Origin of the sequence: Acinetobacter sp. NIPH 817, assembly GCF_000368405.1 — a bacterium.
Classification (GTDB): Bacteria; Pseudomonadota; Gammaproteobacteria; order Pseudomonadales; family Moraxellaceae; genus Acinetobacter.
Map to the genome: position 1 here is coordinate 1,164,222 of NZ_KB849420.1, position 57,671 is coordinate 1,221,892.

The 57,671-nt window shown below is 37.6% G+C and carries 49 protein-coding genes and 1 pseudogene (2 of these 50 cut by a window edge); 24 read left to right on the forward strand and 26 right to left on the reverse strand.

Features of this window, described 5'->3' with window-relative positions; genetic code table 11:
- The 3 genes in view from F968_RS09130 to F968_RS09140 are tightly spaced (at most 43 nt apart) and all read right to left on the reverse strand, a layout consistent with a single transcriptional unit that may run on beyond the window.
- Positions 1 to 631, reverse strand: the 5' portion of a protein-coding gene (locus F968_RS09130) for a (2,3-dihydroxybenzoyl)adenylate synthase (RefSeq protein WP_004792418.1). It extends 1,034 nt beyond the left edge of the window; the window shows 631 of its 1,665 coding nt (coding positions 1-631); the start codon lies at positions 629 to 631; its stop codon lies off the left edge, out of view.
- The gene (locus F968_RS09135; protein ID WP_004792424.1) at positions 628 to 1,866 is read right to left on the reverse strand and encodes an isochorismate synthase; all 1,239 of its coding nucleotides are present in this window, start codon (positions 1,864 to 1,866) and stop codon (positions 628 to 630) included. The genes F968_RS09130 and F968_RS09135 overlap by 4 nt, the downstream gene beginning before the upstream one ends.
- A gap of 43 nt (positions 1,867 to 1,909) precedes the next feature.
- Entirely contained in the window at positions 1,910 to 2,680 is a 771-nt protein-coding gene (locus F968_RS09140) for an SDR family oxidoreductase (protein ID WP_004792425.1), read from the reverse strand.
- Between the two features lie 266 nt (positions 2,681 to 2,946).
- Here F968_RS09140 and fes point away from each other — a divergent pair, with 266 nt between their 5' ends.
- From fes to entS, 4 genes are read left to right on the forward strand one after another with little or no spacing between them, the layout of a single operon-like run.
- Entirely contained in the window at positions 2,947 to 4,146 is a 1,200-nt protein-coding gene (gene fes / locus F968_RS09145) for an enterochelin esterase (RefSeq protein ID WP_004792428.1), read from the forward strand.
- 29 nt (positions 4,147 to 4,175) lie between these two features.
- Entirely contained in the window at positions 4,176 to 4,391 is a 216-nt protein-coding gene (locus tag F968_RS09150) for an MbtH family protein (RefSeq protein WP_003651732.1), read from the forward strand.
- A gap of 12 nt (positions 4,392 to 4,403) precedes the next feature.
- A complete protein-coding gene (locus tag F968_RS09155; protein ID WP_004792430.1) occupies positions 4,404 to 11,555 on the forward strand; it encodes a non-ribosomal peptide synthetase in 7,152 nt (2,383 codons plus the stop codon).
- Complete coding sequence (entS, locus tag F968_RS09160) at positions 11,552 to 12,802, forward strand: enterobactin transporter EntS (RefSeq protein WP_004792431.1); 1,251 nt, start codon at positions 11,552 to 11,554, stop codon at positions 12,800 to 12,802. The genes F968_RS09155 and entS overlap by 4 nt, the downstream gene beginning before the upstream one ends.
- A gap of 42 nt (positions 12,803 to 12,844) precedes the next feature.
- Here the strand turns inward: entS and F968_RS09165 are convergent, their stop codons facing one another.
- Positions 12,845 to 13,576, reverse strand: coding sequence for a 4'-phosphopantetheinyl transferase family protein (locus F968_RS09165; RefSeq protein ID WP_004792433.1), 732 nt, complete (start codon positions 13,574 to 13,576; stop codon positions 12,845 to 12,847).
- 413 nt (positions 13,577 to 13,989) lie between these two features.
- Here F968_RS09165 and F968_RS09175 point away from each other — a divergent pair, with 413 nt between their 5' ends.
- On the forward strand, positions 13,990 to 14,280 hold the full coding sequence (locus F968_RS09175; protein ID WP_004792435.1) for a hypothetical protein: 291 nt from the start codon (positions 13,990 to 13,992) through the stop codon (positions 14,278 to 14,280).
- Positions 14,281 to 14,282: 2 nt separating this feature from the next.
- The gene (locus F968_RS09180; RefSeq protein ID WP_004792436.1) at positions 14,283 to 15,887 is read left to right on the forward strand and encodes a PepSY-associated TM helix domain-containing protein; all 1,605 of its coding nucleotides are present in this window, start codon (positions 14,283 to 14,285) and stop codon (positions 15,885 to 15,887) included.
- Between the two features lie 46 nt (positions 15,888 to 15,933).
- Here F968_RS09180 and F968_RS09185 read toward each other — a convergent pair whose 3' ends face one another.
- From F968_RS09185 to F968_RS09200, 4 genes are all read right to left on the reverse strand, one after another.
- Entirely contained in the window at positions 15,934 to 16,554 is a 621-nt protein-coding gene (locus F968_RS09185; protein WP_004792438.1) for an ATP-binding cassette domain-containing protein, read from the reverse strand.
- Between the two features lie 4 nt (positions 16,555 to 16,558).
- A complete protein-coding gene (modB, locus tag F968_RS09190) occupies positions 16,559 to 17,251 on the reverse strand; it encodes a molybdate ABC transporter permease subunit (RefSeq protein WP_004792441.1) in 693 nt (230 codons plus the stop codon).
- Positions 17,248 to 18,033 carry a molybdate ABC transporter substrate-binding protein gene (gene modA / locus F968_RS09195; protein ID WP_004792445.1) on the reverse strand — a complete coding sequence of 262 codons (786 nt, stop codon included), beginning with the start codon at positions 18,031 to 18,033 and terminating at the stop codon, positions 17,248 to 17,250. Before modA ends, modB begins: the two co-directional genes overlap by 4 nt.
- 475 nt (positions 18,034 to 18,508) lie before the next feature.
- On the reverse strand, positions 18,509 to 18,859 hold the full coding sequence (locus F968_RS09200; RefSeq protein ID WP_004792452.1) for a winged helix-turn-helix domain-containing protein: 351 nt from the start codon (positions 18,857 to 18,859) through the stop codon (positions 18,509 to 18,511).
- Positions 18,860 to 19,079: 220 nt separating this feature from the next.
- On the opposite strand from F968_RS09200, the gene antA reads away from it, so the two are divergent.
- From antA to F968_RS09220, 4 genes are all read left to right on the forward strand, one after another.
- Complete coding sequence (gene antA, locus F968_RS09205; protein ID WP_004792454.1) at positions 19,080 to 20,495, forward strand: anthranilate 1,2-dioxygenase large subunit; 1,416 nt, start codon at positions 19,080 to 19,082, stop codon at positions 20,493 to 20,495.
- Positions 20,496 to 20,497: 2 nt separating this feature from the next.
- On the forward strand, positions 20,498 to 20,989 hold the full coding sequence (gene antB / locus F968_RS09210) for an anthranilate 1,2-dioxygenase small subunit (RefSeq protein WP_004792456.1): 492 nt from the start codon (positions 20,498 to 20,500) through the stop codon (positions 20,987 to 20,989).
- A 5-nt stretch (positions 20,990 to 20,994) separates the two neighbouring features.
- Positions 20,995 to 22,029 (forward strand): anthranilate 1,2-dioxygenase electron transfer component AntC, encoded by a 1,035-nt coding sequence (gene antC, locus F968_RS09215; protein WP_081399511.1) that lies wholly within the window; start codon positions 20,995 to 20,997, stop codon positions 22,027 to 22,029.
- A gap of 449 nt (positions 22,030 to 22,478) precedes the next feature.
- Positions 22,479 to 23,537: an AraC family transcriptional regulator gene (locus F968_RS09220; RefSeq protein WP_004792462.1), complete on the forward strand. Its 1,059-nt coding sequence runs from the start codon at positions 22,479 to 22,481 to the stop codon at positions 23,535 to 23,537.
- Between the two features lie 57 nt (positions 23,538 to 23,594).
- Here F968_RS09220 and F968_RS09225 read toward each other — a convergent pair whose 3' ends face one another.
- From F968_RS09225 to F968_RS09245, 5 genes are read right to left on the reverse strand one after another with little or no spacing between them, the layout of a single operon-like run.
- Positions 23,595 to 24,542 (reverse strand): SphA family protein, encoded by a 948-nt coding sequence (locus F968_RS09225; protein ID WP_004792463.1) that lies wholly within the window; start codon positions 24,540 to 24,542, stop codon positions 23,595 to 23,597.
- A 53-nt stretch (positions 24,543 to 24,595) separates the two neighbouring features.
- Positions 24,596 to 25,126 (reverse strand): flavin reductase family protein, encoded by a 531-nt coding sequence (locus F968_RS09230; RefSeq protein WP_004792464.1) that lies wholly within the window; start codon positions 25,124 to 25,126, stop codon positions 24,596 to 24,598.
- A 28-nt stretch (positions 25,127 to 25,154) separates the two neighbouring features.
- The gene (locus tag F968_RS09235; RefSeq protein ID WP_004792466.1) at positions 25,155 to 26,393 is read right to left on the reverse strand and encodes a styrene monooxygenase/indole monooxygenase family protein; all 1,239 of its coding nucleotides are present in this window, start codon (positions 26,391 to 26,393) and stop codon (positions 25,155 to 25,157) included.
- A 43-nt stretch (positions 26,394 to 26,436) separates the two neighbouring features.
- Positions 26,437 to 27,222 (reverse strand): SDR family oxidoreductase, encoded by a 786-nt coding sequence (locus F968_RS09240; protein ID WP_004792468.1) that lies wholly within the window; start codon positions 27,220 to 27,222, stop codon positions 26,437 to 26,439.
- Between the two features lie 12 nt (positions 27,223 to 27,234).
- A complete protein-coding gene (locus F968_RS09245) occupies positions 27,235 to 28,485 on the reverse strand; it encodes a dienelactone hydrolase family protein (RefSeq protein WP_004792470.1) in 1,251 nt (416 codons plus the stop codon).
- 368 nt (positions 28,486 to 28,853) lie between these two features.
- Here F968_RS09245 and F968_RS09250 point away from each other — a divergent pair, with 368 nt between their 5' ends.
- Positions 28,854 to 30,065: an OprD family outer membrane porin gene (locus F968_RS09250; RefSeq protein ID WP_228128918.1), complete on the forward strand. Its 1,212-nt coding sequence runs from the start codon at positions 28,854 to 28,856 to the stop codon at positions 30,063 to 30,065.
- Between the two features lie 16 nt (positions 30,066 to 30,081).
- On the forward strand, positions 30,082 to 31,425 hold the full coding sequence (locus F968_RS09255) for an MFS transporter (RefSeq protein WP_004792472.1): 1,344 nt from the start codon (positions 30,082 to 30,084) through the stop codon (positions 31,423 to 31,425).
- 67 nt (positions 31,426 to 31,492) lie between these two features.
- Here F968_RS09255 and F968_RS09260 read toward each other — a convergent pair whose 3' ends face one another.
- The 3 genes from F968_RS09260 to F968_RS09270 form a co-directional block, all read right to left on the reverse strand.
- Positions 31,493 to 32,479: an AraC family transcriptional regulator gene (locus tag F968_RS09260; protein WP_004792475.1), complete on the reverse strand. Its 987-nt coding sequence runs from the start codon at positions 32,477 to 32,479 to the stop codon at positions 31,493 to 31,495.
- Positions 32,480 to 32,805: 326 nt separating this feature from the next.
- Positions 32,806 to 33,591 carry a 3-hydroxybutyrate dehydrogenase gene (locus tag F968_RS09265; protein ID WP_004792476.1) on the reverse strand — a complete coding sequence of 262 codons (786 nt, stop codon included), beginning with the start codon at positions 33,589 to 33,591 and terminating at the stop codon, positions 32,806 to 32,808.
- A gap of 33 nt (positions 33,592 to 33,624) precedes the next feature.
- Positions 33,625 to 35,046 carry a GntP family permease gene (locus tag F968_RS09270; protein ID WP_004792479.1) on the reverse strand — a complete coding sequence of 474 codons (1,422 nt, stop codon included), beginning with the start codon at positions 35,044 to 35,046 and terminating at the stop codon, positions 33,625 to 33,627.
- A 548-nt stretch (positions 35,047 to 35,594) separates the two neighbouring features.
- Between F968_RS09270 and bla the strand changes: the two genes are divergently transcribed.
- On the forward strand, positions 35,595 to 36,449 hold the full coding sequence (bla, locus tag F968_RS09275; RefSeq protein WP_004792480.1) for a putative subclass B3 metallo-beta-lactamase: 855 nt from the start codon (positions 35,595 to 35,597) through the stop codon (positions 36,447 to 36,449).
- Positions 36,450 to 36,585: 136 nt separating this feature from the next.
- Here bla and F968_RS09280 read toward each other — a convergent pair whose 3' ends face one another.
- A complete protein-coding gene (locus tag F968_RS09280) occupies positions 36,586 to 37,029 on the reverse strand; it encodes a BLUF domain-containing protein (RefSeq protein ID WP_051075359.1) in 444 nt (147 codons plus the stop codon).
- 230 nt (positions 37,030 to 37,259) lie between these two features.
- Here F968_RS09280 and F968_RS09285 point away from each other — a divergent pair, with 230 nt between their 5' ends.
- Positions 37,260 to 37,523 (forward strand): hypothetical protein, encoded by a 264-nt coding sequence (locus F968_RS09285; protein ID WP_004792482.1) that lies wholly within the window; start codon positions 37,260 to 37,262, stop codon positions 37,521 to 37,523.
- Between the two features lie 176 nt (positions 37,524 to 37,699).
- Here the strand turns inward: F968_RS09285 and F968_RS09290 are convergent, their stop codons facing one another.
- The 3 genes from F968_RS09290 to F968_RS09300 all read right to left on the reverse strand — a co-directional run bounded on the left by F968_RS09290 (position 37,700) and on the right by F968_RS09300 (position 39,805).
- Complete coding sequence (locus F968_RS09290; protein ID WP_004792483.1) at positions 37,700 to 38,038, reverse strand: hypothetical protein; 339 nt, start codon at positions 38,036 to 38,038, stop codon at positions 37,700 to 37,702.
- Positions 38,039 to 38,489: 451 nt separating this feature from the next.
- Entirely contained in the window at positions 38,490 to 38,891 is a 402-nt protein-coding gene (locus F968_RS20825) for a J517_1871 family lipoprotein (protein ID WP_004792485.1), read from the reverse strand.
- 86 nt (positions 38,892 to 38,977) lie between these two features.
- Entirely contained in the window at positions 38,978 to 39,805 is an 828-nt protein-coding gene (locus tag F968_RS09300; RefSeq protein ID WP_004792486.1) for an RsiV family protein, read from the reverse strand.
- Between the two features lie 188 nt (positions 39,806 to 39,993).
- Here F968_RS09300 and F968_RS20450 point away from each other — a divergent pair, with 188 nt between their 5' ends.
- The 6 genes from F968_RS20450 to F968_RS09330 all read left to right on the forward strand — a co-directional run bounded on the left by F968_RS20450 (position 39,994) and on the right by F968_RS09330 (position 45,736).
- A complete protein-coding gene (locus F968_RS20450; protein WP_004792487.1) occupies positions 39,994 to 40,383 on the forward strand; it encodes a hypothetical protein in 390 nt (129 codons plus the stop codon).
- Positions 40,384 to 40,499: 116 nt separating this feature from the next.
- A complete protein-coding gene (locus F968_RS09310) occupies positions 40,500 to 41,381 on the forward strand; it encodes a LysR family transcriptional regulator (protein ID WP_004792488.1) in 882 nt (293 codons plus the stop codon).
- A 244-nt stretch (positions 41,382 to 41,625) separates the two neighbouring features.
- A complete protein-coding gene (locus tag F968_RS09315) occupies positions 41,626 to 42,330 on the forward strand; it encodes a CoA transferase subunit A (protein ID WP_004792489.1) in 705 nt (234 codons plus the stop codon).
- Between the two features lies 1 nt (position 42,331).
- Entirely contained in the window at positions 42,332 to 42,973 is a 642-nt protein-coding gene (locus F968_RS09320) for a 3-oxoacid CoA-transferase subunit B (protein ID WP_004792490.1), read from the forward strand.
- A gap of 115 nt (positions 42,974 to 43,088) precedes the next feature.
- Positions 43,089 to 44,498 carry a short-chain fatty acid transporter gene (locus F968_RS09325; RefSeq protein WP_004792492.1) on the forward strand — a complete coding sequence of 470 codons (1,410 nt, stop codon included), beginning with the start codon at positions 43,089 to 43,091 and terminating at the stop codon, positions 44,496 to 44,498.
- 65 nt (positions 44,499 to 44,563) lie between these two features.
- Positions 44,564 to 45,736: a thiolase family protein gene (locus tag F968_RS09330; protein WP_004792493.1), complete on the forward strand. Its 1,173-nt coding sequence runs from the start codon at positions 44,564 to 44,566 to the stop codon at positions 45,734 to 45,736.
- Between the two features lie 50 nt (positions 45,737 to 45,786).
- Here the strand turns inward: F968_RS09330 and F968_RS09335 are convergent, their stop codons facing one another.
- The 4 genes from F968_RS09335 to F968_RS09350 all read right to left on the reverse strand — a co-directional run bounded on the left by F968_RS09335 (position 45,787) and on the right by F968_RS09350 (position 48,866).
- On the reverse strand, positions 45,787 to 46,680 hold the full coding sequence (locus tag F968_RS09335; protein WP_003651675.1) for a LysR family transcriptional regulator: 894 nt from the start codon (positions 46,678 to 46,680) through the stop codon (positions 45,787 to 45,789).
- Between the two features lie 233 nt (positions 46,681 to 46,913).
- Positions 46,914 to 47,807: a LysR substrate-binding domain-containing protein gene (locus F968_RS09340; RefSeq protein ID WP_004792494.1), complete on the reverse strand. Its 894-nt coding sequence runs from the start codon at positions 47,805 to 47,807 to the stop codon at positions 46,914 to 46,916.
- A 544-nt stretch (positions 47,808 to 48,351) separates the two neighbouring features.
- Positions 48,352 to 48,573: a hypothetical protein gene (locus F968_RS09345; protein ID WP_080645707.1), complete on the reverse strand. Its 222-nt coding sequence runs from the start codon at positions 48,571 to 48,573 to the stop codon at positions 48,352 to 48,354.
- Between the two features lie 110 nt (positions 48,574 to 48,683).
- Complete coding sequence (locus F968_RS09350) at positions 48,684 to 48,866, reverse strand: hypothetical protein (RefSeq protein WP_004792496.1); 183 nt, start codon at positions 48,864 to 48,866, stop codon at positions 48,684 to 48,686.
- Positions 48,867 to 49,279: 413 nt separating this feature from the next.
- On the opposite strand from F968_RS09350, the gene F968_RS09355 reads away from it, so the two are divergent.
- The gene (locus F968_RS09355) at positions 49,280 to 50,698 is read left to right on the forward strand and encodes an aspartate ammonia-lyase (RefSeq protein ID WP_004792497.1); all 1,419 of its coding nucleotides are present in this window, start codon (positions 49,280 to 49,282) and stop codon (positions 50,696 to 50,698) included.
- A 55-nt stretch (positions 50,699 to 50,753) separates the two neighbouring features.
- Here F968_RS09355 and F968_RS09360 read toward each other — a convergent pair.
- Positions 50,754 to 52,962 (reverse strand): annotated as a pseudogene (locus F968_RS09360) (TonB-dependent siderophore receptor).
- A gap of 526 nt (positions 52,963 to 53,488) precedes the next feature.
- Between F968_RS09360 and F968_RS09365 the strand changes: the two are divergent.
- The gene (locus F968_RS09365; RefSeq protein WP_004792499.1) at positions 53,489 to 54,775 is read left to right on the forward strand and encodes an MFS transporter; all 1,287 of its coding nucleotides are present in this window, start codon (positions 53,489 to 53,491) and stop codon (positions 54,773 to 54,775) included.
- A gap of 182 nt (positions 54,776 to 54,957) precedes the next feature.
- Entirely contained in the window at positions 54,958 to 56,304 is a 1,347-nt protein-coding gene (chrA, locus tag F968_RS09370) for a chromate efflux transporter (protein ID WP_004792500.1), read from the forward strand.
- A 19-nt stretch (positions 56,305 to 56,323) separates the two neighbouring features.
- On the opposite strand, the gene F968_RS09375 is transcribed toward chrA, so the two are convergent.
- Entirely contained in the window at positions 56,324 to 57,178 is an 855-nt protein-coding gene (locus tag F968_RS09375) for a helix-turn-helix domain-containing protein (protein WP_004792501.1), read from the reverse strand.
- 166 nt (positions 57,179 to 57,344) lie between these two features.
- Here F968_RS09375 and F968_RS09380 point away from each other — a divergent pair, with 166 nt between their 5' ends.
- Positions 57,345 to 57,671, forward strand: the beginning of a protein-coding gene (locus tag F968_RS09380) for a DMT family transporter (protein WP_004792502.1). It continues 591 nt past the right edge of the window; only the first 327 of its 918 coding nucleotides appear in the window; its start codon is at positions 57,345 to 57,347; its stop codon lies off the right edge, out of view.

Below are 57,671 nucleotides of genomic sequence, written 5' to 3' on the forward strand. Positions count from 1 at the left end.
GAATCAGTTTAGGAACACCGGTACTTCCACCTGAAAGTTGTAAGAAAGCAACCTGATCTGCCGTAGTTGACGAAATCGCCTCATCTGAAATATGGGTTTCTTTTAATAGATCTTGAATAGCTACAAATTTGTCGGCATTTCCAAGGACAAATATATGTTGTAAGAAAGGAGCAGTTTGCTGAAGCTTTTCGGCAAGCTCTCGGTAGTCAAATTTTTGTGCACCAAAATCAGCACAGAAATAAGCTTTTGCTTGGGTTTGTTTAAAAAAACTGCTGAGTTCTGCATAGCGATGTGCAGGTAAAGACATCACAGGTAAAGCACCCAGCCGAATCAGTGCAAAAAATAAAACATAGAACTGATAGTAATTCGGCATCTGTACAACCGCTTTATCACCCGCTCTTAGTCCATGTTGATATAAGTGGCTGGTACAGTAATCAACTAAATAATCAAATTGAGCGTAACTGACGGCTTTATCCCCATCATATACAGCAATATTTTCTGGGTATTTTTGAGCACTTTCACGCAAGAAATCACTCAAGTTTTGCCCAAGCCAATAACCTTTTTTACGGTAAATCTCAGCAAACTCTGCTGGATATGGCACGGCGCCATCCAGATAAACCTGTGTTGTCATGTGTTTGGTCCTTGTATTGGCAATTGATTGGGTGAAATCTGGAATCCGTCCAGCACAGTGCGAAATTTAGCGGCAGTTTCAGCATGTTCAGCTTGCGGACGAGATGCTTCTACAATCCCTGCACCAGCAAATAAACGGGCAATATTTTGATAAATTCGGGCACAGCGAACAGTCACCGACCATTCACCATTACCTTGTTCATCTGCCCAGCCCATAGTTCCTGCAAATAATTCACGGTTAAATGGTTCAAGTTGTTGAATTAATTCTTTAGCAATTGGACTAGGCTCCCCACATATTGCGGGTGTTGGGTGTAAGCGTTCAATTAAGTCAAAAACATGGGTATCGGCTTTCTTAAGTTCGCCGGTGATATGGGATGCCAAGTGCCAAAGGCGTTTGGTACGAATGAGGGATGGTTGTTTAGGTACTTGTAATTGCTTGCAAAAAGGTGTGAGCTCATCGGCAATCATTTCGATGACGAGTGCATGCTCATGTTGATCTTTTTGTGAAGCCAGTAACGCTCTGGCATTATTTTGGTCTAGGGTTGGATCGTCATCACGAGCCAATGTGCCAGCAACCGGTTTACTCCAGATTTTTGTATTTTGCTTTGCAATTAAAAGTTCGGGGCTTGCACCGACAAACCATCCTTCACTTTGAGGATGCCTCGCGACTGCATAGTTATAGCCTTCGGGATTATGCTTAGCTAAGTTATAAAATAAGTCCGAGACGGGAATATTTTGTTCAAATTCAAGTTGTAAAATACGAGCAAGTACGGCTTTATCGAGTTTTTTTGCTTGCATTTGTTGAACTAAATACTCAACTTGCTGTTGGTAATGTTCACCTAAAGGGAAATAATCCGCCTTTTCTAAAGATAAAAAACCAAAATCGATATCAGATTGTACATAGAGTACTTTCTGATAGATTTTTGCATTTTGCATGAGCATTAAATTGACATCGGCTGCAGAGCAAAATGGTAGTCCACCCATAATTTTGACGTCTTTATAACCGTCATTTATTGCATGCTGTAATTGAGTTCGCGCTTCATCTAACCAATCTTTTAAAAAGCTATTTTTAGCGACTTGAATATCTCGTAATTTTTGATGACTATTGATGGTGTATTCTGGCGTGGTAAAAATAAAACCTGCGTCATTTCCACAATTTAAAATTTCTTGCGCTAGTGCAACGCGGCTTTCAGTAAAATTTTCTCGTTGGATAAAATACGGATGCTGTGCCGACATCTCGCAACTCCTTATCAGTTATTTTGTTGTAATGAATGGATGTTTAAACGCCTAAAGTGGCTCCTCCATCAACCACAATTTCTTGCATGGTAATTTGTGCGGCCTGATCAGAAAGTAAAAAACTCACCGTATTGGCAATATCTTCAGGTTGGGCTAATTTCCTTAAGGGAATGCCTGTACGGTATTGGCTTAAATCTCCATCGATTACCGCAGGCGGAGGCGAATTATCTGTCCAAAGCTGCTGCTGCATTTGAGTTAGCGTAGAGCCTGGTGAAACAATATTAAGCCTGACTTGATGAGGTGCAATTTCAAGCGCAAGATTACGGCAGTAATGGCTCAATGCAGCTTTTGTAGTTGCATACATGCCAAGTTGTATACGTGGCATCCGTGAACTATTTGAGCTAATCGTGACAATACTTCCCTGCTTTTTTTCACAAAAATGCTTGGCCAGTTGTTGACTAATCGCAATAGGTGCCATGACATTTACTGCGAAAAGTGTTTGCCAGTCTTCTGTTTTTGCTTCAAGCATAGAACGCATAATCAAAACGCCCGCCGCATTCACTAAACCCGTCACGCTATATTTGTTTAAAATATTGTTAATGAGTTTTGCTGTTGTTTCTTGATCAGTAATATCTTGCTGAAAGCCTTGCCAACGTGAAATTTCACGTTCTTGTAGCTTTTGAGTAATTTCCCATTGTTCTGGGTTTTCCTGTCGGTCGATGCCGATGACTTGATACCCTTGCTGCAATAATTTTTTTGCAATAGCAGCTCCAATACCTCTTGCAGCACCTGTGACTACGATGGTAGAGCTCATGTTTTACTCCAGTTTGACTCGAATATTAAATTGCGCCACATAATTGCAAATAATTATCATTATTATCAAGTGCGATAAATATCAAACATAAGATTACAATCTAAAACAAGTTATTTATTAACCATAAATCTCACTTAAGCTATTGTTTTTAATTAATATTAGCAAAACACATATTTTTTTATTGATTATAATGATAATTGTTTTCATTTACTAATGAGAATCATTCTGATAATTTGACCGCGCTTTCTTGTCGAGATGGACTCAAAATGAAGCCATTTTCTCAACCCTTACATCCCCTATTTCAACAGCTCAATGTTGGGAGTGAAGTCTGGTGGAATACCGTAAAAAAACTAGGTAGCCCGCTGGTCAACCTACAAAGAAATAAAGCGCTATGTACCTTTATTTGGCGTAGTTCTGAACTCAAAGAAAGCCTTTTTGTTTATATCGATATCTATTCACAAAGCCCTTCTATCTATCAAAAGTGGAATCGTTTTAGCCGTGTAGCTGGGACAGATGTGTACTTTTTTGAAATAGAGTTGCCTCTAGCTTGGGCTGGTAGTTATGTGGTCGTGATATCTAGTGAGGAGGCCCCAGACACAGATTGTGCAGCAACACGACGCGCATGGTGGCAAACCCAGCTTAAACAGAATGCTCAAATTGATCCATTCAATCAACATCGGTTTTACACGGGACATCTGGCTCGATATATCAATCAAATTCAACTTGAAAACACGAAATCTTTAATAGCCGATTGCCCGATTACAAAAACATTTCAATGGTCAAGTCGCTTATGCCAGCAGGACTATTTAGTCGACGTTTTTATTAGTCATCAATCAACTCAAGAAGACTTGCCACTCATCATTTTGCTTGATGGCCAAATCTGGAGCCGAGAGCTTCCGATTATTCCCGATCTTCAGCATTTAACTGTTTCAGATAAGATTCGCCCAGCAGTTTATGTTTTTGTTCATAGTTTAAATAGTCAACAACGCCAACAAGATTATGGTTGTCATGATGCATTTAGTCAGGCGTTGGTTTATGAACTTATTGAAACGCTTCTAAAAGAATATTCCTTTATTTCTAAAACAGACATTACCTTATGTGGTCAAAGTTTAGGTGGATTATGCGCTTTACATAGCACCTTGTTGTTCCCGACCATTTTTACTTCTCTGATTTTACAGTCTGGATCTTATTGGTGGTCAGATTTTTCGAACAGTACGTTAGGTCAAAAATATAAAGGGAATATTTTAGAACTGCTTCAAAACCTATCTCATCCATTATCAAAAACAACTCAAATTTATATCAGTGCCGGCACGTATGAAACCGATATGCGGGACGATGCCCTACAGCTTTATCAACAATTGCAATCATTCAATCAAGTGAGCTTTCACAGTTTTTCAGGCGGACATGATGCCGTGAACTGGCGTACCGACTTGCTTAAGGCATTGCAAAAAATTCTTTCACTATAACCATTTGTTTCATCAAGGATAACAATATCATGAGCAACTTACAGGAAAACTATATTAATCCTTTCGATAACGAAAGTTTGTCTTTTCAGGTTTTAAAAAATCAACAAGGTGAGTTCAGTTTATGGCCTGCTCAACATCAGGTGCCATCGGGGTGGGATGTTCAGCATGGACCGGATACACGGGCTTCGTGTATTGCATATGTGGAAAAGCACTGGGTTGCGATTAACCCCTTTCAACAAGCGTAAAGGAGTATTGGCATGAATCAGGCATTAAACAATGAATTTACTCCGGACCTTTCACAACCCGCTCGTTTTGAATTGGCCTCTACTCAGCTCGGCATTTTCCTTGCCGATCATTTAAGTTCAATTGAAGATTTATATACCATTGCGCATTGTTTGGAACTACCAAAAACTGTCGACATCCCCACATTTAAAAAAGCAATTCAAATCGGCTTAAATGAAGCCGACACGGTCATTGCTTCATATTCATCTGACCCGTCTCAACCCTTTATTGAGCTTAATAATCAAGTTCAGTTTCAAATCGAAGAATTTGATTTTTGTCATTTAACGCCTAAAAAAGCTCAACAACGCTTATGGGACTGGATGCCGTCAGATCGTCAATGTGCTAAATCACTTAAAGCTGGTGAAACTCAACTGTTCCGTCAGGTGCTATTTACGACACATGACAAAGTGTATTGGTATCAACGTTATCACCACATCATGCTTGATGGCTTTAGCATGATTAACTTAACCAAACGTATTGTTGAGTTATATCAACAATTACAAGAAGGAAAAGATCTTTCGGTTTCCCCGTTCATTGGCGTGAATGAAGTTATTTCAGAACGTCAGGCTTATGAAAATAGTCATCAATTTAAAATAGACCAAGCTTTCTGGAAAGCTTACTGTGAAGATTTACCGAGCCCAATTAGCTTAAGTACTCATCATTTAGCGGCAAAAACTACAGCAACATTTGTTAAGCATCAGCTGCGTTTTTCGACAGGAATTTTAGAGCAAATTCAGGCTTTAGCTGCGCAAACCAAGTTGGCTTTAAATGACATGATGATGTCATTGTCATTACATTATATTTACAAAATGACCGATAAAGCCGAGTTGGTTAACGGTATTCCATTTATGCGCCGTTTAGGTTCAAAAGCGATTCGCTCAACCTTACCTACGGTAAATGTCCTACCTGTGAAGTTTAAAGTTGCTGAAAAAGACAGTTGGGTGAGCTTGGCTCAACACGTACAAGAGCAATTACGAGAAATTCGTCCGCATCAAAAATACGATGCAGAACAAATTTTAAGAGATTTAAATAGTATCGATATTCATGAACGAATGTACGGCCCTATTTTAAATTATAAAGCTTTTGATCAAGACTTGGTGATTGATGGTGAAAAGGTCAAAACACACCATATTTCTACAGGACCAATTGATGATTTTGAGTTTTCTTTTATTGTTCAAGATCATGAATTGATTATCGAACTACGTGCAGATTCGCAGCGTTATACACAAGATGAGCTATTTAACCACGGTCAACGCTTAACGTTATTGCTCGAACAAGCCTTGATTCGTCCAGAACAGCCATGTAGCAATTTTAATATTACAACACCACAAGAGCTTACTGCCCTGACCCAAAGTGGTATTGGTCCGCGTGTTAGTCATCCTGAACAATATAATAATGTTTTAGATATTTTTTATGAGCAAGTGAAAAAATATCCTGAACGTACCGCCATTGTGAGTGGTGAACGTCCAAACCTTCAGCATCTCAGTTTTGCTGAGCTTGCAGTAAAAGTGAATCAACTGACTCGTTTTTTACAAGAAAATGGAGCCAGAAAGCAAACTGTGATTGCGGGAGCTATTCCTCGTTCGATTGACTCAGTTGTGGTGATGTTATCTGTACTCAATTCTGGTGCGAGTTTCTTACCTCTCGATTTAGATTATCCAATCGATCGTATGCAAATGATGTGTGAAGATGCAAATCCATTATTTGTATTAACGACACAAGCTCTTGCACAGCAACTACCACAAAATATTCAGCAGTTACATCTTGATCAGGAAGGCGTTCAAACACAAATTCGAAAGCAAGACGCGAGTGATATTCCTGCCGAAAATCGTAAATTTGATTTCCAAGATGTTGCATATGTAATTTTTACCTCAGGAAGTACGGGTCGCCCTAAAGGAGTAATGAACACACATGGTTCTTTACTCAACCTCATTTTGTCGCATAAACCAACCATTTATTGGCCAGTATTAGAAGCGGTAAATGAGCGTTTCCCTGACCGTCCGTTACGTGCAGCGCATACCCACTCTTTCTCGTTTGATTCATCTTGGTTGCAAGTTTTCTGGATGTTATGGGGCCAAGAGCTACATATTTTTGATGAAAACATGCGTCGTGATGCATTTGGCTTAGTGCAAGAAATTCAACAACGACAAATCGATACACTGGATTTACCGCCATCTTTTTGTGCGCAAATGATGACAAACGGCTTATTTGTTGAAAATCAGCATCATCCAAGTCTTATTTTGATTGGTGGTGAAGCTGCACCTCTAGCCTTATGGCAACAGCTCAATGCTCAGCCAGCGCTTTTTGCTCATAACTTATATGGCCCAACAGAATATACGGTTGATACTTTCCGAGCAGAATTAAAACAGACCGCTCGCCCTGTCATTGGTAACCCTATTGGTAATACACAGGCCTATGTATTAGATCGTCATTTACAACGATGCCCGACTGGCGTCATTGGTGAGCTGTATATTTCTGGCTTTGGGATCGCCAATGGTTATTTAGGTCGCGCTGACTTAAGTGCTGCCCGCTTTGTAGCGAATCCATTTGAACATGGACAGCGCATGTACCGTACGGGTGATTTAGTCCGCTGGAATAGTGCGGGTAAACTTGAGTTTATGGGGCGCTGTGATGACCAGATTAAAATTCGTGGTTATCGAGTCGAGATTGGTGAAGTTGAAAATGCACTTTCGATTTTAACCAATGTTGAAAGCGCAGTCGTGATTGCAGAACCGATTAATAACAGTCATCGTTTACTTGGTTACTGTGTAGTCAAAGACATTGAACTTGATGAAAAAACCAGTGAACAACTAAGTCAGCAATATTTAAGTCAGTTACGTCAAAACTTACCTGAATATATGGTGCCTTCTGCCCTAACTGTTATGTCCGAGTTTCCACGAAATGTAAGTGGTAAAGTCGATAAAAAAGCATTGCCGAAACCTCAAATTCGTGCCCATAGCCGAATGGCTGAAACGCCTGAACAACAGCTTTTATGCCAAATTACTGCATCTGTTCTTAAGCTTGACGCTATTGGGATTGATGACGACTTCTTCATGACAGGTGGCGATAGTATTTCGGCCATTATGCTTTGTACTCAACTACGCCAACGTGGTTATAGTTTAAGACCAAGTGACGTATTCCAATTTAAAACAGTCGCCGCTATGGCACCGCAACTCACCCGTTTAGATGAACAACAAGCAGCTGTTTCAAAACCGTTATTTTCAGCGGACCTAGAACAAAAAGTTCAAGAAAAATATGGCAAAAACAGCACGATTTTGCCTTTACTTCCTTTGCAAAAAGGCATGCTGTTCTTATCTCAAGTAGAAAATCAATCGAACTATAATGCCTTTACTCGTCTGAGCTTAAATGGAGATATTGATCCAGTACGTTTACAGCAAGCGTTGATTACCGTATTAAAACGTCACCCGCAACTAGGTGGGCATTTTGATAGTGAATTAGCTGAAGAACCTGTTTTTATCTATTCATTACATCCTACTCAAGCTTGGCCAGTTCAGTTTTGTTCGGTCACTCCCGATCTGCTTGAGCAAACCATTCAAGAAGCATTGCAGCAACCGATTCATCTCGACCAACCCTATGGCTTAATTCGGGCAACCTTAATTCAACATGCTCCTGAACAGTCAGAACTATTGATTATGGTGCATCATCTGTTAACAGATGGTTGGTCAACTCCGCTGTTTTTACAAGACTTTATTAAAGCCTATCAGCAGACTAACCAACAACTGCCAGTGCTTGAACATAGTTATGAAACGGTGATTAAAGCTTTATCTGGACGTGACCATGAAACATCCAAAGTAATTTGGCAACGTGATTTAGCAGATTTACAGCCACTTATTTTATTTAATCAAGCACAGCAAGCTGTACAGGAAACTTCATATCGTTTAAGTGCTGAGTTGGGCGCGAAACTTCAACACAAATTACGCCAGCAAGGCATCACGCTCAATGTCTTCATGCAAATGATTTGGGCAATGACTTTAAATATTTATGCTCATCGTGAAGATATTGTGTTTGGTACTCCTGTTTCGGGGCGTTCGGCACCTATCAATGGTTTAGAGCAGCAGATTGGATTGTTTTTAAATACGATTCCGGTACGTGTAAAACTCAACATGCAACAAACACTTTGGGAACAATTGCCTCAGTTACAGCAATTGCATGTTGAACATTTAGAACATGATGGTTTAGGACTAAGTGCAATTCAGCAATTGATAGCTCAGGGCAATCTTTTCGATAGTTTGTTAGTTGTAGAAAACTACCCCGATAACCAGTATTTACAGCAAAAACTTGGTGATGCTGCTATTTCCAAACTCACAAATCGCGGTTATAGCCATTATCCGCTTGCTTTGTTGGTTATTCCTGATCATCAAATTGAACTATTGCTCGAACAGCGTGGTGTAATTGATCAGCCAGAACATTTCCTAGAGCGAATGATTCAATTGATTGAAATTGCACTAAATGAACCAGAGACATCTCTAAGTCATTATCGTTTGCAGCTGGCTGAAGAACACGATTTAATTCAGAAAACAAATCAAACTCAATACTATGTTCGCCAAAGCACGTTACAGCAATTACTCAGAGAACAAGCTCGAATTACGCCTGAACAAACGGCGTTATCTGATGAAAATCATCAGCTCAGTTTCAGTGAAGTGCGTTTGCAAGTTTGTGCTTTAGCACAGCAATTGCAAAGAGCGGGTGTACAGGCTGGAGATATTGTTGCCGTTGCCCTGCCAAGATCAGTCAAACTGAGTATTGCGATTTTGGCGGTAATTGAAGCAGGTGCAGCTTATTTACCTATTGATTTACAACATCCGACTGAACGCATCAAATTTATGTTGCAGGATGCTAAATCTAAACTTGTGATTGGCGAACAAAAAGATTTAGCAGCTATTGTTCACCCATCAATAGCTACCTTTGCTTTTAATGAATTATTTGATGAAACAAAGGTTGATTTAAGTAGCTATAAAACGACAGTTATTACCCCACAGCATCCGGCCTATTTAATCTATACATCCGGTACAACAGGTCAGCCAAAAGGTGTTATGGTTTCTCACCAGGCCATTGTGAACCGTATTTTATGGATGCAATCAGAGTATCCGCTGTCAGCAACCGATACGATTTTGCAAAAAACACCATGTACTTTTGATGTTTCAGTATGGGAGTTTTTCTGGTCATATTTAGTAGGTGCACGACTAGTGATTGCACCTATAGATGCACACCGTGACCCATTGGCATTATTAAGTCTCATTCAAAAATATCAGGTAACAACATTACATTTTGTACCGTCAATGTTGGCTGTTTTTGAAAATGCTGCTACCGAAATTTTGTCCTCTGCTCAGCGTCAAAGTTTACCAATCTGCCGAGTGTTCTGTAGTGGTGAAGCATTACCAACGGCTTTAGCAAAATCATTTACCGAGCACTTTAGCTGTGAGCTACATAACTTATATGGCCCAACGGAAGCTGCGGTAGATGTGAGTTATATGGATGCAACACTAGGTTTACACCCTGAAGAAAGTTGCGTCGCAATTGGTTATCCAGTCTGGAATACCCAGCTTTATATTTTAGATCAATACTTACGCCCTGTTCCTGTTGGAGTAGACGGTGAGCTTTATTTAGCAGGCCATCAACTTGCCATGGGATATTTGCATCGAGCAGACTTAACCGCATCACGTTTTGTGGCAAATCCATTTACAGCAGGTCAACGCATGTATCGCACTGGTGATATTGCCCGTTGGCATGCAGACGGTAGTATCCAATATATAGGCCGTGCTGATGATCAGCTAAAAATACGGGGTCAACGTATAGAACTGGGTGAAATTGAACAGCAATTACGCTTAATCAGCGGTCTAGATGTGGTGGTACATGCTATCTCTTCTGAGCAAAATAAAGCAAATGTTCAATTGGTCGCTTATTTGCAAACAACTGCACCTGTGGACATCGACCAGTTAAAGAAACAATTGGCGAAACATCTTCCTGCGTATATGGTGCCGACACACTATATGTTGGTCGAGCAATTCCCATTAAGTCATAATGGTAAGCTCGACCGTAAAGCACTGCCGCAACCACACCTTACTCCTTCAAATACAGAAAAACAGTACGCCACCTCTGCTTTTGAACATGAACTGACACGTATTTTCCAGCAAATTTTAAATACAGATCAGAATATTGGTGTGAACGAAGATTTCTTTGCCATTGGTGGACATTCCATTTTGGTGATGAAGCTTGCAATTGAAATCCGAAAAGTATTTAAGCGGACCATTCCAATTGGCCAATTGATGAGTCATGTCACGATTCAACGTTTAGCAGCTTTACTGCTTACACAAGAACGTTTAGCAGAAGTTGAACAAACTGGCATGCAACCTATTTTACCAATCCGTTCTGGTTCAGGGCATCCATTGTTCTGTTTCTACCCGGGTTCTGGTTCGGCATGGCAATATACGGTTTTGAATCGTTATTTGCATTCTGATTTACCTATTATTGGATTGCAGTCACCTCGACCAGATGGCCTATTGGCAAATAGTACTGATATGGACGAATTGGTTGAAAAACAACTTGAGATTATGCGCAAGCAACAACCAACCGGACCTTATACTTTATTAGGTTATTCACTTGGTGGCACTGTGGCTTATGCAGTTGCAGCGAAGTTAACTGAACAAGGTGAAAAAGTTGATTATCTCGGCTTGTTAGACACTTACCCTGCTGAAATTCATCAATGGTTAGATTTATCGGTAGAGGAAATGAATGCTGAAGCTGAACAAGAACAGCTTCAATTCTTCAATGATATTTTAGCCGATGCAGATTCGGCATTAAGTGAAGAAACCCGCCGTTTACAAGAAGATATTTTCGCGAACTATCGCGATGCCGTCCGTTTATTAAAACCGTATAAGATGCCGCACTTTGATGGTGAACTACACTTAGTTGTCGCTGAAAAAGATTTGCTACCGTATATCCAACCAGAACAACAATGGTCCCCTTTAGTTAAAAAACTCAATATTGTTCGACTAAGTGAAGCTGATCATACCGATATATTGTCTCCGCAGCAGCTTGAAACACTTGGCCCGATTTTAAATCGCATGATTTGTCAGGCGCGCGGTTTAGAGGAGCACACGCCATGAGCTTCAAATCTATATTGACCGATTTTAGTCTTTTAAAACGTAATGCTCATTTCCGACATGTATTTATTGCCCGCACATTGTCATTGTTAACCATTGGCATGTTGGTCGTGGCTATTCCAAAACAAGTCTATGACATTACAGGTAGTTCGTTAAATGTTGCAGTTGCAATGGCTTTTGAAGGCATTGCCATGTTTATTGGCTTGTTACTTGGTGGTTTGCTGTCAGATCGCAAAGACCGAAAATGGCTAATTTTATTGGCACGTAGTGTATGTGGCTTAGGGTTTGCTGGCCTCGCGATTAATGCCATGTTTGAGCATCCTTCGCTCTATGCCATTTACTTTCTTTCAGCATGGGATGGTTTCTTTGGTGCACTCGGTGTAACCGCAATGATGGCGATCATGCCTGTAATTGTAGGGCGCGAAAATATTGTACAAGCCCGTGCAATCAGTATGGTGTCCGTACGTCTTGCAACCGTTATTTCACCTGCAATCGGCGGTATATTAATTGCTGCTAGCGGTGTTGCGACCGTGTATTGGGTCTCAACCGTAGGTACTTTACTTACTGTATTTTTATTAATGGGACTACCTGCGCTTAAACCGCAACATGTATCAAATGGCGAGAGCCCTCTTCGCCAATTAGTTCAAGGGTTTAAATTTGTTTTTAAAAATAAAGTAGTCGGTAGCACGATTTTAATTGGCACATTGCTCAGTTTTAGCAGTGCTATTCGTATTATTTTTCCGCAAATGGCAGATGAAATTTTTCACGGCAGTGCATTCGAACTCGGGCTTATGTATACGGCAGTGCCTTTAGGCTCGACTTTAGGAGCTTTACTCAGTGGCTGGACAACACGTTTACTCAGACCCGGCTTGGTCATGCTCTATACGTGTTTAGGGGTTTTTAGCTGCATGATTATGATTGGACTTTCACCGTGGTTAATCGTGACTTTGCCCATTTTATGTGTATTTGGATATTTGATGTCGATTGCCAACTTGCTTCAATACAGCATTGTGCAAGGACATACACCTGATGAATATTTAGGGCGTATTAATTCAATCTGGCTTGCACAAGATGCATTAGGCGATTCGATTGCCACCACAACTTTAGGTCTTTTAACTCGGTTCTTACCAATATCCGGAAGTATCCTCTTCTTTGGCATATTAAGCTTTGCAGTCGGTTTTATGTTCTTATTCAACTCTCAAGATATGCGGGAAACAGGATTCCAAGATCCTAATTTACAAGAAAATTAATCTCTAAATAAAAAAGAAGGCAATTCGTTGCCTTCTTTTGCTTTAAGCAGAATGACGTGCCTGAAAAACCCAAGTCATAATATGGTCTTGTTCTATGGTCCAGCCACCGTCATAGTGTTCTAAGAGTTGATAGCGCTGCTGAATTTCCGGCAAAAAAGTTAGCGTTAATGTTTGATTTTCAAAATTAATATCGACTATAGATGCTTCTAAAAAATCAATATATTGCTTTGCAGTGGGATAAACCGCTTTATATAAGCTTTCTTTTACAGAGAAAATTAAACTCACATAACGGGTAAAATTAAGAAACTCAGCCGCTTTACTTTTCCATAAATCAAACTCAGATGGTGTTAAAACAAGAGGTGCACTTTCTTGAGCAAATTCTGAGGTCACCCAGTGTTCAATATCAATTCCCAAATAATTCGCGTTGTTAGATAACGCAACAATTAACTTATTTTGTGAATGACTAATACTCCCCAAAACATGGGATGGCCAGATGGGTAAATGTTCGTGCATCGAGGTTATTGACTGATCTAATCCAAAATGATGACTTAAAACAGCCTGAGCCAATACTCTCCCACAAAGGTATTCTTGTTGACGTTTTGGATGTGCTTGAGCAATTTTTAGGGGATGCTCTAATCGTTGGTCTATATGCAAATGCGTTGTTTGCGATAAATCTAGCCCATAACAAAATAGCTCTGATGTAAGAAAAATAGGACTCGAAATTTCATAAATTGATTTACTGATTTGTTCAGGAATGTATAGATAATGACTCACTGTATTCGACTTCAAAATAAATATTTTTAATGAGTTATCTCCTATCTTAACTTACTCAATGCAAATCTATAAATAATTATATTTATCATTTGATAATAATTATTATTTACTTATACTGTTGGGTAAATTTTGACTTTAATTTATTTATAAACATTGATTATGAAACTTATAGGACTTTTTTTGACCCTGTTGGGAGCGGTCAGTATCTATTGTAGTCATAGCAACCAAAATCTGTTGTCTCAACATCTTCCTACTTTCTTTAAGTATTTGGGTCTAGTGCTATTAGGCATTGGATTTATTGCGCTTTTTGCAAGCTTACCGAAAGTGGTTGCCGCTTTTTGCTGGCTCATGCTCATCATTTTTGCGTGGTCTTTCCTCCCTTTTATGGCGCTTTTTAAACGGAAACTGGTTTCATGAAAGCTAAAATTCAGTCTCCGATCCAGCCAGACTGGTGGAGTAAAACTTTTGCTGGTGGTGTTTTTGGTCTAAGTCTTTCTATCGCGATTGGTAATTTGATTGTTTTATTAGGCCAACCTTATATAGCCATGGATTTATTGGTGCAATTGGGGATGTGGAGCGTTCCGTGGTGTTGGATGCCTATTATGTTTGGCTGTTATTTTTTTACGTCTGGGCGAAAAGCGCTTATCTATTTATTGATTGCCAATACCCTAGCGTATAGCTGTATTTTTGTATTACGGGGTTAAACATGAAAGTACGTTCAGACATCATGAAATTAGCAAAAAGCATGCATACTTGGGTGGGTGTATGTGCAGGGATTTTGCTTTTTATCTGTTTCTTTGCTGGTGGGCTCAGCATGTTTCAGCACCATATTAGTAAGTGGGCTACCCCAACACAGCAAGTTTTACCAAAAGTCTCACCCGATCAATATAATGAGCTTATTCAAAAAGTACAGACTGCCTATCCTGCTGCGCAAAAGAACTTCACACTAAATTTATCGTCCAATGAATTTCACTATGCACCTATTACGTGGAGTGAACATGAACGTGGAGATGGCTTTAATGCGGCGCAGTCTACGTGGATGGCAAGCTTAGATGATAAAGGTCAGTTAATCGTTGCCCAAGAAAACCTATCTAAAGCTGGCTGGCTGATCGAACAATTGCATGAAACAGCAGGCATACCGGGCATGGCAGGCCATCACGGATTAGGCCTGTATGTGATGGGCGTGGTTTCAATTTTATATTTTCTTGCCCTGCTTTCAGGAGTGATTATTCTTTTACCCACCTTGGTAAAGGATTACTTTGTCATTCGGCCTGGCAAAAATAAAAAGCGATTTTGGCTAGATGCACATAACGTGATTGGAATTACCAGCTTACCGTTCCACATCATTATTAGTATTAGCGTTATTGTCTTTGCTTTTCATGACTTTTTTTATGATGCTATTGGACAACTTGCACTCAAAGGACAGCCCATTTTCCAGCGTTCTCCTCCTGCACTTATTCAACCAAAACAAACACAAATCGATGTTCAGCAAATATTAGCTCAAGCCAAAAAAGTAGCGCCTGAATATTCAGTCGACTATATCCAGTTCAGTGGTCTAGATAAACCCGAAAAAGCCAATGCACGTATTGCCCTCTATAGTTCAGATCAGATGTTGCGCGGTGCGAATCATGACTTTATGCGTATGAACCCATATGCAGTTGAGCATTTTAATCACAAAGGCATCAACACACAGACTGATGCCGGTAATAAGCTAATCAACGCTATGTTTAGCTTACATTTTGGAAGTTTTGGTGGTATGGGCGTACGTTGGATTTATTTTGTGTTAGGTGTCGGTGGCGCTTTCTTATTTTATACGGGCAACATTCTTTGGGTTGAAACCCGTGCACGTAAGCAAAAGCGTGCTGAAGATCCAGTTCCTGTTCAACGTAAAGATGTAGTGTTCCTTGCGAACTTAACGATAGGTGCATGTTTAGGGTGTGTTTTAGCAGTCGTGGGCACAATGTTAGCCAGTCGTTGGCTTTTCGCTGCTTTCAATATTGAAAGTATGAATCACCTCTTTATGTATGGTTATTATGCGATATTCCTACTGAGTTTGATTTATACCTTTGTGATTGGGTATGCAAAAGCTCTACCACAACTGCTGTTAACTTTGGTTTTAGTTTTATTTGCGATTCCGCTTACATCCGTTTTAGCTTACTTCATTCCTCAAAGTGGCTTATGGGTACATGGTGGAGAAATCTTAGTGGTTGATTTCTTAGCTATCATTTTTGCTTTCGCTTTCTGGCGTTTTTATCAACAAGTCCAAGATCGTCGAAAATCTGCTCCAACGGGCAGTTTATGGGCTAGCTAACAACTATAAATCAATATGGCTGAAATAATGTGTGAAATATGGAAAATTATAAAATCCACATTGTTTCGGTCAGTTGTTTAATTTCTTGAATATCATGACTCACATAAATCATCGGAATTTTTATTTCCTCTTTTACTTTCTGAAAAAAAGGAATAATTTCAGCTTTATGGTTCGCATCAAGTGCTGATAAAGGCTCATCAAGCAGTAATAGCTTAGGTGAATATAATAATGCTCGTCCTAGGGCTACGCGCTGTTTTTCCCCCCCTGAAAGTTTGATGGGCATGCGTTGTAATAAATGCCCTAACTTTAATAACTCAATAATGTAATCTGCTTCAAAGTGACGTTCTTGTTGGGAAAGATGCTTAAGACCAAATAATAAGTTTTGCTTTACCGTTTTATGCGGAAAAAGCTGAGCATCTTGAAAAACCAATCCAACATGACGCTTTTGCGTGCTCAAATTAATTTTCTGATTTGAATCAAACCATGTTTGGTCCTGTATCTTAATGAGTCCACTACGTGGTGTATTTAATCCTGCAATGGCATGTAGAATTGATGTTTTACCTGACCCAGAGGCACCAAATAGCCCAATAACAGAAACATCCGACTGGAAACTAGGTTCAATATGAAATTGACCCATTTGTAGCTCAAAACGGCATTCAATCAACATAATCTCACCGTCCTAAACGCTTCTTTTGATAACGATGAAACCACTGGGCAAACCATAACGCTAAAAAAGCCACGCTTAGCGACAAAACAATAAGCCTCTGAATAGCGGTCTCGGTATCGGGTTGTTGCATTAGGCTATACATGGCTAGAGGCAAGGTTCGTGTTTCATTTGAAATATTACCCACAAAGGTAATGGTAGCCCCAAACTCACCTAAACTGCGGCAAAAACATAAAATAGCACCAATTAAAATTCCACTGCTGGCAAGAGGCAAAGTGACATGAAAAAATGTCTCTAAAGATGAGGCACCTAATGTCTTTGCTGCCATTTCTAAACGCTGATCGACCAGTTCAATCGCTAGACGAATAGATTGTACCAATAGCGGGAAACCCATCACTGCAGAAGCAAGAACGGCGCCTTTCCAGTTAAAGGCAAAATCAATTCCAAGCGGTGCCAAATATTGTCCAATAAAGCCGCGACTCCCAAAAACTTGTAATAGCAAATAACCAGGAACCACTGGCGGTAACACCAAAGGTAAAAATACCAATGTTTCAATGAATGACTTACCCCAAAACTCTTTACGCGCCAAAAACCATCCCACGCAAATTGCAGGAGTAATACTGACCACAAGACAACTTGCTGCCACCTTACAAGAAAGTTGCAGAACGCTGAGCTCTTCTGGGGTTAAAGAAAACATCATGGTTTAACTGGAACCAACACGCTAAAACCATATTTTCTAAATACAGCTTTAGCTTGATTGCTTTGTAAAAATTGATAGAACTTTGTTGAGTTCGGATTCTTTTTAATTATCCCTACAGGATAAGTAATTGGCGGATGCATATTTTCTGGAAATACGCCAGCTACTTTCACGTCTTTACTAATCGCTGCATCAGTTGCATAGACAATCCCAACCTGACATTCACCACGCGCAACAAAGTTTAGCGCTGCTCGAACATCTTCTGTTTCAACTAACTTTGGCTCAATTCGGCTCCACCAACCTAAATTGGTAAAAGCTTGTTTAGCATATTTTCCGACAGGCACACTTTTGGTATCCCCTGTACAAATCTTTCCTGTAAACACTTTATTTAGATCGGTTGTTTTATCTAGTTTTACATTTAGTGACTGCCCTTTTGGAGTAATTAGAACCAAACGGTTACCTAATAAATTCACACGCTCATTTGTTGCAACTAATTTTTTGTTTTGTAGATAATCCATCCACTGTGTATCAGCAGAGATAAATACATCGGCTGGTGCTCCAGCTTCAATTTGTTTCGCTAATGTCGATGAGCCTGCATATGAAGTTTTGACTTCTATCTTGTTTTGTTTTTCGTAAATTTTTTCTAAATCGTTAATAGCATTGGTTAAGCTCGCTGCTGCATAAACAGTAACCGATTCAGCCTTGGCTGGAATATTAAAGACCAATCCTATGCTGAGCACCGAACAGGCTAAAGCCAACTTTTTTATCTTCGCATTACTTACCATTATGTTTTACCTTTTTTTTGCAGCGATATATACCCAAGAATATAGCGCTATACAAAAATTATGAAAAGCATAATTCGTCAAATATAGATGACTGGAATGAAGGTAAATAGCGCAATTTGTATTTAAAACTTCATTTTGGTGCACTCGGTAGTGAGGCTAACCATTTAAGAGCACTATATAAAACTTATTTTCTTTTAAACTTTAGTGTCTAATTTAATTGGTTTTATGGTCATCCCTATGCCAAAAATCACATAGAGATAACCATAAAGATCTATAGAAAGATCAGTCGTTTATGCCAGCCACTTTTTTAGATACGCAAAAAAACGCCTATCCCAGACTATCTTTTTCGATAGTGCAGAATAGACGCCATTGTCTGTGTAACTGAAAATTGCAGCAGTGCTTTTTCAGCGTGCACTTTGTATTAAGCAAAAGCTATACCAAATTAAAAGATTCTGTCGCTATAAAAGCTTTTAATTTAGTTTTTTAAATAGCTACTCATAATTTGATAATCATGTTCTAAGGCTTGTCGAGCATTAACTTCCATTTGACGATAGTGTTGTAAGACTTTCTGGCCCAAAGCTGTAACCGCTGCCCCACCACCATGTGTTCCACCTGTTTGAGTTTCTACTAGAGCTGTTTCGAAGCATTGATTCATGGTGTCTACCAACTGCCATGCACGGCGATAGCTCATATTCATAGATTTTGCGGCTTGTGAGATCGAACCAGTTTTTTCAATTGCTTCAAGTAAGTCTGCCTTTCCAGGGCCGAATGCGATGTTCTGCTCTAAAAGAATTCTAATCTGTAATTTTAAGTTTTGTTCTTTCATCGGCTTAATTCACAAGATTTGATTTTATTCTGGTTAAGATTATATGGAAATTTAAAAAGATAGGACATATACATTTTTAAAATGCGATTACATCTTAAAGATAGTCTTATTAAAAAATCAAAACTGCACAAAGTGGATAAAGATCTGGAAAAAACGGATAGAGGCTCAGGCCTAATCGCGGTTCAATCAGTTAAAAGCTGATTGATTGGAGGATTGAGCAATGACCTCATCTAATTTAAAACAATGGAATGATTTTGTAGATGGATGTATCGACTTCCGTCCTAACGATGGCGTGTTTCGTATTGCACGTAATATGTTTACCGAGCCTGAACTATTTGACTTGGAAATGGAGCTTATTTTTGAAAAGGTTTGGATTTATGCATGTCACGAAAGTGAGATTCCAAACAATCATGATTTCCTAACAGTTCAAATTGGTCGTCAACCGATTATTGTGAGCCGTGATGGTAAAGGCGAATTACACGCGATGGTCAATGCTTGTGAACACCGCGGTGCGACCTTAACACGCGTTGCTAAAGGCAATCAGTCTACATTTACCTGTCCATTCCACGCATGGTGCTATAAGTCAGATGGTCGCTTGGTTAAAGTCAAAGCACCTGGCGAATATTGTGAAGATTTTGATAAATCAAGCCGTGGCTTAAAACAAGGCCGTATTGCCAGCTATCGTGGATTTGTATTTGTAAGCCTTGATACTCAAGCAACAGACTCACTAGAAGACTTTTTGGGTGATGCAAAACTGTTCCTTGATTTAATGATCAACCAATCGCCGACAGGTGAACTCGAAGTACTACAAGGCAAGTCATCTTATACCTTTGCAGGTAACTGGAAGCTACAAAATGAAAATGGCTTAGATGGCTACCATGTCAGCACTGTTCACTATAACTATGTCTCTACAGTTCAACACCGTCAGCAAGTCAATGCATCAAAAGGTGCAGAACTCGACACGCTTGACTATAGCAAGTTGGGTGCTGGTGACTCAGAAACTGACGATGGCTGGTTTAGCTTTAAAAATGGCCATAGTGTTTTATTCAGTGACATGCCAAATCCGACTGTTCGTCCGGGCTACAGTACAGTTATGCCATATATGGTTGAAAAATACGGCGAAAAATATGCTGAGTGGGCAATGCACCGCTTAAGAAACTTGAACTTGTACCCTAGCTTATTTTTTATGGACCAGATTAGCTCACAGCTTCGTATTGTTCGCCCTGTGGCTTGGAATAAAACTGAAGTCATTAGTCAATGTATTGGTGTTAAAGGTGAATCTGCTGAAGCGCGCCGTAACCGTATTCGCCAGTTTGAAGATTTCTTTAATGTGTCGGGCCTTGGTACACCAGACGATTTAGTTGAATTCCGTGAACAGCAAAAAGGTTTTCAGGCACGGCTGGAACGTTGGAGCGATATTTCGCGTGGTTGTCAGTCTTGGGAATATGGCGCGACCAAAAACTCACAAGATTTAGGCATTCAACCCGTCATTACTGGCCGTGAGTTTACCCATGAAGGACTCTATGTAAACCAGCATGGACATTGGCAACATCTAATGCTCGACGGCTTAAATAAAAAAGCATTGAAAATGCAGGATATTACTTTTGAAAACAATGCCCTAATGGATGAGGTGTAACCATGTCACAAGAACTAAATTTTGCTGTATCTCAGTTTTTGTACAAAAAAGCAGAGCTTTGTGATGCTTATGACTGGGATGCCTATCTAGAGCTTTACGATGAAGATAGCGAATATCATATTCCACAGTGGATTGATGATCATCACTATGTTCAAGATCCAAATCAGGGTTTGTCTTATATCTATTATGCGGACCGTACAGGCCTTGAAGACCGTGTATTCCGTATTCGTACCGGAAAAGCAGCCTCTGCAACGCCGTTACCACGTACTTTGCACAGCATAAACAACATTCGAGTTAAAACATTGGATGATGGAGTAATTGAAGCAAAAGTTGCATGGCAAACGCTTTATAACCGTCAAGGTTTAGAAGGTTGTTTTTACGGACATGCTACTTATCTTTTACGCCAAACCGCAGATGGTTTCCGCATTCGTCGTCAGCACAGCATTTTGCTTAATGACAAAATTGATTCCGTTTTAGACTTCTATCACGTTTAAGGGGAATGAAAATGGGACATTCAGTTGCACTTAACTTTGCCGATGGCAAAACCTTTTTCATTTCGGTGAATAACGACGAATTGTTGCTTGATGCAGCAGTTCGTCAAGGAATTAACCTTCCGTTAGACTGCCGTGAAGGTGTTTGTGGTACCTGTCAGGGTCAATGTGAAACTGGTATTTATGAACAAGAATATGTTGATGAAGATGCATTAAGTGAGCGTGATTTGGCTGAGCGAAAAATGTTAGCTTGCCAGACGCGTGTGAAATCCGATGCAGCTTTTTATTTTGATCATGATTCTGCGATCTGTAACGCTGGTGATACTTTAAAAATTGAAACCAAAGTGACAGCGGTTGAGCTGGTTTCTGAAACGACAGCAATTTTGCATCTTGATGCAAGCAGTCATGCTGAACAACTTCAGTTTTTACCGGGTCAATATGCTCGTTTGCAAATTCCAGATACTGAAGATTGGCGCTCATATTCATTTGCAAACAGACCAAACGCAACCAATCAATTACAGTTTTTAATTCGTCTCTTGCCAGACGGTGTGATGAGTAATTATTTGCGTGATCGTTGTCAGGTTGGACAAAGCTTACTTATTGAAGCACCGCTTGGTAGTTTCTATTTACGTGAAGTACAGCGACCACTGGTTTTTGTGGCAGGTGGAACAGGGTTATCTGCTTTCTTGGGAATGCTTGATAACTTGGTGGATCAACCGAACTCACCTGCGGTTCAGTTATATTACGGCGTAAATAGTGAAACCGACTTATGCGAACAACAGCGTTTACATGCCTACGCGGAGCAGCTACCAAACTTTAGTTATCACCCGATTGTGACTAAAGCAACGGAAGCTTGGCAAGGTAAAGCAGGTTATATTCATGAGCACTTAAATAAAGATCAACTGGCCGAGCAGGCTTTTGATATGTATTTATGTGGCCCCCCACCAATGATTGAAGCCGTTAAAAATTGGTTGGATGAGCAAGCTTTGCAAAACTATCGTATTTACAGCGAGAAGTTTTTACAAAGCAATACCTCACGTTAAAAGTATAAATAATTTAAAAACCACTGAAACCTGAAATGATTCAATATACTCTGCAAGGGGTATATTGAATTTTTGCATAAAAATTAAAAGTTAATATATATCAATAATATAAAAAATAAATTCCGACAAAATAAATTGACCAGTTCGCTCGGATTTGCTATAAATTTTGATAGATCTTAAGGAATAAGATCATGATGAGATTAACTTATAGCACCTTTTATATTCCCCTATTCTATTTCTCGAATGTATTAAATTGATGGACAAAATCCGACTTAAAAATTTGAGAAAATCATATTAATTAGCGGTTAAATTGGTCTGTATTTTGCTTATATCTCATTGTAATTTGCGAGTAACTTAATTTTTTAAGTGCCGTATTTACTTGATGTGCAGCGAAGTTTTAAAGCTTTTACAACACAAGTAAATACAGGAGTGAGCCAAAAGGGATAAATATGAACCAAGCCAACTCCCACGAACTCAATGGACGTCATTTTCAAAATGAGTCTATCTTTACCAATCATAATCTGGTCTTTGATCACCACGATTTAAGCGAAACTTGCCGAAATGTAGGGCAGATTTTTAAACCGCATGATCTTAAAATCTCTCAGCAGAAGCGAGATTTCAGTGCAACCATGCACCATGTTAAAACAGGCGCACTATCTATTAGTCGCTTGGAATATGGCGCAGATGTCATTATTGAACCAGATCACCTTGATAACTTTTACCTTATTCAAATTCCAACTCAAGGCTACGCAGAAATCGAGTTTGGTTCTCAAAAGTTTATTTCTTATTCTCAAGTTGCTTCTCTTATTTCTCCTCAGCAATCTTTACGTATGCGCTGGCATGCAAACTCACCCCAGCTTATTCTAAAAGTGTCAAAGGATGATTTTACTTACCATTGCCGTCAACACATTGCGGATTCAGAGAATAACTTACTCGTTTTTGACCCTAAATTAGATTTTTCTACCCAAGGTGGAGCCTATTTTTTGCAGCTGGTTAGAACATTGATGGATGCTCTAGCATGCGAGCAACACCCTCTCCATCATCCTTTAGCCTTTAAACAGTTTGAGTCAAATTTATTTAATGCTCTCATTTATGGTCAACCCAATAACGCATTACACAAAATAGATCAGCATAAAGAAAAAACTGTTTCTCCTTATTTTGTGAAGCGTACAGAAGCCTACATTAAAGAACATTTACATGAGCCGCTTAATGTCGAAATTTTAGCTGAACATGCAGGCGTGAGCGTGAGAACACTATTTACTGGTTTTAAAAATTACTTGGGGACAACCCCAATGTCTTATCTAAAGGAATTACGCTTTGAACAAGCTCATTTAGAACTCATGCATAATGAAAATCTATCGGTCACAGACGTTGCATTTAAATGGGGATTTACTCACTTAGGCCGTTTTTCTCAAGAATATAAACGCCGCTATGGGGAATTACCTTCGTCTACTCGTCGATCTGGTCACAGTGAAGGTTCAGGCTTAATTACTTCAATTTTTTCTTAAGTTTACAATAGACGAAAGCCTTTTATATTGATTGATATAAAAGGCTTTTTTTATAATTTAAAAATGATGGACATAACGAACTTGTAGTCGTGTTCCCTCTGGGCGGTTTTCAGCATCTTGCTCAAAATATGCATTTGCAACTAAGTGATCATTTTTAGAAAAACTGTACATCGCACCAGGACCAATTGCCCAAACTTGTTCACGTCGACCTTTGACTTTTTCACCATCAACTTCGGTGTCCGTGATTTGTTTTAGCCAATAACCATTTAGTCCTAAGCGGAACTGTTCGGTAATAGCATAGTCTGTTGCAAAGTTTGCATGAATTGCTTGACCAGCTTGCATATCATTTGCTCCAGCAAATGCATAGCTTGGGTCATCATTTTTAAAGTTATAGAGGTAATGGATACGCGTTGAAGCTGTCCATTTTGGATTAAACCAATATGTTGCAGCCCAATAAGGGTCAAATGAAACAGCGTTATTACCTGGATTAATATCTTTTTGTTTATCGTATTCGCCAGTAGGTAAATTCACCTGAAACTCAAAACGATGTACAAACTTCGGCCCTTGTGTACCCATGATTGGATCGAACTGAATAAAAGGTCCTATCATAATGTCCCCAAAGCCGCTTTGGGCCTTAATTGCAGCATTATTCAAGCCATCATCCATGTCCATTTTGCTGACAAAAGGAATTAAAAAATTCATGCCTAGACTGGCTTTATCTTTTACTCGGACATTCGATAAATAACTAATCTGTTCAACCAATACTTGATAATTTAAATCTGTTTTAGGCAAACCTAATTTTTGTCCATTGGCATCGACCAGTTTATTGCTATCGTAATTTTGAAAGTAGGTTTGAGCATACCAGCCGGGCCCTGCGGGTAAGCCGCCATCGAGAAAGCTGGTCATACCTAAGTTTACGGTCGGTAAATCATAGGCATGTGTAACCAATGGCAAACCCAACAATGTCCCTGCTAAAAAGCCATGTTTAATTAAAGTGCTTTTCATCTTCTTATTTCCTATAAAAAAATCACGACCGGATTGATCGTGATTATGGTGAATTAATGTGCTAATTCTGGATGCTCTGCGGCAATCCGATACTTTCCTGCGTGGAATACCAATGGTTCACCTTGGCGTTGTTGGTATTGTTCAATTTGACCAATAAAAATCAGGTGATCTCCACCCTCATACTGATTTACATTTCGGCAAACTAAGGTTGCGAGTGCATCGGATAAAATTGGAACGCCAGCATTGCATTGCTGATGGGCAATGCCTGCAAATTTATCGTCAGCACCTCGAGCGAAATGCCCAGAAAGCTGATGATGCTCTTGCGCCAACATATGAATGGCAAAATATTCAGCTTCTACAAAATCAGACAAACTTGGAGCTGTTTTTGAAAGGCTCCACAAAATTAATGGTGGATCTAAAGACAGTGAAGAAAATGAATTGGCTGTCATGCCTATTTTCCGGCCATCTTTACCACGAGTTGTAATCACGGTAACGCCAGTTGCAAACTGTCCAAGCAAATTACGAATTTCTCTTGGGTTTTCAGCATTAATCGCTTGTAAAGCTAAAGTTTCAATTGTGTCCATTTTTAATTCTCCCTTTGCTGTTTTGCCCTTAAGCCACTTTTGCTGCGGTTTTTGAGGCCAAGAATGCTTGAGCTTCATCTGCATCAAACCACCAAGGGGCAAAAGCGCGCGGGTCATCAAAGTTATTGGCCATAATAGAAGCAATGCTTTGGTTTTGGCTTGCGGCTGCTAGTAGTTCAACGACATGAGGCTCTGGTGGTAATAACAAGCTATTGGTCCAAGCCACGACTTTTTCTGCATAAGCCCAATAACGTTCAAAAGTTTGAACCATCCATTGTTCGCTAAAGTTTTGATTATCATTGGCTAAAATGGCATCGAAATAGATTTTGCTACACTTAGCAGCGTTGTTTGAGCCTTGACCAGTAATCGGGTCATTCACCACTAAGGCATCTGCCATACCAAAAATCTTCTTGCCAGAGGGTAAGGTTAAAACGGGTTTGCGTACGGTCGGCGGGAAACGTCCTGCTAAATATCCACCAGCATCGGTTAACTCAACATTTGCGCAGCGTTCATATTCCCAAGGTACAAATTTCTTGAGTAAGTCCAAACTACATTGCAGATGCTGTTCAGGTGTTTTCACATCTTGCCAACAGTCCATTGGCCCATTTGGAATACCTTCAAAGACCATAATGTCGCAAGGCCCATTCACGGTAAGTGCTGGAAATGAAAAGTACTCGCCCACTTCTGGAATAATATTAAAAGTCACACGAGAGTATGGGGAAATTGGCTTCATGTTTTTGACATAGGTCAATGCCAAAGCGCGCTGAGGTTTATCAAAAACACTGCGTGCATCATCACGCTCAAACTGTTTAACAACTTCACCTTTACCAGCCGCGAGTAAGACAAGTTCGTAGTCGTTTGCGAGTTGTTCTAACTCTTCTATACCAACATCCTGAATCACCAATCGACCGCCACGGCGTTCAAATTCTTCCATCCAATATGGCATTTTGACGCGTTGATCGACTGATTGAGCGTAGCGCTCAAGACGAGCACTCCATTCAAATGCTTTACCGCCATTTTCAGGGTTAACTAAAGCTAGCCCAATGCCTTCTACTGCTGGACATTGTTCTTCCCAGAAATTTAGTCCCAAGTCACGTTCAGTTTGTAAAGCGGTATGAAACATACACTGGCTTGACATGACTTTACCTTGACGGATTTCGTTGGCAGTTCGATTGGTGATCATGGTCACGTCATAACCTGTATCTAATAACCCCAAACCAAGCTGTAAACCAGACTGTCCTGCTCCAACAATTGCAATACGGCGCATAATATTCTCCATAGTTTTCTAAATGTGCTTTTAAAACGCTGTGCTATTCGGCTAAGCGTGGAATAGCAGGCTGTGATCCTTCAGGGCCCATCACTGAATAGCCACCGTCGACTGCGTAATCTGCTCCGGTGACAAAGCTCGCAGCAGGTGACAATAAAAACAAAACAACATTGGCGACTTCTTCGGGATGGCCCAATCGGCCTAGCAAGTGGTAATCGGCTGCCACGCTATTGGCCTTTTCACGGTTATTACCACTGACTTCTGCAATGACACGAGACCATGTCCAACCCGGTGAAACGGAGTTGACGCGAATACCATCGGCAGCAAAATCCATTGCCATGCTTTGTGTGAGTTGACGTATCGCGGCTTTAGAAACTGGATATAACCAGCGCCCTGTTTGTGCCACTTTGGCCGAGATTGAAGTAAAATTAACGATTGAACCTTGCTGCTTTTTTAGGTCAGTGTATAAAGCACGGCTCAGCTCAACGGTAGAGACCAAATTAAGATCGAGTGCTTGTAACCAGTCCTGACGTGAAGATTTAAAACCATCATCTAAGTAGGTACATGCCAAATTCACCAAGTAACTCACTTCACCTAAATGTTGGTGAATATCTACCACAGCTTGTTGAATAGCCGCATCGCTGGTTAAATCGGTTTGAATAAACATCACATCATGGTTAAAGCTTTCTGCAATCGCCTTGCCTTTGGCATCAATATCTAAAATAGCAACATGAGCACCCGCACTCACCAAAGCTTGTACAACAGCTTTACCAATGAGTGTTGCTCCGCCGCTCACCACAGCGACTTTTCCTTTTAAATCTATATTCATTGCAGATCCTCCTTAATTGACTGGCTTGCCTTTACTACTTGACCAAGATGGCATCAACGTATTTGAAGGAAGGTCTTCATCAAGAAGTTTTCGTGCTGTCTCGACACCTGCAACGGGTAAGCCTGTTGGGTCTAATAAACCAATTTGAACGAGCACCGACGCTTGGTCCCAGTAAATATGCTCATGGCACAGCTTTGAACCTCTAAACTGAATTACACCTAACATTGGAATTTCGACATATTTACCGGTTGGTTTTACACCAGGTAATAACCAGTCAATTTCAGCGTCGTGGGTAAAGCTCATAATGAATTCGTCAACCACTTGCGTTGAGCCAACCGTACGAGAGATCGAAGTGATCTTCATATCTTTCGGGTTTTGATGAACAAAGTGATATTGATAAAAACGGGCAAGCTGGCTTTGGCCTACACCGCCAGTTAAGGTTGGAATATGGTTGACATAAGGTTCAGCAACCATCGTTGCCATGGTAGCTGGCACGTCACGCGTATCGAACTCATGACGAATATGCTCTTCCCATAGCGCGACTAGGTCATATTTCGGTCCAATCGTGTCATGTAGAGCTGTTACTGTACGCTCGTGGGCAAAACGTGCTGAAGGTTTGTGGTAATGGTTGCTTTTTGGTCGTGCAAAGGCATGATCAACACCTTCATATACATAGGCTTGTATATTTGAATATTGGTTGGCTGCATCAACAATCGCTTGTCTCGCATCTGGCGGTGTAAATTGGTCCAGTTCTGCAATATGTAAAACCAAGCGCCCTTTTACGTTGGCTAACTCATCTATCGCTTTTTCAATGCCTACACCGTAATACCCAACTGCGCATGCCACTTCCGAAAGTCGACAGCCCGCAAGATACGCAAGCTTTCCACCCAAACAGTAACCCACCACACCGAGGCCTGTAGAGGTGTCACATTCTGGTCGTGTTTTTAAAAAACCTAAGCTATCCTGAATATCTTCAACCCCAAGATTTTCATCATATTGCTGATAAAGCTCGAAAGCTTTTTGAAAATCTTCTGGTGTGTAACCCAGTTCGATATTAGGTGCTACACGCCAAAATAAATCAGGAACTAAAACGGTATAGCCTTCTTCTGCAAGAAATTCTGCTTTTTCTCGCATGGCTGCATTCACCCCAAAGATTTCCTGACAAAGCACCACTCCAGGTCCTTTTCCTGTTTCTGGTGTCGCTAGATATGCACTGAACTGCTTTCCAGATGCTGTTTTAATTTGAACGGTTTGACCAGCCATAGTGTCAACTCCTGACATTGTTATGGCTTTATCTTCTATCCGAATTTTTTTTTAGACTGTCCAAAAGCTGCAAGCACTATCCAATCTCTGCGCAATTATCAAAATTCATCAAACTGGATAAAACACAAAAAAATAAGAAAACTAATAAATTTCATAACTTTAAATTAAAAAATTAAATTAATACTTTTTATCTAATTTGGAAAAAATGGATGAAGATTAGGACTTATTGGATAGTGACGATTGGCTAAAAATAGTTCAATCAAGTCATGTAATTAATTTGATTACATAAAAAAGCCCAGTCATTTTCTAAATTAAGGCATTTATTTATGCATCGACCATGGCCAATTTATGGACAACAAAAAACGTTAATGCTCATCAATATTTTATGTTGTAGTGCATTTTCTACTCAGGCTTATTCAGCGGATGAAGAATGGAAATTTACATCAAAAAATGCATATATAGATAGAAACTATGACAATCCAGATGTAAAAGACACAGGTAGCTGGTCACAATCAGTTTCTCTATTTTACAACTCAAATATGCATGATACGCCGTTAGAAATTGGTGAAACTCCAATTCAAATTGGCGCAAATGCTTCAGCACAATATGCGGTTCGTTTAAGCCAAGATAAACATGTTGCCGATACGGTGTTACCTTTTGATAAAGCCACGCAGTCCCAAGCACCTGATTATCTAAAATATGGCGCGACTTTAAAGTTAGGCTATAACAAGACGCTACTCAGCATTGGTGAATTATGGCTGGATTTACCCGTAACCACAGTAGATGCAAGTCGGCAACTCCTGACGTCTTATTGGGGAGCTAATCTTAAGAGCCAGCTAAACAATAAGCTTTTTGCAGAAATTGGCCGTATTGAAAAAGTATCACCGCGAAATGAAGAAGACTTTCATCGATTTTCTTTTACTTCAAAAGGTGTGACTGGTTACTCCGACGGCCTTAACTATATAGATCTTCGCTATCAATTTACGCCTACGCTGAAGGGTGAATATTACTTTGGAAATATGGAGGATTTATATAACAAACATTATGTGGGAATGGACCATATATGGAAAAATTCTAATTTTTCAGTTAATTCAAAATTCAAATATTTCAATGCCAAAGATAATGGAAATCTTTTTGACATCGATGCACAAAATGTAGGGTTACTAGAAACGCTTAAAGTAAAAAATCATAGCTTTGGTTTGGGTTATCAACAAATTATTGGTGAGTCTGCTTACCCGTTACCAGATGGTTTTTTGCCTGAAACTTATTTCATTAACTGGAACACCACTGGTTTCTTCAAACAAGATGAAAAGTCTTATCACTTCATCTATGGCTATGACTTTAAAGATTATGTGCCTGGTTTAAATACGACTTTTAAATATGTATATGGCGATCACTTTAAGACAGTAGATGGCTTAAAAAATAAAGAAAGTGAAGCAAACGTTATTGTCAATTATGCCCTTCAACAGCCATTCCTCAAAGGTTTAGCTCTTCAGTACATCTTCATCAATTACGACGTTAAGCATGGAAACGATTTCTCTGAAAACCGTTTCTTCGTTAATTACAGCAAAAAATTTTAATGAATAAGGAATACATATGAAAACGATAGATGCAAACACGATTATCAACCGAGAGAAACTGTCTCCACTACAGTGGATGGTTTTTATCCTAGGCTTTTTTGTCTTCTTCTGCGATGGTCTAGACACAGGGATTATTGGTTTTATTGCTCCTGCATTATTAGATGATTGGGGAGTTACCAAGCCTCAACTCGCTCCTGTTTTAAGTGCTGCCTTAGTCGGCATGTCAATTGGTGCAATCATTTCTGGCCCTCTGTCCGATAAGTTTGGGCGTAAAGGTGTCATTGTTTTTACAAGCCTTTTATTTTCAATATTTACGATTTTGTGTGGCTTTGCTAATTCAACTCAAGACTTAATGATTTATCGCTTTATTACAGGTGTTGGTTTAGGCGCAGCCATGCCAAACATCAGTACCATTGTCTCGGAATATATGCCTGTAAAACGTAAAGCATTCCTTACAGGTCTTGCTGGCTGTGGTTTTATGCTCGGTATTTCTTGCGGCGGTGTGCTATCAGCTTATCTATTAGAAAGTTATGGCTGGGCAAAAGTGATTATTATTGGCGGAAGTATTCCCCTAATTTTAGTAGTTGCTTTATTACTTAAATTACCAGAATCAACTCAATACTTAATTACACGCCATCAACAAGACAAAGCTCAGCGTATTTTAGAAAATATTCAAGGCCATTCTTTTCAAGAGCCAGTAAAACTTGTTTTAACTCAATCAGAAACTGCATCAGATGAAAATCCAGTTAAGGTGGTTCTAGGTAAATACCTTTGGGGTTCAAGCATGCTTTGGCTCTGCTGCTTTACCAGTCTATTGGTGTTTTATCTTTTAACAAGCTGGATGCCAACAATTTTAAAAACAGCAGGTTTTAGTACTCAACAGTTTAGTTTAATTGCCGCGATTTTTCCTTTCGGTGGTGTAATTGGCGCAACCATTATGGGATGGTACATGGATAAATTGAATCCAACTACAGTCATTAAATATTCATATCTCATCGCTTTCGGGCTATTCATTGTTGCAGGTCTGGTGAGCTCAAATATTTTCTTATTAGGGCTTACTATTTTCTTAATTGGTGCCTTACTCGCAGGTGCTCAATCTTCATTACTACCACTTGCAGCTATGTTCTATCCAGCAGTGTGCCGCGCGGTTGGCGTTTCATGGATGCATGGTATTGGTCGTATCGGTGCAATTTTAGGTGCTTTCTTTGGCTCGCTCATTTTCACTTTTAACTTAAGCTTAAGCGGTATTTTCTTTATTCTTGCATTGCCAACCTTCATCTCATTTATTGCACTTAGCTTGAAAGTAATTTATGAGAAATCTAAAAACAAACAAGTATTAAAACTTGAAGAAAGTCTATAGACATTAATCGATAAATAAAAAACTGATTTAGTTGCCTAAATCAGTTTTTTAATGGAAAAATTAAATATCAGAAAATTTTGCCTTTGGTCTCGCTTGGATTTTCGCCGAACTCTTCACGATATTCTTGAGAAAAACGACTTAAATGGTTAAAGCCCCAGTCATAGGCAAGCTTTGAAATAGAAACCTTTCTATCTGCTCCTGTGGTGCTCAAGATTTTATAAATTTGTTGAAGGCGATATTTTTTTAAATACGACATTGGACTGGTGCCGTAGTACTGTTGAAATTCGTCATACAATTTTGATTTTGAAACCCCAGCCAGACGTTGCAAATCTTCTGCACAGATTTCTTCGTGCGCATGTTCAATAATAAAATTACGAACCTTACGTATATAAGCTGGCTCATCCTGATGTGAAAGTGACTTTAAGGCTTCAGAGTAGTTGTTTTCTTGAGACAACAATAACGCTTTAATTACAAAATTTTCATAGTCTTCAGATAACATCTGCAAACCATAGAAATTGCTATATTGCGATTTTAACTGTACAAAATTTTGAATATTCTTCCACCATGCACCAATCAATTGCTCCGAGTCCAGATGCATCTCAGGGTTAAAAATAATGGGAGTTTCAATTGGTTTATTGAGTAGATCTGCAAGGACAATTTGCATACTTCGCTCAGGAATAACCACCTGAAATTTTCTGCAATCTTTATCGATAATCAGATCTTGCTGATCGTTATTTGAAACAATAAGGCCTCTATTTTCATCAGATTGATAATGAGCGCCACGAATGTTGAGAGCTTGTTTTCCTTGTATAGGTAAACTAATGCTATACGCCTTTAAATTTGAGATATTAATGGCAACATTTGCACCATAACTAATTGTACCGATTGCCATTTTTTTATTAGGCAAACGCATTCCGTCATAGTGAAAATCGAGAGTGTCTTTGTAAATTGTGTCTAGACGGTGTTCACCACAAATTGTGGACATCAAATTCTGCGCAAATTCAGCTTTGCGAGAATAATGATTGAGTTCCGTCTGTTGGCTGAGTGATATCATATCCTTTTCACCTAGCTAAATAACTTATTGCTTAAAAAGCAACTTGTATGCCAATTAATATCCTTTAATTGACGCATTTTCCTGAAAAATATCGAATCAAGAAAGAGAGTAAAGATTACTTTCTCATACTCTATTAGATTTTAAAAATGGAAATAAGTTAAATACCTTTAAAGTATAATTTCATACTTTAACAAACTTATTTTATTAGATTTTTTATAAACAAATACAGTAGAGATAAATCATTATTTTGAACAGTAGACTATCGTAAATTTCAACAAATAAAAAAACCGCCTATTTAAAATAAGCGGCTTTGTAAAATACTTAAATTATTGGGCAGTATAACCACCATCCATAACCACAGCTTGACCTGTTACTCCACCAGCTTTACCACTTGCAAGGAAAATTGCATAGTCAGCAATTTCTTCAACAGATAGCAAACGCTTTTGAGGAACCATTGCCAAAATTACGTCTTCAAGTGCGCTGTCTAAACTCACATTACGCGTTTTAGCCAAATCTGCAATTTGACCACGAACCAATGGTGTATCTACATAACCTGGACATAAAGCATTTACCGTAATACCGTCACGTGCACATTCTAATGCCGCAACTTTTGTTAGGCCAATCACGCCATGTTTAGCACTGTTATAACCTGCCTTTCCAGCAAAACCAATCAAGCCATTAATTGAGGCCATATTAATAATACGGCCATATTTTTGAGCTTTCATGAGTGGAAAAACGTGTTTAATACCAATAAATGCCCCTGTTAACATGACCTGAACTAACTTTTGAAAAACAGCCGTTGGAAACTCTTCAATTGAAGAAACATGTTGGAAACCAGCATTGTTAATTAAGATATCAACTGTACCAAAGGTCTTTTGAGTCAGCTCAATCGCTTGTTTATAAGCATCTTCATCGGTCACATCACATGGTGCAGATAATGCCTCAAAACCTTGCTCTTTAAGTGAGTTCGCCGTTTCTTGACACTTTTCCGCATTCATATCAGAAATAACAACTTTGGCACCTTCTTGAGCAAATTTCTTAGCAATCTCTAGACCGATACCACTTGCAGAACCTGTAATAAAAGCGACCTTACCGTCTAAAAGTTTTGTCATTTATTTACTCCTTAATACTTATAACGCGCTGATTTAAACAATACCCGTTACGGTAAAAACCGTAATGACCACAAATACCGCTAACGTTTTAATTACCGTGACTGCAAAAATATCTTTATACGATTGTTTATGGGTTAAACCTGTAACAGCGAGTAAAGTAATAACAGCACCATTATGCGGAAGCGTATCCATACCACCCGATGCCATCGCAACGACACGATGCATAACTTCTGGTGGAATACCGGCGGCTAAAATCGCGGCGTTATAATGTTCAGCCATCGCACTTAAAGCGATACTCATACCACCAGAAGCTGAACCGGTAATACCAGCTAAAACGGTTGTGGTCACCGCCCCATTCACTAAAGGATTTGTGAAGGTACTGCTCATTGCATGGCTAATCAGAGCAAAGCCTGGTAATGACGCAATAATTGCCCCGAAACCATACTCAGAAGCTGTATTCATCACTGCTAAAAGTGAGCCGCCAATACTGGCATTAATGCCCTCTTTGAAATTCGTCACTACACGCTGATAATCAAATAAAATTGCAGAAATAATCCCGACAATAAGTGCAAGACCAACCGCCCAGATCGCACCAGTTTTTGCTACATCTACGGTGTAGTCAGCTAAACCAACGGCAGCAAAATCAAAACCATTTGGATACCACTCTTTGATTGCTTTAGACAAATATTTGTTCATTACAGCAACAAGAATAAGCGGTACAAAAGCTAAGAACTGACGCGCCGTACTTCCATTATTTTGCAAGTTCATATCGGCTTCAATTTCTTGAGACGAGGTATTGTCTACTCCAAAGCCAGAATAGCCTTCACCTGCTTTCGCAGCAGCGCGGCGACGCCATTCTAAGTAAGCCAAACCCATGCATAGAACAAAAATTGCACCGATAATTCCTAGAAATGGTGCGGCATAAATATTGGTGCCAAAGAATGTAGTTGGAATTACGTTTTGAATTTGTGGCGTACCCGGCAATGCATCCATGGTAAATGTAAATGCACCAAGCGCAATGGTTCCCGGAATTAAACGTTTTGGAATATTAGCTTGTCTAAATAGTTGGTTGGCAAATGGATAAATCGCAAATACAGCAACAAATAAACTTACACCGCTATAGGTTAAAATTGCACCGAGTAATACAACTGTTAAAATTGCTTTCTTTGCTCCAATCCATCTTACAATCGTTCGTGCGATAGACTCAGCAATTCCTGACATTTCAACGACTTTACCGAAAATTGCCCCGAGTAAAAATACAAGAAAGTAATCTTTAATAAAGTTCACCATTTTGGGCATAAATACACCCGAATAAAACGGTAAAACATTGGCTGGGTTAATGAGTAAAACTGCAAGTAAGGCACAAATTGGTGCCATTAGAATGACTGAAAAACCCTTGTAAGCTGTATACATCAACAGCCCAAGTGAAAGTAGAATTACAAATAATTCCCACATATATTCTTTCTCCCTAAAGAATAAATATTAGGTTCAATAAAATTACCAAAAGATATTTAGGTTATCCCGAACCTAAAATGATAAAAATCACACTATCTATGAGTGGTAATAGGTAAATGAGCTTAAAAATAAAATATCACTAAAATATTTAAAAACAATGTAATTTATTTAATTTTTAAAATAGCAATAAATTACAGTAATTTACGTTGATTGAGTGGTAAAACACAACTATTTTAGAAACCATTATTTTTTAATAAAACTTATTAATTATTGAGTAAATTAAATTAATATCTCTATATTATTTAATAAAGATAATTAAATAATATATTTTTTAAATTAGTTTAATTACATCATTAAATTAACTTAATGAATATTAAGGAGGTTAACTCCTCATTACTAAATACATTCCATCCTTTACATTAACAATTAATCAGAAATTTTTTATACGAATAATTAGATTTTTCATCAATAGATTAGGGTCTAATCATGGCAAAGGCGTTAAAATATAAAACTTTAATTACTGCGATCAACCTACGAGTCCAATTAAGATGAAGAAAAAGATGCTGTTTATAGGAAGTATATTACTGACTTCTCTATCTACCTCAGCTGCACCATTAAAGTTACCCGACAACTGGACTCAAAATACTCAGCCATTCCAAATTACTGAAAATATATACTATGTAGGTACTCACGGTCTTGCAGCTTATTTGTTAGCTTCTGGCCATCAAGCTCTATTGATAGATACGGGCCTTCCAGAAAATACAGAGCAAATAGAGCAGAACATTAAACAATTAGGTTTTAAGTTATCAGATGTAAAAATTATGGTTACAAGCCATGCTCATTGGGACCATGTAGGTGCGCTTGCACGCATTAAACAAGATACTGGTGCTAAATTAATTGCAATGCAGCAGGATGTTCAGGCTTTAGAAATAGAAAAACCTATAGGTGAAAACACCTTCCAAACTATTCCTTTTACTCCAGTTAAAGTTGATAAAGTCATTCACGATGGAGAAGTAGTTAAACTAGGTAAATTTAGACTAAAAGCCACGCTTACGCCAGGTCACACTCCTGGTTGTACAACTTGGTCAACTGAAGTTAAATCTAATGGGGAAAACTTAAATGTAGTTTTCCCTTGCAGTCTCTGCGTAGCTGGCAATGTTTTACAAAATAATCATCAGTATCCAAATATTGTTGAAGATTATCGTAAGAGCTTTGAGCGTTTGAAAAACATGAAGGCAGATATTGTGCTTACTAGCCATCCAGAAGTTGCAGATGTCTTGGGCAATAAGGCGCGTAAAGATGCTGGTCAACCCAATGCATTTATTCAGCCAGAAAAACTTTTTAGTATTGTAAAAGATGCGGAAATGGCGTTTGAAAAATCACTAGTTAGTAGTCATCCATAAATATTAAGTTGTAATATCTATATTTGATTCAAATTTAAAAGCCCTGATTATGTAGGGCTTTTTTAGAAGCTCTAATATAGTCGCCCTTTACTATTTTTCTGTTCGAGTTATATTTAATCAAAAATTATAATATTGATTAAACTTGATATTGATCCACTTTCAAATTAGGTTGATCTACAAGTAATTCAATAAAAGATGGAATTGATGTAGTGTTAAGCAAATACGGATTAAACTCATCAACATGATGATGAAAAAAGAAATCTTTTATTTTCGTATTTATAGGAGCAAATTTCATACTCCAATGTTTAAATAATCGCTGCTCGGATGGTTCCGAAAAGATAATTTCACAGTTCTGATGTCGCGAATCTTTCAAAATTGAATTATAAAATAGTGATTCAACTTGTTCTTTGTCACCCTCTAAGTACTGCAAGAAATACCCATTACCATAGTAAAGCACTCCTGTAATATCATTATAAGAGTTGAATTTGACTGCTTCTGTAAGGATATCAATTAAATCTTGTTTTATTTGATTATGTTCACTATTAGTTTTACTTGCATACATAAAGCCTATTAAACTCATAGCGATAACTCGAAGATAAATGTCAATGGTGCATTCTGACACTTACATACTATCCTTACAATGTGGCCTACTTAAAACCTTGTATTTCAAGAGTAAAGATTATTATCATTTTTGAAAATGACAAACTTTAACAACTCGAAATCTTTTGTAAATTAAAGCCAACTAACAAACTCACTAAAAAGTATTAATTTCAGTAAAATTAAAAATTATCTTTAATTTGTGGATGTCTAATGGAGAACCATGAAATTATTCTTCAAGACGAACATCATAAACAACTTAAGATTGTCAAAGTTCAGGATGTACGTTTTGATGTAAATACGCTTAACAATAGTTATCAATGGTTATGGGTATTTGATCATAGTTCAGAGTTTTTCCCATTTGAGTTGTGGGATCAGCTCGACAATGCAACTGTTCATCAAAAGATAAAGCTAGATAATCAAGTTTTTAAAATTATCAAGATTTTGACAAAGAAAACTAAAGTCAGGCCCTCTTAAGATATAGCTGTATAAATAAAATAGAAGCTTAGGAAATAGGCATTCCTTAAAGTTTTTAAATCACTACTGGCGTAGCAAGCCAATCATATAGAAATTGTTCTTGGCAATGAGTTTGTTAAATTTGTTCAGCTATAAAAAACCACTCATTGAGTGGTTTTTTCAATTAAATTCTGAGACTAAATAGCCTCTATGACAATATATTTTCCTTCATAGAAAACACCATCTGCACTTGTTTCTTTTAATTTGCAATAAATCACAATTGGATGTGTCAGTTTTTTATTTTCTTCACTAGGGACATGAGTAATCCCAGATAAAAAATTTGAATTATCATTTTCTAAACTCCAAGACGTACCTTCATCTTTATGCCATTTATTATTTGGATATTTAGAATCTAACCATTCAATACACTGCTTCATAATTGAGAATTTTTTTGTTCCCTCTTTTTCAATTTTTGATGCTGCACTTACCGAGGCTCCAAACATCAAGAATAAAGCTCCAATTAAAGTTTTCTTCATGAAATTACCCTTTATTATTAATAATTAAAATTTAAGAGCTTAAGATATAAAAAAAACATCCTTAGGTAGATTAGTTTTTAGGAAGAGTTTTGTTAATTTCACTACTGGCAGTTTCATGAAGTTTTAATAAGTTGAAACTTTCATAGTTAGCTAAAATACAAAAAAGAAGAGCAGCTAGCAAAACTAGGGTTATCTTATTCATTTCATTTTACCTTGAGATTTTATTTTTTTAATCCCAAAATGCTACACGAAAATATTATCAAAACCTTAATTGTTAACAATCTACCACAAATTATTACAAAAACTGTTTGGAATAGTTAATTACCTTTTCTAAATCTGGTAATAGTCAAATAACTGATGAATGAACAACAATGACCAGACAGGATTTTTATGCCAACTTTGTTTTTCTCATGGCCATAAAAAACTATTGAGGTTTTATAAAGGTGGTTATCTATAATTCTTTGACACACTTTAATGAAGCTGCCTGTAAGTCATTATCAGCTTTGTAGACCATATTTGAATTAGAGGCACTTAAAATTGTTCTAGCTTCAATCATATCTTTGTTCAGAATTTTAACTTCTAGAGTCATACCATTTTCAATGTAAATCATATTATTTGCATACTTAATTTTGTTGAAGACAACGTGTCCACTCGTATCGTCACAAAGTATGCCATTGCCATCTGCTTCTAATTTTATGGTTGATATGCTTGGGCTGATCGAAATCGTCCATATGCCTGATATTGAAGGTGTTGAAGGCTGCAGTTCGCTAAAATTATTATTAGTCATTTGAGTAGTTGGGCTTACACACCCACTTAATAAAAAAATTAAGCTTAATGCAACTATCTTTTTCATGAAATTATCCATTTTAATTATGAGTAAAATTTAACAGTTCAGAAAATAAAAAACCACCTGAAGGTGGTTTGAGTAATTTATTAATCCTACATTTCAGTTTTTAAAGTAGGCATTGGCGGTAAAAAGTCTGATTTTATCAGTTGATCTGTATCATACAGTTCTAAACTCACAGGACCTGCGGCATATGGAGCCAATTCGTAAAGCTGATAATCAAAAGTAACACCACCCGATTGATTGATATAGAAATTTTCACTTACTTTAAAGTCTTCTTTGCTAATAGAGGGTTCCATATCATTTTCTTGGCACCAATATTCGTACTGTTTCCATAAAGCATCTTTAAGTGCATCCATTTTTCCATTGACTACAATATCTTTTAGCCCAATGCGCTTTTTGCTTTTTAAGTCAAAGATATAATCTTCAAAAGTAGATATACCATGAGCTCCGCCAGAATATTCCGAGCTAACTTTCGAAATTTGAACATATTGACCAAATTGTCCATTAAAGCGATAAACTACACTTTCTGACCAGTTATTAAGCCCCTCAGCTTGGGTTTGATTTAATTGCTTTTGCTTTTCTGATGCAGGAGTAAGTGCATCTGCATAATCTTTACGGATTTCTTTATCAATGACTTGATCAATCCAACCAATATTACTTTTAAGTGCAATTGCTTCTTTAGAAGTACATACAACACCCTCAACATCTGGATTAGGTCCACAAATTTTGGGTTGTTCAAATTTCACAAGAAAACTACTCGCTATCATTGCAGGAATTTGATTTTCTTCTTTTTGAGAGTCTTCATTAGCTTTTATATTGGACGTTTTTTCTGCTTTTTCTACAGGTTTCTCCTCAGCTTTTTTAACACAGCCACTTAATATAAGTGGTATTACGACCAAGCCAAGCATAGTTTTATTCATTAATATTACCCTTACACAATTTCATTTATCTTTTAAATTAAGTTTTAAAGAATTTAAAATTCACAAATATTTTAATTGAATTAATACTGTCTTTATATTGAGATATAGTTTTTTTTGATAAACCGCATTTATGTAATCATAATTATTCAATAGAATACCAATGTAAAATCTTGATAAGAAAACAAAATATGATGTGGATTAAATTTATATTATACCCTTTAGGTATGTTTGTACTGTGGCAAATCATTTTCATCAGCGAACAGCTTTCTTTAGAATTTTTAAATGCACCAGAAATACTTGTAGCTATAATAGCCCTGATCATAAATTGTGGTATGCAAATTTGGATTGGCTATAAAGTTCCTCAATTAGCACCGAAATATAAATTTGTAGCCAGTACTACATACATTATCTTCTTCACTTTTTTAGTAGCAATTTATTCAACAACTATTTTATTAGAAGGCTTAAAAGTTGCCCCTCAAGCAATTTGGCTAGGTTATTTATTTTTTCATGTCGTTGGAATGGCTCTATATTTTGCAAATAATACTGATGAATTCTGCTTGGAAAATTTACTAAAATAATTCAGCACATTGTTCTCTACTTTCTTTTTCATAATTTTTTGTCAAAAAACATCATATTAGACAAATTTTCGTATAAATTACCCTTCTAGGTGAGCTGAGCAATCTAAAGGAATGAAATGACGCTTAAACAATTAAAAGCTTTTTTAGCTCTTGCGCGTACACTTAACTATGCCAATGCATCTTTAGAGCTACATCTAAGCCAGTCTGCTTTAAGTCTCACCATCAAGAGTTTAGAAGAAGAGTTAGGCGGTAAATTGTTTAACCGTAATACACGTCGTGTTGAGCTTACCCAAGAAGGTAAATCCCTCATTCCCTATGCTAAAAAATTACTCGCGAATTGGGATGAAATGGAGAACGATGTCAAACAACGTTTTAAGCTCAATCGTGGAACCTTAAGTATTGCCTCAATGCCCTTTGTGACTCATGCAATTTTACCTGAGGTGATTCATCAATTTTTGGAACTTCATCCCAACCTGAACTTTTCAATTCAAGATATTCCAAATGAGACCATTATAGAAAAAGTACAAGACGGTATTTTTGAACTTGGTATCTGCTTTGAACCTGATCTCACTGAGGGCTTAGAATTCAAGCCACTATTCGAAGAAGATTTCTTAGCTTTATTACCTAAGACTCATTCACTCGCTCAATTACCTTCTATTACATGGCATGAGCTTTGTTCAAATCCATTCGTGACCTTACAAAAACCTTCAATTGTTCGATATTTAGTTGAGCAAAATTGTTTGCGAAATAATATAACGCTCGATTTGAAAGTTGAATGTCATCAAATTTCATCACTTTCAAGTTTTGTGGCTTATGGAATTGGAGTAAGTGCGATTCCAAGGCACTTTGCTAAACACATTGATAAAGAACATAACGTATTGATTGAATTAAAGGATGAATCTATTCATAAGACTGTAGGAATTGTTTATAAAAAGAACTTTGAAATTTCAAATATTTCAACTCAATTTATTGAGGCTTTGGTTCAATATAAATTTTAAAAATTAAAGACTGTATTTTTAGGACGAACTAAGCACAAGGCTAAGTTAAATTTTTAATTATCATATTTTTCAATATTTTAATCTGATTTATTAAAGGTTTAAACGTTATATACGTCTAATTTTTTGTTGTTAATTTGATAGCATTCATTGAATATACTCATTAATCCTTTAAAAAAATTAACTTCTATAACACGAATTGAGATGCTAAAACTAAGATTACTAAGGGATATAGGATAACAATAGAATGAATAAAGTTTATGCCAATGCAGAGGCAGCACTGAAAGACGTTATAGCAGATAATCAAACACTTGCCGTTGGCGGTTTTGGTTTATGCGGAATTCCTGAAAAACTGATTGTTGCAGTTAAGCAAAGTGGTGTGACTGGTCTTACTTGTATTTCGAATAACGCAGGTGTAGATGATTTTGGTTTAGGTATTTTGCTTCAAACCAAACAAATCAAAAAAATGATTTCTTCTTATGTTGGTGAAAACAAAGAATTTGAGCGCCAATATTTAAATGGTGAACTTGATGTAGAACTTACACCACAAGGTACTTTAGCTGAAAAGTTACGTGCTGGCGGTGCAGGAATTCCAGCATTTTATACTCAGACTGGCGTCGGTACACTCATTGCTGAAGGTAAAGAAGAACGTACTTTTCATGGCAAAAACTACATTTTAGAAGAATCTTTAACAGCAGATGTTGCTCTTGTTAAAGCCTATAAAGCAGATAAAGCGGGGAATTTAGTATTCCGTAAAACTGCTCAAAATTTTAATCCTGAATGTGCGATGGCTGGAAAAATTACAATCGCAGAAGTTGAACAGGTTGTTGAAATTGGTGAATTGGATCCGGATGAAATTCATTTAGCTGGTATTTATGTAAACCGTATTGTACTGAATGCATCACCTGAAAAACGCATTGAGCATAAAACTTTAAGCACGGAGGCAGTATAAAATGGCTTGGTCACGTAATGAAATGGCACAACGTGCTGCAAAAGAACTTGAAGACGGTTTTTATGTCAATTTAGGTATTGGCTTACCTACTCTAGTTGCCAACTATATTCCTGAAAATATTAATGTTTGGCTTCAATCTGAAAACGGTTTATTAGGTATTGGCGAGTTTCCAACTGAAGAAACGGTTGATGCTGATTTGATTAATGCGGGTAAACAAACAGTTACTGCTCGCCCTGGCGCTGCTTTTTTCTCAAGCTCAGAATCTTTTGCCATGATCCGTGGTGGCCATGTAAACATTGCCATTTTAGGTGCAATGGAAGTTTCTGAAAATGGTGACTTGGCTAACTGGATGATTCCAGGTAAGAAAGTCAAAGGTATGGGTGGTGCAATGGACTTGGTTGTTGGTGTTCAAAAAGTTGTTGTGCTTATGGAACATTGTGCAAAAGATGGTACGCCAAAAATTGTGAAAAACTGTAGTTTGCCTTTAACAGGTAAAGGTGTGGTTCATCGCGTAATTACTGACCTAGGTGTAATGGACATTACTCCACAAGGTGTTGAGCTGATTGAACTTGCTAAAGATGTCACGCTTGAACAAATTCAAGCTGTTACAGGCGTCGAATTTTACAAAACCTTAGTCGCATAAATTTTAATTTTTAGTAAGAAATATAAGACTTAAGTTAGAAAGTGAGCTTAAGTCTTAACCCTTTTAAGCACCGGATGTGCTGTTTATAAATAAGAACTAGAAGGATTTTTCAGCTATGGAAAAACAGCAAGGAATTTTTGAAAGATTTGCTCTTCGGATTAGTGACTGGTCTGAAAAATGGTTTCCTGATTCATATATTTTTGCATTACTCGGCGTCATTATCGTGTCAGTTGCCGCTTTAGGTATTGGTGCGCCAATTCACGATGTCGCGACTTCTTTCGGGAATGGTTTCTGGAGTCTTATTCCCTTTACCCTGCAAATGACGATGCTCATTATTGTGGGTTATGTCGTTTCTGTATCTAAGCCCGTAAAGTTTCTGATTCAAAAAATGGCGCGTATTCCAAATTCTGGACGTGGTGCTATTGTTTTGGTAGCAACGGTTAGTTTGTTAATTTCACTGGTCAATTGGGCTGTAAGCACGATTCTTACTGCACTTTTAGTGATTGCATTAGCAAAACGTAAAGAGCTGAATATGGATTACCGTGCAGCGGCAGCGGCGGCAATTATTGGTATGGGAGCAACGTGGGCTCTTGGAATCAGTTCTTCGGCAGCACAACTTCAGGCAAATAAAACCAGTTTACCTGAGTCAATTTATAACCTGACAGGTGTTATTCCATTTACCGAAACGATTTTCCTTTGGCAATCAATTGCGATGACCATTATTTTGGTGATTGTTTCAATTGCGATCGCGTATTGGTCAGCTCCAAAAGGTAATAATGTTAAAACGATTGATAGTTTTGACGTTCAATTTGAAGAAGACAAAACACATGAGGAGAAATCAACGCGTCCGGGTGACTGGTTAGAAAACTCGCCGATTTTAACGATTATTGTGGTTGCTTTAGGCTTAATCTGGATGTTTTTTGAATTTTCAAAAAGTAATCCAATCATCGCTATTTCAAGCTTAAACACATACAACTTTGTTTTCTTAATGCTTGGTCTAGCGTTGCATGGAACACCAAGAAACTTTTTAAATGCTGTTGCAAAAGCAGTTCCAGCCGTATCAGGAATCTTGATTCAGTTTCCACTTTACGGAAGCATCGCCTTTATTATGACGCAAGCTTTAAACAGCCAAGATTTATCGCTTTCGCACTATGTTGCTGAATTTTTCGTTTCAATTGCTTCAAAAGAAACCTTCGCAATTGTGATGGGAATTTACTCTGCCATCCTTGGGTTCTTTGTACCTTCAGGTGGTGGAAAATGGATTATCGAAGCCCCATATGTCATGCAAGCAGCAAATGATTTAAAAGTTCATTTAGGCTGGTCTGTACAAATTTATAATGCAGCTGAAGCTTTACCAAATTTGATCAATCCATTCTTTATGCTTCCAATGTTAGGTATTTTAAAATTAAAAGCAAAAGATGTGATTGGTTTTACAGTCACTCAGCTCGTTGTGCATTTTCCGTTAGTTTTATTTTTATTGTGGTTCTTTGGAAGAACGCTTAGCTACACCCCACCCACTTTTTAATTTACTGGAGCCTTTGGTTTCGGCTAAAGGCAAATTTAGCAAATACATCAATAAGAGATATTCAGATGAGTTCAATTGTTATAGTTTCAGGTAGCCGTACTGCAATGGGCGGTTTTCAAGGCAGCCTATCCGCTTTAACCGCACCAGAACTTGGCGCTGCTGTAATTCGCGAATCTATTCAACGTGCAGGTGTTGCACCAGACCAAGTAGATGAAGTTATTTTTGGTTGCGTATTGAGTGCAGGCATAGGTCAAGGCCCTGCTCGTCAGGCGATGCGTAAAGCTGGTGTACCAGATCATGTGGGTGCAGTCACCATTAATAAACTGTGTGGTTCTGCTATGAAAGCGGTGTTAATGGCTTCAGATACATTAAAAGCTGGTAGTGCCAATATTATTGTTGCAGGTGGTATGGAATCTATGACCAATGCGCCTTATATTTTGCCGAAAGCTCGCGGTGGTTACCGTATGGGTCACGGTGAAATTAAAGACCATATGTTTTTAGATGGTCTTGAAGATGCAGAAACAGGCCGCTTAATGGGTTCTTTTGCTCAAGACATGGCAAACACCAAAGGTTTTACACGTGAGCAAATGGATAACTTTGCGATTTCTTCTTTGAAAAAAGCGCAAACTGCCATTACCGAAGGTTATTTCAAAGAAGAAATTGTTCCTGTTGAAGTCAAAACACGTAAAGGTGTTGAAGTTATCGATCAAGATGAACAACCATTAAAAGCCAATCTTGAGAAGATCCCAACATTACGCCCAGCTTTTAGTAAAGATGGGACAATTACAGCTGCAAACTCAAGCTCAATTTCTGACGGTGCTGCTGCGTTAGTACTTACGACTGAAGAATATGCTCAAAGCCATGACTTAAATACTTTGGCAAAAATTGTTGCAACTTCAACTCATTCGCAGCATCCAAGCGAGTTTACCATTGCCCCGATTAGTGCGATTCAAAAAGTACTTGAGCGTGCTGGTTGGTCAGTTGACGAAGTAGATGCTTGGGAAATTAATGAAGCATTTGCCATGGTGGCAATGGCCCCAATTCATGAGTTAGGTATCGATGAAGCAAAAGTCAACGTACATGGTGGTGCTTGTGCTTTAGGCCATCCTATTGGCGCAACAGGCTCAAGAATTATTCTTTCTCTTATCTATGCTTTAAAACGACTAGGTAAAAAGAAAGGTGTTGCCGCATTATGTATTGGTGGTGGTGAAGCTACAGCTGTCGCAATTGAAATCTAAAAATCAAACCACGCAGAAGGTGTAAGCGTTTTTCTTACACCTTCTTTTTTTTAGACTTTAAAAAGTTCATAACAGGTTTGTCGGAACCATTTATGACTACTTTTATGATGGCACGACATATGCCAATGTTGTTTAACATCATAAGTTGGGAAGTCTAGAGGCGCCGGTAAAATCTGTAAATTTTCTCTCACCAATAAGACTTGACTTAAATAATACGGTACCGTTGCAATCGCATCTGTTTCTTGTACCACTAATCCCACGCCTAAATAACTTGGTAATCGAATTAAAATATTTCGATCCAATCCTTTGTTCTGTAATTCATTTTTAATATGATAATGGCCAATTCCTGCATCAATATCAATATGATATTCGCGCATATAATCATCTAAAGTGAAATTATTTGGGTCTAAACGAGGATGGCTTTTAGAGCTAATCACCACATAATGCTGTTTAAAAAACTTTTGTTGGTAAAAGCCTTCTTCTAATTGGGGTAAAAAACCAATTGCGAGGTCAATTTCACCATTTGCCATTTGGTAGCTGGTTTCTGGCGTAATCGGCCTAATATTTAAGCGAATTAAAGGCGCTTTTTCTTTCAAATAGTTGGTTAATTGCGGTAATAAAACCAGATGAGAGACATCTGTCATGGCAATTGTAAAAAGCTGATCTGAAGTTAGCGGATCAAAGTTCACACTAAAGTTATTAATGCTTTCAACTTTATCAATCACTTCACTAATGAGCGGAAAGATTTCTTTAGCCAATTCGGTTGGAATCATTTCATTTCCAACACGAATAAAAAGTGGATCATTAAAATGTTGACGGATTTTGTTAAGTCCATTACTAACACTCGGTTGTGTAAGGCCAATAGCATCGGCAGCCATTGAAACGCTTTTAAACCGATAAATATGATAAAAAATATTTAGTAATCTACTATCTAGATCAAACAAAATTGTCTCCGTCTGGATCAAATAATCCATTCAAAAGGAATGAAATCAAGTACAGCATATATAGAAATGCCCACTAAATTTCTGAATTATTGATATATGGTCTAAATTAACAAAGAATCTAGACCATGAGCAATGCTTTATAAAGCCTTTCATCACAAAGACAAAGGTATGAGCTCTTTAATTGATTACTTTGTATGTAAATATGTTGAATACATCACATATCATTATAAATTTTAATCATGCTGAGTTTGGAAGCCCTTCCAGATTTGCTGAACTGATTTGTTATCACTCAAGTTATTTTTAAAAATATAAATATCTTGTGGCAGACAATACTCATGATGATCCAACATGACCAATTTTCCGGTAGCGAGATCTTCCTCTACATTAATTTTTGGAATCCATGCGACACCTAGACCTTGTAGCACAAGTTCTTTCAAATTGGTGGCATTGTCAGTCTCATATAAAGTTTTATAGATCAGTTTACCTTCGATCAGTTGATCTACCAATTTTCGTAAATATGCATGCTTACTATAAGCAAGTAATGAAAAATTACTCTGAATTGTATGCTTAGGCGTATGGTCGGCTTCGGTAGCTGATACTGGAACAATCTCTGTTTCAGCAATCTTGATGCCACTTAAAATATCATCACCAACCCGATTAATATTAGATCGATCTGCATAACAAATCATAAAATCACAGGCGCCTTCTTTTAAAAGAGATAAGCCTTCACCACTATTCGTCGCGACAATTTCAATTTTTAAATCACGCATAAACGTTGGGAATTTTTTTAAAAAAGTAGTCAAAAAACCTGATGCTAATGAATGGACAACACAGAAACGAATCGTTGATTCGGTTTCATTTTTGATATTTTTAATCAGCTTGGCTGTTTCTTCTACCTGCTTCTCAATATTTTTAGACATGACCAACATAATTCGCCCAATGTCGGTAAATTCAATATTATTTTTATTATTTCGAATAATAACTTCAGCACCAATCATCTCTTCTATTTGCTGAATTCTACGCGTAAAAGCAGATTGACTAATAAATCGTTTTTCGGCTGCTTTTGAAATAGAACGCTCTCGTTCAAGTGTCAAAAGGTCTTCTACCCAACGTACTTCTAAGTTCATTTTTGCATTCCCTTTTTATAGTTATGTCCTTAATTTGTCTGGTTGGGAAGCTGAATAAATAGCTGAATAGATGAATGAAAAATATAAAACATGGGAGTACCTGCAAAAATGCGATGGAAGGATGGCAAAGCCAAACGATAAAAGTAAGTATTTAATAATTCTGACATAGAAAAGAGTGTAAGAGAATAAAAGACTTTCATTTAGCGCAACAACTCATACAAATATAAAATTATTATTCTAAAAATTATTTTAAATCAAAAAGTAAGGTTGATATAAATCAAGTAAATAACCATTTAAGCTTTAATAAAAACTAAAAATACCCTCATCGTTTTATCAAGTCTTAATTTTTATAAAAAAAGTCCGCACCTTGGGGAAGAATACGGAATGTAAAACTAAAATTTTGCTAATTTGATTATTTCAGGATTTAAGCTTTCTGACCTAATCAACTAGTTCAAATCAGAAGATATATTTGCAGTATAGTTCAACTAAATAAACCTGACTATTCAACTAAAGTATCTACCTGAGATTGACCTGAAACAAATTTTTAATATTCACCAATTAGATAATATAGCTTTCTTGAAATTTCAACCATCATATTCGCTGTATATTGAGTAATTTCAAAAACTTGCTTTTTCTGCGGATTGAATACCATATTATCTTTTTCATCACTAAAAAAGATATAAGTGGTGTATTTATCCATGTGATGGATATGCTCTTTTAAGCTTACTTTTTCCCCAGAATTGGGATCATAGGCGATAAACTTCATTCTCATGAATTTTGTCTCTATACATACAGTCTTTTATCAAAATTTCAATAAAATTTAGATAAAACAATATTTTGATGGATAATATAAAATGGTTAAACTAAGAACTGATACTACTTGTAAGATAGGGGCACAATACTATTGGCCTTGTTTACAGAACTTTCGGCAGAAGCAATTGATTGCTCTGCGTCTTTTAGTAAACGGGAAGTTTTAGACTCACTTTTCTCTTCACCATGAAAAAGTACATAGTATGTAAAGCTACCCAAAATGATTAATGCGGCTGTGACTTTTAACATAAACTTAAAAACTAAGATTTTTTCGTATTATAGTGCCTTTTATGTGAAATGCATCACATTTTTATATAAATTTATTAGACAAACTACATTTCTGGTTTAATTATCCTCATTAATTTAGTTGATATTTCACTTAAATTAATAAGTCTAATATTTTGCATGCAGCTCTTTTTCAAATTACATCTTCATTTCGTTCATCATAGAACTTTTTATTTTTAATTTATCTAAAAAGTAAACCATTAATTTACAAAATAAAATTTAGATGTAATTTGTGAAGAAAAAAGTTTTTCTATTTTTAGGTTTAGAAAAGGAAAAAATTGATATGCAAAAAATGCATAATTAACTTGATAAATGCATTAGAAGTGAAGCATTTCGAAATCTAATATGAATTATCTACTCTACTAATTCGAAGTTTAATGATGAACGCTGAAATTACCACCCGTATTGAGAAGGATCTTATTGGTTATAGAGAAATCAATAATAATGATTATTACGGAGTTCAAACATTACGTGCTCTAGAAAACTTTAACTTAACGCAAAGCAAAGTTGGAAACTTCCCTCATTTAATTAAAGCATTAGCAATGGTAAAACTTGCTTGTGCTGAAGCGAACTATAATCTTAAAAGCTTAGATCAAACTAAATTTGAAGCGATTGAATACAGCTGTAATCAACTTATTCGCGGTAATTTTCACGACCAATTCCCGATTGATATGATGCAAGGCGGTGCTGGTACTTCAACCAATATGAATGCAAATGAAGTATTGGCGAATGTTGCTTTAGAATATATGGGACATTCTAAAGGTCAATATCAGTATCTACATCCTAATAACGACATTAACATGTCACAGTCAACAAATGACGTTTACCCTACTGCGATTCGCTTAGGTTTGTTATTGAGCTTAGATGAACTAAATCTTCCTTTTAATAACTTAATTTTAAGTTTCCGTAATAAATCTCAAGAGTTTGCTCACATCTTAAAAATGGGCCGTACTCAGTTACAAGATGCTGTGCCTATGACCTTAGGTCAAGAGTTTGGTGCTTTTGCAGTAACTCTACAAAAAGATCTGGAACAAATTAATACGCTTATTCCAAATGTTTTAGCTTATATGAACCTTGGTGGTACGGCGATTGGTACGGGAATTACCACTGAATATAGTTACCGTGAACTTGCGATTCAAGCGCTTGGAAAAATTTCTGGTAAGAAAATTAAGTCTGCTCCTGACTTAATCGAAGCAACTTCAGATATGGGTGACTTTGTTCTTTTATCTGGTTTATTAAAACGTACTGCTACTAAACTTTCAAAAATTGCCAATGACTTGCGTTTACTTTCAAGTGGCCCACGTACTGGTATTAATGAAATTAACTTAGAAGCTCGTCAACCGGGTAGTTCGATCATGCCGGGTAAAGTAAACCCAGTTATTCCTGAAGCGATGAACCTTGCTTGCTTCCAAATTATTGCAAATGATTTGGCTGTAACTTTAGCTGCTGAAGCTGGTCAATTACAGTTAAATGCAATGGAACCACTTATTGCATTCAAACTATTTGAATCTATGGATTTGCTTGGTAACGCGATGGCAATGTTCCAAAGTAAATGTATTGATACGATTACGGCAAACCCTGAGCATTGTAAAGCTTTAGTTGAAAACTCAATTGGTATTGTGACTGCACTTAACCCATATTTGGGTTATGAAACTACAACTCGTATTGCTAAAACTGCAAATGAAACTGGACAAAGTGTATTGGCACTCGTTCAGAACGAAGGCTTATTATCAGCACAAGTGCTTGATGATATCTTGTCGATTAATAATATGGTTAAACCAAAAATGTCGGCTTAATTCCTGAAAATAAAAAAGGAGCTTTTATAAGCTCCTTTTTTATGTGTTCTATATTTTAAAAACTGAAAGTTGTAGAGAACTGAGCTGTACGTGGGTTACCTAAAAATAGGTAGTCATCACCCATAAATGCCCCTACATCACGCCAATATTTCTTATTAAATAAGTTATCAATATTGAATCTGAAGGTCGTGTCATGCCCAGCAAAATTTGTTTTATAGGCAGCACCAATATTAAAGACGCTATAGCCACCTACTTTTGCCGTTCCCTCTTTGTTTGCATATTTACTGCTACTGTATTGCATACCACTGAGTAATCTTAACCCTTCAACTGAAGGTACTTTATAAGATAACTGCGCAGTTGCGCGTACTTTCGGTACATTCTGAGTTTGATGACCTTTGTAGCTGTCACTATCAATATCAACAAGACGAGATTTGGTGTATGTAATGCCAGAGCTTACGTCAACTGTATCGGTTAGGGCACCAGTTAAACCTAACTCAATACCTTGATTGTGCTGTTCACCTTGCTCAACAAATTCTAATTTTCCTGCAGAATTTGTAGTCGTATATTGATTGTCTTGTTTTAAATCAAAAATAGCTGCTGTTACCAAAAAGTTGCGAATTTGTTGCTTAACACCAAGTTCATATTGTTCAGAATTTCTAGGTGATAGGACTTGATAAGCATTCGCTTCTGCATACCATGGAGCTTCGCCACCATCCGATAAACCTTTGGCATATGAAGCATAAAAATTAGTCGTAGCAGTTGGGCTATACATAAGCGCTAATTGCGGTAAAAACTTATTTAAATCTGTATCTCGGCTTTGCTGACCATCTGGATCATAAGCTTGTTCATCAAGGTGAATAAGTTTTCCACCGAGTTGAGTTGACCATTGATCGTTAAATTGAACTCGGTCAGATATGGTGAAAGCAGTCTGATCACTTTCTAGAGCTTTATAGTAATTTCTTAAGTCAATCTCAGCTGGTGCATAATCCTTTGTTTCTTCATAGATATTACCTACTCCGATAGGGTCAAGCTCCATTGAATTGGAATTATAGCGTTTTAAGGTTTTATAAGTTCTTTGCAGTTCCAAAGCAACTTGATGCTGAATATTGCCAGTGTTGAATTGACCATTTAACCCAGCAGAAAACTGGTTAGTAATGCGTGTATCATCTGGACTACGAAAATCGTAAATACCGTAATTACCATCTTTATCAAAAGTATTATTTTGGCAAACCCCATTGCTATAACAAGCCCATGGAAAAGCGCTGTAATCATCAATCACAACACGACTTTGTGATGCACTTAAGCTACCATTCCATTGATCGTTAAATACATATTGATATTTCAAACTCGCATTTACAGTGTTATTTACAACCGGTTTACTCCAAGACTGATAACCCAACAAACGGTCTTGATCTACATTTATTGGTACTTCTTGCCCATCAAGCAGTTGATAACCCGGTACTGAGCGTTGGCTTTGATGCTGAGCTTCAATGTCAAACAGTAATTTAGAGCGATCATTAATTTTCCAGTCTAAAGCAACTGAACCAAACTCACGTTTACCATTTGCGTGATCAATGTTTGGGTGAATACTTTCATGCGCTAAATTGACTCGATAACCAAAATTATCATTAATAAAGCCGCCTACATCCGTTGCTAGTGTATAACCACCTTCCGAATTTGCATCGACCGTAATAGTTTTAACATCGGCAGGTCTTTTGGTTACATAGTTAACAACACCACCTGGTGTCGACATGCCACTTTGAATCGCAGAAATGCCTTTTAAAATCTCAACTTGCTCTTTATTTTCTAAAGCTACATTTTGCTCGCCACGTATAGTATGGCCGTTAATAAGATAACTAGAGCCTAAATCGAGGGCAAAACCACGCGCTACAAAGTTTGGATAATAGCCAATAGCAGCGTAGCCATCTCCTAACGATGAATCATTTTTAATAACATCAGTTAGTGTTTTTGCATGTTGATCTGCTATGCGCTCAGAGGTAATGGTGGTAATAGATGCAGGAACTTTCTTTACTTCGCCTGTTTGAAAACCAGATAAATTAACTTTCTTTGATGTGTATAGCGCATCATTATTTTGGGGGGCGTTCACAGTAATGGTTGGGAGCTGGGAAACCTCCGCTTCATTTGCATAGACCACAGATGTCATCAGTGCAATAGATGAAGCCAATGCTGTTTTAGAGCATGTCATGAAGTGAAGATTTAACGAACGTCTTTCCATTGAATAACTACCTGCCCATACCGTGCATAAGATAAGTGTGTTAAAAATCGGAAGTATTCCATATTTTTAGCCACGCAAGAATACAGCTACAAATAGCCATAAACAACAAATTATATATTTTTTAGATTAAGTAAATTTTGTGTAATAAAGCATCATCATTATATAAATTTCATTTATTTTCTTTGAAATTGGGACTATAACTTTTTAAGTATTACCAAATAGTCAAAATAAAACTAAGCTCAGAAATGGATCTAGATCAAGGAGGGATACTATAGAGAAGATGGTTAATAAATTAGATGTTTGATTTTAAATAAAGTTTATGGTGGATTGATCAACTCACTAAATTAAGGAATTGTTCGATAATCGGTAAAAATATCTTTAAATCGAACAAAAGATCATAGAATCACTAGAATGGGAGTTTAAAATTATAAAAAATAAATGGAGAGGAATTCTAAGAAAGTACTCAGGATTGAGTGATATCTAAAGATTCATTCTATTTCCTGTTAAATACATCTGAAAATTTCTATTTTTTTCTGCTAACTGACGGAATATCTATGACATATACTAAGGAAGAAAAGAGCAGCAGAATACGAGGGATTGTAGGCGCAGCTTCAGGTAATTTGGTCGAATGGTTCGACTTTTATATCTATGCAGTATTTGCTGCTTATTTTACTCAGGCTCTGACTGCACCAGACATGGATAGTACGACCAAATCGATTTATGTTTGGGGTGTATTTGCAGCAAGCTTTTTTATGCGCCCTATTGGTAGCTGGATATTTGGGCGTATTGCAGACCGACACGGTCGAAAAAAATCAATGATTGTCTCAATTTGCTTAATGGCTTTAAGCTCTTTTCTATTTGCAGCCCTACCCACTTATGAACAAGTTGGCTTATTTGCCCCTTTCCTTTTACTAGTCGTACGCTTACTTCAAGGTCTATCGGTAGGTGGTGAATATGGTGCTGTAGCAACATATATGAGTGAATTAGGCTTAAAGGGTCAACGTGGTTTTTATTCCTCTTTCCAATATGTCACCCTTTCTGGTGGCCAGTTACTTGCCAGCCTACTTGGCGTAATCTTATTAACGTTTTTAAGTGAGCAACAATTACTTGATGGCGGTTGGCGTATTCCATTTGTTATTGGTGGTATTGCTGCCATTCTATCTTTACTGGCACGGAGTCGTTTAGAAGAGACCCTTTCTCATCAAGATAGTGAACGCAAAGAATCTGGCAGCTTAAGAGAACTCTTTAAAAAGCATTGGAAAACTTTTTTATTGGTGGTCGGATACACTTCTGCTGGTTCATTAACATTTTATGTGGAAACTGTTTATTCAAAAACCTATTTAACTAATTTAGGTATGGATGGAAAAACCGTTGGTTATATTATGACCTTCGCACTATTTGTCTATATGTGTGCTCAACCTGTATTTGGTGCAATTTCGGACCGTATTGGGCGACGTTCTTCAATGCTGGCCTTTAGCTTATTATCTGCGATTTTTATCTATCCAGTGATGGCAATTGGCATGCCTAATTATATAGATTCGCCGATCATCATTACCTTGCTACTCATTTTTATGATGATGATTTTGAGTTTTTATACATCTATTAGTGGTTTAGTAAAAGCTGAAATGTTCCCACCTCACGTACGTGCACTCGGGGTAGGATTTTCATATGCGGTAGGTAATGCTATTTTTGGTGGTTCTGCACCTTCGGTTGCTTTGCAATTTAAAGCTGCCGGAATCGAAAACACCTTCTTTATATATGTCATTGTCATGCTGATTATCTGTTTCTTGTGTAGCCTTGCGCTTCCGAAAAAACCAGATTATTTAGAACATGATCATTAAAAAGTAAAAGATAGATATTCTTCTAGAGATTTTTTAGAAGAATATCTTTTTAAAATAATAAGAAAGTCATTTTTGTTCTGTATTCTATAACTGCATAGTACATCTAACTTATTTAATTGACTAAAAGTTACTAGTTTTTGATGTTCTTGGTCCTTATGAATCAATTTTTTGATGGGATAAAAATGGAAAACGAAAAATCCCCTTCACCTGAAAATATTATTCAAGTCAGCTTTTGGCAAGCCTTCTTATTTTGGCTCAAGCTGGGTTTTATTAGTTTTGGTGGGCCAGCTGGACAAATCGCTGTCATGCATCAAGAACTCGTTGAACAAAAGCGCTGGATATCTGAAAAAAGATTTTTGCATGCCCTCAACTACTGCATGTTGTTACCCGGTCCTGAAGCACAGCAATTAGCAACCTACATTGGTTGGCTTATGCACAGAACTGCTGGAGGATTAGTTGCAGGTATTCTATTTGTATTACCCTCCTTATTTATTTTAATTGGACTGTCTTGGGTTTATATAAAATTTGGAGATGTTCCTGTGATTGCAGGTATTTTCTACGGGATTAAGCCTGCCGTTACCGCAATTGTATTTAATGCAACGTACCGAATAGGTAGCCGTTCGCTTAAAAATAAATTTTTATGGTTCGTCGCAATTGCGGCGTTTCTTGCCATTTTTGTCTTAAAGCTTCCTTTCCCTCTTATTGTTCTATCAGCTGGTATTGCTGGCTATTTAGGCAGTAAAAGGTACCCAGAACTATTTTCCTCAGTCGCTGGGCATAAAGCCAGTCAAAAGGATTATGGTCCGGCATTTATTGATGATGATGCCCCGACACCAGAGCATGCTAAATTCCATTGGTTGCGGTTAGCTAAACTTATTTTTGTGGCAATCATTTTATGGTTATTACCAATTTTAGCTTTAGGCGCATATTTTGGATGGCATCATTCTTATACTCAAATGGCGTGGTTTTTTACTAAAGCTGCATTACTCACTTTTGGTGGGGCTTACGCAGTTTTACCTTATGTCTATCAAGGTGCTGTAAATCATTTTGGATGGCTTTCACCAACTCAAATGATTGATGGACTGGCACTTGGAGAAACGACACCTGGCCCACTCATTATGGTGGTTGCCTTTGTTGGTTTTTTAGGTGGTGTCAATCATTCCTTACTTGGCTCTGAGCATCTATTTTTTGCTGGAGCACTCGGTGCAATCATTGTGACTTGGTTTACTTTCCTTTTTTCATTTGTATTTATTTTTGCTGGTGCACCCATTATTGAATCTACACATAATGAAATTAAATTTACGGCGCCACTCACTGCAATTACCGCGGCTGTTGTCGGTGTGATTTTAAATTTAGCATTATTTTTTAGTTATCACGTGCTATGGCCACACGGTTTTTCTGGTCACTTTGATGTTATCGCAGCCTTAATTACCATTGCTGCATTTATTGCGTTATTCCGCTTTAACATTAACGTGCTGTATGTCATTTTTGCATCAGCACTGATTGGTTTAGGTGTTTATATTTTATAAAAATTAGTCCATGAGCCCTTTAACGTAACTGTGAAGGACTCATACCATAAAACTGTTTAAAGCGATGGCTTAAATGGCTCGCTGAACTAAAACCACACACCAGCGCGATATCTTGTAAAGAAAGCTGAGATGACTGAATTAAACCTTTTGCCTTAGTTAAGCGTCTTTGCATGACATATTGGTGAGGTGCCATATTCATGGACTGTTTAAACATATGGGCAAAATGATATTCGCTTAAATTCACAACATTTGCTAAATCAGACAGAGTGAGTGCTTGGTCTAGATGCCCTTCAATCCAGTCTTGAATATATTTTTGTTTATGAGGAGCAAGGCCTCCTTTAATGACAGGCTGCTGCCACTTAACGTTGCTATATCTCCGAATTAAATGATTGAGCAATAAGCTGGCAGTGGTACTCATCTGTAAATGGTTTGCTGAATCATTCCAGTCACAATCTAGTAGGAAAAATTGATATAGCGCACGAATCTTTTCGTCATCATTAAAAACAACTTCATTCAGTTCAATTTGATTCGGTTCTTTGTCCCATATTTTTTCAGCAACATCACGCAAATGTTGATCGGTATAATACAAATGAACGAATTTAAGCCCACCTCGAATATCCCAAGTCGATTCCTGATGTTCAGGCAATAAGCAAAAACGACCCGGTCCACCGCCATTTTTCCAGCCCGCAGGGGTTTTTTGATAGCTTTCATAGCCATCTTGAATATAAAGACTTAAAGTATGGTGATCGCTACAGACACTTACACGATCTTGCTCATTAGACCAAAATGCAAGTTGCATATTTTCATCAAGCACCACCGTTTCGTGAAGCTTGGCTTTAGATTGTTGTAGCTGTTCTAAAGTTTGATAGGCCATGCAAAATTAAAACGAATCTCATTGAGCTTAAGTTAACCATATTCAGCAAAATTGAGCTAGTTTAGTTCTATAAAAAACGCAAGATCTTGCATGTAGAACACAAGAATATATAAGTGAAAAATTAAGCATTCCTAGATACTTAAGTTTGGTAATCGAGGATGAACTTATGAATATTTTACTCTATGTTGCGGTGGTGTTGATTTGGGGGACAACATGGATTGGAATTGCTGTTCAGAGCCATTATGCAACACCCGTCGTCGCAATTTTATGGCGTTTTGCTATTTCAGCCTTATTACTTTGGGTTGTTTTACTATTTTCAGGAAAATTACAGCGAATTGCTTTAAAAGATCACTTGTTTTGTATGCTGCAAGGTCTATGTGTTTTCGGCCTAAACTTTATTTGTTTTTATACCGCAGTTAAATATGTAAACAGCGGTTTAGAGTCCGTCATTTTTTCGATGGCTGTTTTCTTTAATGCCATTAATGCGCTTATC

Bases quoted from the DNA above. Each gene is read 5' to 3' on its own strand.
- F968_RS09285 (WP_004792482.1), top strand. From the start codon at position 37,260: ATGGAGAACCATGAAATTATTCTTCAAGACGAACATCATAAACAACTT.
- antB (WP_004792456.1), top strand. From the start codon at position 20,498: ATGTCACAAGAACTAAATTTTGCTGTATCTCAGTTTTTGTACAAAAAA.
- F968_RS09265 (WP_004792476.1), bottom strand. From the start codon at position 33,591: ATGACAAAACTTTTAGACGGTAAGGTCGCTTTTATTACAGGTTCTGCA.
- F968_RS09220 (WP_004792462.1), top strand. From the start codon at position 22,479: ATGAACCAAGCCAACTCCCACGAACTCAATGGACGTCATTTTCAAAAT.
- F968_RS09365 (WP_004792499.1), top strand. From the start codon at position 53,489: ATGACATATACTAAGGAAGAAAAGAGCAGCAGAATACGAGGGATTGTA.
- F968_RS09355 (WP_004792497.1), top strand. From the start codon at position 49,280: ATGATGAACGCTGAAATTACCACCCGTATTGAGAAGGATCTTATTGGT.
- F968_RS09240 (WP_004792468.1), bottom strand. From the start codon at position 27,222: ATGAATATAGATTTAAAAGGAAAAGTCGCTGTGGTGAGCGGCGGAGCA.
- fes (WP_004792428.1), top strand. From the start codon at position 2,947: ATGAAGCCATTTTCTCAACCCTTACATCCCCTATTTCAACAGCTCAAT.
- F968_RS09255 (WP_004792472.1), top strand. From the start codon at position 30,082: ATGAAAACGATAGATGCAAACACGATTATCAACCGAGAGAAACTGTCT.
- F968_RS09345 (WP_080645707.1), bottom strand. From the start codon at position 48,573: ATGAAGTTTATCGCCTATGATCCCAATTCTGGGGAAAAAGTAAGCTTA.
- F968_RS09155 (WP_004792430.1), top strand. From the start codon at position 4,404: ATGAATCAGGCATTAAACAATGAATTTACTCCGGACCTTTCACAACCC.
- F968_RS09180 (WP_004792436.1), top strand. From the start codon at position 14,283: ATGAAAGTACGTTCAGACATCATGAAATTAGCAAAAAGCATGCATACT.
- F968_RS09375 (WP_004792501.1), bottom strand. From the start codon at position 57,178: ATGGCCTATCAAACTTTAGAACAGCTACAACAATCTAAAGCCAAGCTT.
- F968_RS20450 (WP_004792487.1), top strand. From the start codon at position 39,994: ATGATGTGGATTAAATTTATATTATACCCTTTAGGTATGTTTGTACTG.
- chrA (WP_004792500.1), top strand. From the start codon at position 54,958: ATGGAAAACGAAAAATCCCCTTCACCTGAAAATATTATTCAAGTCAGC.
- F968_RS09320 (WP_004792490.1), top strand. From the start codon at position 42,332: ATGGCTTGGTCACGTAATGAAATGGCACAACGTGCTGCAAAAGAACTT.
- F968_RS09315 (WP_004792489.1), top strand. From the start codon at position 41,626: ATGAATAAAGTTTATGCCAATGCAGAGGCAGCACTGAAAGACGTTATA.
- F968_RS09350 (WP_004792496.1), bottom strand. From the start codon at position 48,866: ATGTTAAAAGTCACAGCCGCATTAATCATTTTGGGTAGCTTTACATAC.
- modB (WP_004792441.1), bottom strand. From the start codon at position 17,251: ATGATGTTTTCTTTAACCCCAGAAGAGCTCAGCGTTCTGCAACTTTCT.
- F968_RS09250 (WP_228128918.1), top strand. From the start codon at position 28,854: ATGCTCATCAATATTTTATGTTGTAGTGCATTTTCTACTCAGGCTTAT.
- F968_RS09300 (WP_004792486.1), bottom strand. From the start codon at position 39,805: ATGAATAAAACTATGCTTGGCTTGGTCGTAATACCACTTATATTAAGT.
- F968_RS09175 (WP_004792435.1), top strand. From the start codon at position 13,990: ATGAAAGCTAAAATTCAGTCTCCGATCCAGCCAGACTGGTGGAGTAAA.
- F968_RS09325 (WP_004792492.1), top strand. From the start codon at position 43,089: ATGGAAAAACAGCAAGGAATTTTTGAAAGATTTGCTCTTCGGATTAGT.
- F968_RS09340 (WP_004792494.1), bottom strand. From the start codon at position 47,807: ATGAACTTAGAAGTACGTTGGGTAGAAGACCTTTTGACACTTGAACGA.
- bla (WP_004792480.1), top strand. From the start codon at position 35,595: ATGAAGAAAAAGATGCTGTTTATAGGAAGTATATTACTGACTTCTCTA.
- F968_RS09280 (WP_051075359.1), bottom strand. From the start codon at position 37,029: ATGAGTTTAATAGGCTTTATGTATGCAAGTAAAACTAATAGTGAACAT.
- F968_RS09290 (WP_004792483.1), bottom strand. From the start codon at position 38,038: ATGAAGAAAACTTTAATTGGAGCTTTATTCTTGATGTTTGGAGCCTCG.
- F968_RS09200 (WP_004792452.1), bottom strand. From the start codon at position 18,859: ATGAAAGAACAAAACTTAAAATTACAGATTAGAATTCTTTTAGAGCAG.
- F968_RS09140 (WP_004792425.1), bottom strand. From the start codon at position 2,680: ATGAGCTCTACCATCGTAGTCACAGGTGCTGCAAGAGGTATTGGAGCT.
- F968_RS09245 (WP_004792470.1), bottom strand. From the start codon at position 28,485: ATGGCTGGTCAAACCGTTCAAATTAAAACAGCATCTGGAAAGCAGTTC.
- entS (WP_004792431.1), top strand. From the start codon at position 11,552: ATGAGCTTCAAATCTATATTGACCGATTTTAGTCTTTTAAAACGTAAT.
- antA (WP_004792454.1), top strand. From the start codon at position 19,080: ATGACCTCATCTAATTTAAAACAATGGAATGATTTTGTAGATGGATGT.
- F968_RS20825 (WP_004792485.1), bottom strand. From the start codon at position 38,891: ATGAAAAAGATAGTTGCATTAAGCTTAATTTTTTTATTAAGTGGGTGT.
- modA (WP_004792445.1), bottom strand. From the start codon at position 18,033: ATGGTAAGTAATGCGAAGATAAAAAAGTTGGCTTTAGCCTGTTCGGTG.
- antC (WP_081399511.1), top strand. From the start codon at position 20,995: ATGAAAATGGGACATTCAGTTGCACTTAACTTTGCCGATGGCAAAACC.
- F968_RS09330 (WP_004792493.1), top strand. From the start codon at position 44,564: ATGAGTTCAATTGTTATAGTTTCAGGTAGCCGTACTGCAATGGGCGGT.
- F968_RS09270 (WP_004792479.1), bottom strand. From the start codon at position 35,046: ATGTGGGAATTATTTGTAATTCTACTTTCACTTGGGCTGTTGATGTAT.
- F968_RS09230 (WP_004792464.1), bottom strand. From the start codon at position 25,126: ATGGACACAATTGAAACTTTAGCTTTACAAGCGATTAATGCTGAAAAC.
- F968_RS09225 (WP_004792463.1), bottom strand. From the start codon at position 24,542: ATGAAAAGCACTTTAATTAAACATGGCTTTTTAGCAGGGACATTGTTG.
- F968_RS09150 (WP_003651732.1), top strand. From the start codon at position 4,176: ATGAGCAACTTACAGGAAAACTATATTAATCCTTTCGATAACGAAAGT.
- F968_RS09260 (WP_004792475.1), bottom strand. From the start codon at position 32,479: ATGATATCACTCAGCCAACAGACGGAACTCAATCATTATTCTCGCAAA.
- F968_RS09185 (WP_004792438.1), bottom strand. From the start codon at position 16,554: ATGTTGATTGAATGCCGTTTTGAGCTACAAATGGGTCAATTTCATATT.
- F968_RS09235 (WP_004792466.1), bottom strand. From the start codon at position 26,393: ATGCGCCGTATTGCAATTGTTGGAGCAGGACAGTCTGGTTTACAGCTT.
- F968_RS09310 (WP_004792488.1), top strand. From the start codon at position 40,500: ATGACGCTTAAACAATTAAAAGCTTTTTTAGCTCTTGCGCGTACACTT.
- F968_RS09135 (WP_004792424.1), bottom strand. From the start codon at position 1,866: ATGTCGGCACAGCATCCGTATTTTATCCAACGAGAAAATTTTACTGAA.